The organism is Synechococcus sp. MIT S9504 (assembly GCF_047497135.1).
GTDB lineage: Bacteria > Cyanobacteriota > Cyanobacteriia > PCC-6307 > Cyanobiaceae > Synechococcus_C.
In genome coordinates, this window is sequence record NZ_CP138942.1 from 1,653,022 (window position 1) to 1,709,346 (window position 56,325).

60 protein-coding genes and 1 pseudogene (1 of these 61 only partly in view) are annotated in these 56,325 nt (G+C 56.7%); 39 read left to right on the plus strand and 22 right to left on the minus strand.

All coding sequences use genetic code 11. The annotated features are described in order from the left end of the window. Positions 1–172: the 3' portion of a hypothetical protein gene (locus SIB58_RS09420; protein ID WP_414494648.1), read on the plus strand. It extends 35 nt beyond the left edge of the window; 172 of the gene's 207 nt are visible here — the last part of the coding sequence; the start codon falls outside the window, past its left edge; its stop codon occupies positions 170–172. A gap of 159 nt (positions 173–331) precedes the next feature. Here the strand turns inward: SIB58_RS09420 and SIB58_RS09425 are convergent, their stop codons facing one another. Further along, positions 332–577 carry a Nif11-like leader peptide family natural product precursor gene (locus SIB58_RS09425; RefSeq protein ID WP_066909908.1) on the minus strand — a complete coding sequence of 82 codons (246 nt, stop codon included), beginning with the start codon at positions 575–577 and terminating at the stop codon, positions 332–334. Positions 578–651: 74 nt separating this feature from the next. Between SIB58_RS09425 and SIB58_RS09430 the strand changes: the two genes are divergently transcribed. Next, on the plus strand, positions 652–1,128 hold the full coding sequence (locus tag SIB58_RS09430) for a hypothetical protein (RefSeq protein ID WP_067326719.1): 477 nt from the start codon (positions 652–654) through the stop codon (positions 1,126–1,128). Positions 1,129–1,144: 16 nt separating this feature from the next. Then, complete coding sequence (locus tag SIB58_RS09435; RefSeq protein ID WP_066909914.1) at positions 1,145–1,612, plus strand: hypothetical protein; 468 nt, start codon at positions 1,145–1,147, stop codon at positions 1,610–1,612. On the opposite strand, the gene SIB58_RS09440 is transcribed toward SIB58_RS09435, so the two are convergent. Beyond that, positions 1,602–2,462: a carbohydrate ABC transporter permease gene (locus SIB58_RS09440; RefSeq protein ID WP_066910087.1), complete on the minus strand. Its 861-nt coding sequence runs from the start codon at positions 2,460–2,462 to the stop codon at positions 1,602–1,604. The two genes, SIB58_RS09435 and SIB58_RS09440, sit on opposite strands and share 11 nt — an antisense overlap. Before the next feature lie 5 nt (positions 2,463–2,467). Then, entirely contained in the window at positions 2,468–4,090 is a 1,623-nt protein-coding gene (locus tag SIB58_RS09445) for a 2-isopropylmalate synthase (protein WP_066909917.1), read from the minus strand. A 129-nt stretch (positions 4,091–4,219) separates the two neighbouring features. On the opposite strand from SIB58_RS09445, the gene SIB58_RS09450 reads away from it, so the two are divergent. Further along, positions 4,220–5,788 (plus strand): glycoside hydrolase family 57 protein, encoded by a 1,569-nt coding sequence (locus tag SIB58_RS09450; protein ID WP_067326716.1) that lies wholly within the window; start codon positions 4,220–4,222, stop codon positions 5,786–5,788. On the opposite strand, the gene crtL is transcribed toward SIB58_RS09450, so the two are convergent. Then, positions 5,778–7,022 (minus strand): lycopene beta cyclase, encoded by a 1,245-nt coding sequence (crtL, locus tag SIB58_RS09455; protein ID WP_066909922.1) that lies wholly within the window; start codon positions 7,020–7,022, stop codon positions 5,778–5,780. The two genes, SIB58_RS09450 and crtL, sit on opposite strands and share 11 nt — an antisense overlap. 2 nt (positions 7,023–7,024) lie before the next feature. Continuing rightward, the gene (gene gyrA / locus SIB58_RS09460; RefSeq protein ID WP_066909924.1) at positions 7,025–9,658 is read right to left on the minus strand and encodes a DNA gyrase subunit A; all 2,634 of its coding nucleotides are present in this window, start codon (positions 9,656–9,658) and stop codon (positions 7,025–7,027) included. A 139-nt stretch (positions 9,659–9,797) separates the two neighbouring features. On the opposite strand from gyrA, the gene SIB58_RS09465 reads away from it, so the two are divergent. The 5 genes and pseudogenes from SIB58_RS09465 to rsmD form a co-directional block, all read left to right on the plus strand. Further along, positions 9,798–10,397, plus strand: coding sequence for a CAAD domain-containing protein (locus tag SIB58_RS09465; RefSeq protein ID WP_067326715.1), 600 nt, complete (start codon positions 9,798–9,800; stop codon positions 10,395–10,397). A gap of 64 nt (positions 10,398–10,461) precedes the next feature. Continuing rightward, positions 10,462–11,625: a GuaB3 family IMP dehydrogenase-related protein gene (locus SIB58_RS09470; RefSeq protein WP_067326712.1), complete on the plus strand. Its 1,164-nt coding sequence runs from the start codon at positions 10,462–10,464 to the stop codon at positions 11,623–11,625. 215 nt (positions 11,626–11,840) lie between these two features. Next, positions 11,841–12,164, plus strand: coding sequence for a thioredoxin (trxA, locus tag SIB58_RS09475; protein ID WP_066909933.1), 324 nt, complete (start codon positions 11,841–11,843; stop codon positions 12,162–12,164). A 53-nt stretch (positions 12,165–12,217) separates the two neighbouring features. Next, a complete protein-coding gene (gene hisH, locus SIB58_RS09480; RefSeq protein WP_074162595.1) occupies positions 12,218–12,856 on the plus strand; it encodes an imidazole glycerol phosphate synthase subunit HisH in 639 nt (212 codons plus the stop codon). Then, positions 12,823–13,392 (plus strand): annotated as a pseudogene (gene rsmD, locus SIB58_RS09485) (16S rRNA (guanine(966)-N(2))-methyltransferase RsmD); the annotation flags it as partial. The gene hisH and the pseudogene rsmD, both read left to right, overlap by 34 nt. A gap of 13 nt (positions 13,393–13,405) precedes the next feature. On the opposite strand, the gene petG reads toward rsmD, so the two are convergent. After that, positions 13,406–13,519 carry a cytochrome b6-f complex subunit V gene (gene petG / locus SIB58_RS09490; protein WP_006041770.1) on the minus strand — a complete coding sequence of 38 codons (114 nt, stop codon included), beginning with the start codon at positions 13,517–13,519 and terminating at the stop codon, positions 13,406–13,408. Between the two features lie 56 nt (positions 13,520–13,575). Between petG and SIB58_RS09495 the strand changes: the two genes are divergently transcribed. The 6 genes from SIB58_RS09495 to ruvC are packed head-to-tail and all read left to right on the plus strand — an operon-like array spanning position 13,576 to position 18,869. Then, a complete protein-coding gene (locus SIB58_RS09495; protein WP_066909942.1) occupies positions 13,576–13,962 on the plus strand; it encodes a c-type cytochrome in 387 nt (128 codons plus the stop codon). 7 nt (positions 13,963–13,969) lie between these two features. Further along, positions 13,970–14,704, plus strand: a complete 735-nt coding sequence (locus tag SIB58_RS09500) for an RNA methyltransferase (protein ID WP_066909945.1) — start codon at positions 13,970–13,972, stop codon at positions 14,702–14,704. A 24-nt stretch (positions 14,705–14,728) separates the two neighbouring features. Further along, positions 14,729–15,883: a serine hydrolase gene (locus tag SIB58_RS09505; RefSeq protein ID WP_066909948.1), complete on the plus strand. Its 1,155-nt coding sequence runs from the start codon at positions 14,729–14,731 to the stop codon at positions 15,881–15,883. Then, the gene (locus SIB58_RS09510) at positions 15,880–17,295 is read left to right on the plus strand and encodes a DUF3370 domain-containing protein (RefSeq protein ID WP_067326706.1); all 1,416 of its coding nucleotides are present in this window, start codon (positions 15,880–15,882) and stop codon (positions 17,293–17,295) included. The genes SIB58_RS09505 and SIB58_RS09510 overlap by 4 nt, the downstream gene beginning before the upstream one ends. Then, positions 17,292–18,380: a magnesium chelatase ATPase subunit I gene (bchI, locus tag SIB58_RS09515; protein ID WP_066909954.1), complete on the plus strand. Its 1,089-nt coding sequence runs from the start codon at positions 17,292–17,294 to the stop codon at positions 18,378–18,380. Before SIB58_RS09510 ends, bchI begins: the two co-directional genes overlap by 4 nt. A gap of 24 nt (positions 18,381–18,404) precedes the next feature. Beyond that, positions 18,405–18,869, plus strand: coding sequence for a crossover junction endodeoxyribonuclease RuvC (ruvC, locus tag SIB58_RS09520; RefSeq protein ID WP_066909957.1), 465 nt, complete (start codon positions 18,405–18,407; stop codon positions 18,867–18,869). A 353-nt stretch (positions 18,870–19,222) separates the two neighbouring features. On the opposite strand, the gene SIB58_RS09525 is transcribed toward ruvC, so the two are convergent. The 4 genes from SIB58_RS09525 to SIB58_RS09540 all read right to left on the minus strand — a co-directional run bounded on the left by SIB58_RS09525 (position 19,223) and on the right by SIB58_RS09540 (position 21,345). After that, positions 19,223–19,612, minus strand: a complete 390-nt coding sequence (locus SIB58_RS09525) for a lipopolysaccharide assembly protein LapA domain-containing protein (protein WP_066909960.1) — start codon at positions 19,610–19,612, stop codon at positions 19,223–19,225. 261 nt (positions 19,613–19,873) lie between these two features. Then, a complete protein-coding gene (locus SIB58_RS09530; protein ID WP_156487717.1) occupies positions 19,874–20,032 on the minus strand; it encodes a hypothetical protein in 159 nt (52 codons plus the stop codon). A 749-nt stretch (positions 20,033–20,781) separates the two neighbouring features. Beyond that, positions 20,782–20,937 carry a hypothetical protein gene (locus tag SIB58_RS09535; RefSeq protein WP_197461555.1) on the minus strand — a complete coding sequence of 52 codons (156 nt, stop codon included), beginning with the start codon at positions 20,935–20,937 and terminating at the stop codon, positions 20,782–20,784. A 114-nt stretch (positions 20,938–21,051) separates the two neighbouring features. Continuing rightward, positions 21,052–21,345 (minus strand): DUF2973 domain-containing protein, encoded by a 294-nt coding sequence (locus tag SIB58_RS09540; RefSeq protein WP_369813442.1) that lies wholly within the window; start codon positions 21,343–21,345, stop codon positions 21,052–21,054. 676 nt (positions 21,346–22,021) lie between these two features. On the opposite strand from SIB58_RS09540, the gene SIB58_RS09545 reads away from it, so the two are divergent. From SIB58_RS09545 to SIB58_RS09585, 9 genes are all read left to right on the plus strand, one after another. After that, positions 22,022–22,225: a hypothetical protein gene (locus tag SIB58_RS09545; protein ID WP_066910093.1), complete on the plus strand. Its 204-nt coding sequence runs from the start codon at positions 22,022–22,024 to the stop codon at positions 22,223–22,225. Positions 22,226–22,350: 125 nt separating this feature from the next. Then, positions 22,351–23,124 (plus strand): class I SAM-dependent methyltransferase, encoded by a 774-nt coding sequence (locus tag SIB58_RS09550; protein WP_067326702.1) that lies wholly within the window; start codon positions 22,351–22,353, stop codon positions 23,122–23,124. Further along, positions 23,124–23,723, plus strand: coding sequence for a 5-formyltetrahydrofolate cyclo-ligase (locus tag SIB58_RS09555; protein ID WP_082823391.1), 600 nt, complete (start codon positions 23,124–23,126; stop codon positions 23,721–23,723). Before SIB58_RS09550 ends, SIB58_RS09555 begins: the two co-directional genes overlap by 1 nt. A gap of 146 nt (positions 23,724–23,869) precedes the next feature. After that, the gene (locus tag SIB58_RS09560) at positions 23,870–24,334 is read left to right on the plus strand and encodes a hypothetical protein (RefSeq protein ID WP_066909974.1); all 465 of its coding nucleotides are present in this window, start codon (positions 23,870–23,872) and stop codon (positions 24,332–24,334) included. A gap of 7 nt (positions 24,335–24,341) precedes the next feature. Beyond that, the gene (locus SIB58_RS09565) at positions 24,342–24,788 is read left to right on the plus strand and encodes a SufE family protein (RefSeq protein ID WP_066909977.1); all 447 of its coding nucleotides are present in this window, start codon (positions 24,342–24,344) and stop codon (positions 24,786–24,788) included. 64 nt (positions 24,789–24,852) lie between these two features. Next, on the plus strand, positions 24,853–26,169 hold the full coding sequence (locus tag SIB58_RS09570; protein ID WP_066909980.1) for a homoserine dehydrogenase: 1,317 nt from the start codon (positions 24,853–24,855) through the stop codon (positions 26,167–26,169). A 131-nt stretch (positions 26,170–26,300) separates the two neighbouring features. Further along, positions 26,301–26,543: a hypothetical protein gene (locus SIB58_RS09575; RefSeq protein WP_066909983.1), complete on the plus strand. Its 243-nt coding sequence runs from the start codon at positions 26,301–26,303 to the stop codon at positions 26,541–26,543. Positions 26,544–26,658: 115 nt separating this feature from the next. Continuing rightward, positions 26,659–28,212, plus strand: coding sequence for an ABC transporter substrate-binding protein (locus SIB58_RS09580; protein ID WP_066910096.1), 1,554 nt, complete (start codon positions 26,659–26,661; stop codon positions 28,210–28,212). Further along, positions 28,212–29,231 carry an ABC transporter permease gene (locus SIB58_RS09585; protein WP_066909986.1) on the plus strand — a complete coding sequence of 340 codons (1,020 nt, stop codon included), beginning with the start codon at positions 28,212–28,214 and terminating at the stop codon, positions 29,229–29,231. Before SIB58_RS09580 ends, SIB58_RS09585 begins: the two co-directional genes overlap by 1 nt. A gap of 30 nt (positions 29,232–29,261) precedes the next feature. On the opposite strand, the gene SIB58_RS09590 is transcribed toward SIB58_RS09585, so the two are convergent. Next, positions 29,262–30,812, minus strand: a complete 1,551-nt coding sequence (locus SIB58_RS09590) for an alpha/beta hydrolase (RefSeq protein WP_066909989.1) — start codon at positions 30,810–30,812, stop codon at positions 29,262–29,264. A gap of 155 nt (positions 30,813–30,967) precedes the next feature. Here SIB58_RS09590 and SIB58_RS09595 point away from each other — a divergent pair, with 155 nt between their 5' ends. After that, a complete protein-coding gene (locus tag SIB58_RS09595; RefSeq protein ID WP_067326742.1) occupies positions 30,968–32,170 on the plus strand; it encodes an MFS transporter in 1,203 nt (400 codons plus the stop codon). Beyond that, positions 32,136–32,813, plus strand: coding sequence for a Coq4 family protein (locus SIB58_RS09600; protein ID WP_197461164.1), 678 nt, complete (start codon positions 32,136–32,138; stop codon positions 32,811–32,813). The genes SIB58_RS09595 and SIB58_RS09600 overlap by 35 nt, the downstream gene beginning before the upstream one ends. On the opposite strand, the gene SIB58_RS09605 is transcribed toward SIB58_RS09600, so the two are convergent. Next, positions 32,810–33,079 (minus strand): SemiSWEET transporter, encoded by a 270-nt coding sequence (locus SIB58_RS09605; RefSeq protein WP_067326699.1) that lies wholly within the window; start codon positions 33,077–33,079, stop codon positions 32,810–32,812. The genes SIB58_RS09600 and SIB58_RS09605 overlap by 4 nt on opposite strands. Before the next feature lie 57 nt (positions 33,080–33,136). On the opposite strand from SIB58_RS09605, the gene SIB58_RS09610 reads away from it, so the two are divergent. From SIB58_RS09610 to SIB58_RS09630, 5 genes are all read left to right on the plus strand, one after another. Next, a complete protein-coding gene (locus SIB58_RS09610; RefSeq protein WP_156486713.1) occupies positions 33,137–33,535 on the plus strand; it encodes a hypothetical protein in 399 nt (132 codons plus the stop codon). Positions 33,536–33,656: 121 nt separating this feature from the next. Continuing rightward, entirely contained in the window at positions 33,657–34,277 is a 621-nt protein-coding gene (locus SIB58_RS09615; protein ID WP_082823389.1) for a cysteine hydrolase, read from the plus strand. A 9-nt stretch (positions 34,278–34,286) separates the two neighbouring features. Continuing rightward, positions 34,287–35,840 (plus strand): PAS domain-containing sensor histidine kinase, encoded by a 1,554-nt coding sequence (locus tag SIB58_RS09620; protein WP_066909995.1) that lies wholly within the window; start codon positions 34,287–34,289, stop codon positions 35,838–35,840. 252 nt (positions 35,841–36,092) lie between these two features. Further along, positions 36,093–36,662, plus strand: a complete 570-nt coding sequence (locus tag SIB58_RS09625; protein ID WP_066909998.1) for a peroxiredoxin — start codon at positions 36,093–36,095, stop codon at positions 36,660–36,662. Between the two features lie 297 nt (positions 36,663–36,959). Then, positions 36,960–37,292 (plus strand): hypothetical protein, encoded by a 333-nt coding sequence (locus tag SIB58_RS09630; protein WP_156487719.1) that lies wholly within the window; start codon positions 36,960–36,962, stop codon positions 37,290–37,292. A 73-nt stretch (positions 37,293–37,365) separates the two neighbouring features. Here SIB58_RS09630 and SIB58_RS09635 read toward each other — a convergent pair whose 3' ends face one another. The 3 genes from SIB58_RS09635 to ychF form a co-directional block, all read right to left on the minus strand. Continuing rightward, the gene (locus SIB58_RS09635; protein WP_066910002.1) at positions 37,366–37,686 is read right to left on the minus strand and encodes a hypothetical protein; all 321 of its coding nucleotides are present in this window, start codon (positions 37,684–37,686) and stop codon (positions 37,366–37,368) included. Between the two features lie 1,298 nt (positions 37,687–38,984). Then, positions 38,985–39,440, minus strand: a complete 456-nt coding sequence (locus tag SIB58_RS09640) for a hypothetical protein (protein ID WP_156486711.1) — start codon at positions 39,438–39,440, stop codon at positions 38,985–38,987. Positions 39,441–39,590: 150 nt separating this feature from the next. Next, entirely contained in the window at positions 39,591–40,682 is a 1,092-nt protein-coding gene (gene ychF, locus SIB58_RS09645; protein WP_066910008.1) for a redox-regulated ATPase YchF, read from the minus strand. A gap of 100 nt (positions 40,683–40,782) precedes the next feature. On the opposite strand from ychF, the gene SIB58_RS09650 reads away from it, so the two are divergent. From SIB58_RS09650 to cysS, 4 genes are all read left to right on the plus strand, one after another. Next, complete coding sequence (locus SIB58_RS09650) at positions 40,783–41,958, plus strand: efflux RND transporter periplasmic adaptor subunit (protein ID WP_067326739.1); 1,176 nt, start codon at positions 40,783–40,785, stop codon at positions 41,956–41,958. Positions 41,959–41,982: 24 nt separating this feature from the next. Then, positions 41,983–44,994, plus strand: coding sequence for a DNA polymerase I (gene polA, locus SIB58_RS09655; protein WP_066910011.1), 3,012 nt, complete (start codon positions 41,983–41,985; stop codon positions 44,992–44,994). Positions 44,995–45,430: 436 nt separating this feature from the next. Beyond that, a complete protein-coding gene (locus SIB58_RS09660; RefSeq protein ID WP_066910014.1) occupies positions 45,431–45,817 on the plus strand; it encodes a hypothetical protein in 387 nt (128 codons plus the stop codon). 215 nt (positions 45,818–46,032) lie between these two features. Beyond that, positions 46,033–47,529, plus strand: coding sequence for a cysteine--tRNA ligase (gene cysS, locus SIB58_RS09665; protein WP_066910020.1), 1,497 nt, complete (start codon positions 46,033–46,035; stop codon positions 47,527–47,529). Here cysS and SIB58_RS09670 read toward each other — a convergent pair whose 3' ends face one another. Further along, complete coding sequence (locus tag SIB58_RS09670) at positions 47,530–47,769, minus strand: hypothetical protein (protein ID WP_066910114.1); 240 nt, start codon at positions 47,767–47,769, stop codon at positions 47,530–47,532. A gap of 82 nt (positions 47,770–47,851) precedes the next feature. Here SIB58_RS09670 and SIB58_RS09675 point away from each other — a divergent pair, with 82 nt between their 5' ends. Further along, a complete protein-coding gene (locus SIB58_RS09675; RefSeq protein ID WP_066910023.1) occupies positions 47,852–48,271 on the plus strand; it encodes a DUF2721 domain-containing protein in 420 nt (139 codons plus the stop codon). 35 nt (positions 48,272–48,306) lie between these two features. Here the strand turns inward: SIB58_RS09675 and SIB58_RS09680 are convergent, their stop codons facing one another. Beyond that, positions 48,307–49,647, minus strand: a complete 1,341-nt coding sequence (locus SIB58_RS09680) for a sodium-dependent transporter (protein ID WP_066910117.1) — start codon at positions 49,645–49,647, stop codon at positions 48,307–48,309. A gap of 82 nt (positions 49,648–49,729) precedes the next feature. Between SIB58_RS09680 and SIB58_RS09685 the strand changes: the two genes are divergently transcribed. Next, positions 49,730–50,983 carry a 1-deoxy-D-xylulose-5-phosphate reductoisomerase gene (locus SIB58_RS09685; protein ID WP_066910120.1) on the plus strand — a complete coding sequence of 418 codons (1,254 nt, stop codon included), beginning with the start codon at positions 49,730–49,732 and terminating at the stop codon, positions 50,981–50,983. Then, positions 50,980–51,324: a (2Fe-2S) ferredoxin domain-containing protein gene (locus tag SIB58_RS09690; RefSeq protein WP_066910025.1), complete on the plus strand. Its 345-nt coding sequence runs from the start codon at positions 50,980–50,982 to the stop codon at positions 51,322–51,324. The genes SIB58_RS09685 and SIB58_RS09690 overlap by 4 nt, the downstream gene beginning before the upstream one ends. Here SIB58_RS09690 and SIB58_RS09695 read toward each other — a convergent pair. The 4 genes from SIB58_RS09695 to SIB58_RS09710 are packed head-to-tail and all read right to left on the minus strand — an operon-like array spanning position 51,302 to position 55,388. Further along, positions 51,302–52,459 carry a YheT family hydrolase gene (locus SIB58_RS09695; RefSeq protein WP_066910028.1) on the minus strand — a complete coding sequence of 386 codons (1,158 nt, stop codon included), beginning with the start codon at positions 52,457–52,459 and terminating at the stop codon, positions 51,302–51,304. The genes SIB58_RS09690 and SIB58_RS09695 overlap by 23 nt on opposite strands. Before the next feature lie 24 nt (positions 52,460–52,483). After that, positions 52,484–53,905 (minus strand): NAD(P)(+) transhydrogenase (Re/Si-specific) subunit beta, encoded by a 1,422-nt coding sequence (locus SIB58_RS09700; protein ID WP_066910031.1) that lies wholly within the window; start codon positions 53,903–53,905, stop codon positions 52,484–52,486. Then, complete coding sequence (locus tag SIB58_RS09705) at positions 53,905–54,249, minus strand: NAD(P) transhydrogenase subunit alpha (protein WP_369813443.1); 345 nt, start codon at positions 54,247–54,249, stop codon at positions 53,905–53,907. Before SIB58_RS09705 ends, SIB58_RS09700 begins: the two co-directional genes overlap by 1 nt. After that, complete coding sequence (locus SIB58_RS09710; RefSeq protein WP_197461162.1) at positions 54,249–55,388, minus strand: Re/Si-specific NAD(P)(+) transhydrogenase subunit alpha; 1,140 nt, start codon at positions 55,386–55,388, stop codon at positions 54,249–54,251. Before SIB58_RS09710 ends, SIB58_RS09705 begins: the two co-directional genes overlap by 1 nt. A 124-nt stretch (positions 55,389–55,512) precedes the next feature. Between SIB58_RS09710 and SIB58_RS09715 the strand changes: the two genes are divergently transcribed. Further along, the gene (locus SIB58_RS09715; RefSeq protein WP_066910037.1) at positions 55,513–56,091 is read left to right on the plus strand and encodes an EF-1 guanine nucleotide exchange domain-containing protein; all 579 of its coding nucleotides are present in this window, start codon (positions 55,513–55,515) and stop codon (positions 56,089–56,091) included. Between the two features lie 29 nt (positions 56,092–56,120). Here SIB58_RS09715 and SIB58_RS09720 read toward each other — a convergent pair whose 3' ends face one another. Beyond that, on the minus strand, positions 56,121–56,297 hold the full coding sequence (locus SIB58_RS09720; RefSeq protein WP_197461161.1) for a hypothetical protein: 177 nt from the start codon (positions 56,295–56,297) through the stop codon (positions 56,121–56,123). Positions 56,298–56,325 lie beyond the last annotated feature (28 nt).

The following is a 56,325-nucleotide window of genomic DNA, read 5'->3' on the forward strand; positions in this document are numbered from 1 at the left end:
CTATGCGAACTCCGGTCATTACCTGCGGGTCAACGACGAAAACCAGGAAATTGAGCGCAGCTCCAGCCCTGAATCAGCATGGGAGTTTCATACGCATGAAGGAGCAGTGACGCACGCACTCTGGATCGGTGAAGTCTTTGGCCAGACGCCGGACGTGGTGAAAATGGTTTGAACATGTTGGGGAAACAGTTTCCAGACAAAGCGCTTTGATCTCACTCAGCACCTCTTCTCGTTGTTTGAGCAGCCTGAAATCAAGTGTGTTCAATGCCTTGACTCCAAACAGATCTTGATCACCTTGTCGGCAGGGCTGAGGTTGAAATCTGATCTCCACTCAACCCTGAATGAAATGCCTGAGACGCCTGGACTCATCAGCCATACGCCTTTGCAGCTCTGCGGACGGAGCATCGGAATCTTCCCTTAACTGAGCGCTGATCACGTCGTCTTCCGTGATCGAAAGACCACGCTCACGTCCGAGCTGGATCAGGGTTTCGACAGACACAGGCTCTGAGAGCCGCTGAGCCAGGTCCTGCTCGTCTTGGCGTTGCTGGAGAAGGGTATCGAGATCCTGAAGGGACATAAACAGCAGCGTGCAGTGATCAGATCCCATTCCACCAGACCATTGCTAGACATCGCGAAGGACTTGTGAAGACCATGAGGACCACCGGTTTCACGACTGCTCTGTTCGGCCTGAGTGTTGGTCTGATCAGCCTTGAAGCTGGCTTATCAGGGGCACAGGCTGGTTGCAACTTCCTCCCCCCGGTCGGCGGAAACGGAAGCAGCAACATCGTCAAAAAACGGGTGAGCAGAGAGAAGCTGATCGGCCGTACCAACTGGAACACAGACTTTGCTGTCAATGCTCCGTACAGCAGTTTCAAGCTTTTCTTCACAGCGGACTCCACTGCCAGCGGCACCTATCCAGTTGAAGCATTCCTGAAATTCACCGACGGCAGCAATCTGCGCGTGGTGAAGGAGTCAATGACTCCTCCAATCGGCACAGGCAGGCAATTCGGACCGTTCACCGTTCCCCAGGGCAAACAGGTCAGTCAGGTGAACTTCAAGATCGGAGCAGGCAGCGATCCCAACTCAACAGGATTCAGCTACCGCATTTCCGTTCAGGGCTGCAACTGATCCATTCCAGAGAGCAATGCGTGATCGCCTCTGGATTGTCATCCCCGCAGCGGGATTTCCATTCCTGCTCGTGCTGTTCATTGTTCTCTGGCAGTCTCTGCAACAACAGAACCGCACAATTCAGAACCTGGTGAAGCAGCTCGACGGACTCGAAGGTGTCGAGCTGCGTAACAGGGAAGGGAACCAAGCCCTGATCGAACAGCAGCTTGAGGTTCTCCAGACAAGACAACAAAAGCTGCAGAGGCAGATCAGCAATCTGGAAAGCTGGCAGCGTGCTTCCGGTGATCGGGAACGGACCCTCTGGAACAGGCTCGAAACACCGTTCCCACCCACTCTGGGTTCCGACCTTACCGACGAGCGGGACATTGAGCGAACAACACCACCCGAACTGCCTTCATCTCCACAGCTTTCATCACCACGGCCTTCATCTCAGCAGCCTTCATCTCGACAGCCTTCATCTCAGCAGCCAGTGATCAGCCCTTGACCGCATCGCCACTGGAACTGGGAAGAATGAAGCGCTGCAGAAGAATGAACAGCAGCAGCACCGGAAGGATGGAAATCACGGATCCTGCGGCCACAATTCTCCAATCGAGAGAAAAACTGCTGGCCAGCTGCTGCAGACCCAGCGGCAACGTGAACAGCTGAGGATCATCCAGAATCACCAGCGGCCAGAGGAAATCGCTCCAAGTGCCGATGAAGACAAACATGGCCAGGGTGATGAGATCAGCTCGTGCGGCTGGAATCATCACATTCCACCACTCACCGAGCTTGCTGCAGCCATCCATTCGAGCGGCCTCTTCCAACTCAGCCGGAACACCGAGAAAGCTCTGACGTAGGAGATACAACCCGAAGGCGGTTGCCGCCTGGGGAATGACAAGAGCCATCAGGGTGTTGCGCAGACCCAGCTGCACCATCAGGAGATACAGGGGGATCATCACCACCTGAAACGGAATCAGGATGGTGGCGACCACCAAGCCCAGCACCAAGCCACGGCCGGTGAAGCGCATTCGTGCCAGGGGGTAGGCCGCCAGGGAGCAGAACAGCAGATTGGCCACCACAGCCAACAGGCTGACCACTGTGCTGTTGAACAGATAGCGACCCAGTGGGTTGTCTCGAAACAGCCGTCCGTAGGCATCAAGGCTGGGTTGCAAGGGCAGCAGCGCTGGAGGGCTCGTAAAAATGTCCTCTGCAGGGCCCTTCAGAGACGTGCTTACCAGCCAGAGAAGGGGCACAAGCACGACCAGTGCCAGCAACAGCAGTATCAGCAGCTGGAGCAACGCCCCGGCACGAAGCCCAGCTTTGCCCGCTGGGTCTCGAGTGACGGAGGACTGCATCAATTTCAGAGAGTGGGGCGGGCTTCAAGAGGTGCGGTGTCCCTCTGCGGATGCAAAGCCTGTTGTGCAGACCCAGCCACCAGACGGTTCAGAGCATTCACGAATGCCTGAGCCGCAGCCACCACCACATCCGTATCGGCGGAATGACCCGAATACAACTCACCGTCGCGTCGCAGCCTGATGGTCACCTCACCGATGGCATCAATGCCCTCGGTCACAGATTTCACGGAGAACTCCACCAGTTCATTGGGCTCCCCGGCCAGAGCATTGAGGGCTTGACACACGGCATCAACAGGACCGGTGCCGATCGACGCCATGGTCTGCTCATTGCCATCTTCATCCGCCAAGGTGACAGTGGCAGTTGGGCTGAGGCTGCTGCCGCAACTCACCTGCACCAGCTTCAGCTGATAGCGGGCCTCCGGCTGCTGAACCTGCTCACTGACAATGGCTTCAAGGTCACGATCAGTGATTTCGCGTTTGCGATCGGCGAGATCCTTGAAACGAGCGAAAGCATCATCAAGATCTTCACGGCTGAGGTCGTACCCCAGCTCTTCCAGACGCGCGCGCACGGCACTTCGACCACTTAACTTTCCCAGGGAAATGCGGTTATCACTGAGCCCCACAGTGCGTGCGTCGACGATTTCATAGGTCAGCCGGTTCTTGAGTACACCGTCCTGATGAATCCCCGATTCATGGGCGAACGCATTGGCACCCACGATCGCCTTGTTGGGCTGAACCACCATGCCGGTGAGGTTGGAGACCAGGCGTGAGGTTTTGGTGATCTCCTCAGTACGCACAGCAGTCAGTGGAGTCGGCGAATCCGCATCGCGTCCGAAGAAGGGATTGAAGTAGCGGCGGCGCACATGCAATGCCATCACCAGTTCCTCGAGGGCAGCGTTACCAGCTCGCTCACCGATGCCATTGATCGTGCATTCGAGCTGTCGCGCTCCGTTCTTGACAGCCTCCAGGAAGTTGGCAACAGCAAGGCCAAGATCGTTGTGTCCATGCACTGACAACACTGCATCGCCGATGTTGGGAACATGGCGATCAATACCCGCGATCAGCTCGCCGAACTCAGTCGGCGTGGTGTACCCGACCGTGTCAGGGATGTTGATGGTGGTGGCGCCTGCAGCGATCGCTGCCTCGATGACTTCGTAAAGAAATTCAGGATCACTGCGTCCTGCGTCTTCGCAGGAGAACTCAACGTCATCGACCAGGGTGTGGGCGTAAGCCACCATGTCGGGGACGATGGCCAGCACCTCCTTTCGACTTTTTCGCAGCTTGTGTTCAAGGTGGATATCGCTGGTTGCGATAAAAGTGTGAATCCGTCTCCGCGGTGCAGGAGCTACTGCTTCAGCGCAGGCTTTGATATCGCCCCTGGACGCTCGAGACAGCCCACAGATCACGGGGCCGTGTTCTCCTCCGACCTGCTGAGCGATGCGCTGGACAGCGGCAAAGTCCCCTGGACTGGCAAAAGGGAAGCCCGCCTCGATCACATCGACGCCCAGTCTCGCCAGCTGCTGCGCAATCGCCAGCTTCTCCTCAAGATTGAGACTGGCTCCCGGAGATTGCTCACCGTCCCGGAGGGTGGTGTCGAAGATCAGAACGCGGCCTGGGTCGTGGGCCATGGCAAAAGCCTCGACGCGATTTAGTCGGAATGACTATGGATAAGGCCACTCTAAGCGAGTGAGCCAGTGCCAATGCTGTAGATCCAGCCCGGAATCCCGGTACATTCACACGGTTGATGGGACGGAAAAGTGGCCAACGGGGCACTGGCTCTTGTTCTGCACGCCCATCTGCCGTACGTCCGCGGAGCAGAAGCCCACTCGCTTGAAGAGGACTGGTTCTTCCAGGCATTGATCGAGTGCTATCTCCCCCTGCTGGAGACCCTCGAGCGAGCTGCTGCCGATCCGGGACAGAGCCCACAGCTGACCATGGGGTTATCGCCCACTCTGCTGTCACTGCTGGCCGATTCCACGTTGAGACAGCGTTTTCCGGCCTGGGTCAAAGCAAGACTCAACCTGTTGCACCATGCCCCGGCTGACCAGCGAGCTGCAGCGGAGCATCTGGCCAGCTGCTTCGAGCGGCATCTCACTGCCTGGCAACACTGTGACGGCGACATCATTCCACGGTTCCGTGCACTCCAGCGCCAAGGTGTTCTCGATCTGCTCACCTGTGGGGCCACACACGGGTATCTACCCCTGCTGAGAGAGCACCCTGAGGTGGTGCGTGCTCAGTTGCGAACGGCCGTCAGAGAGCACCACAGATTGCTGGGAGAGAGGCCCCTGGGCGTCTGGCTTCCCGAATGTGCCTACTACGAAGGACTGGATCGCTGGATGCGCGATGCAGGACTGCGCTACGCCGTCCTCGATGGGCACGGACTTCTGCATGCCGAACCCCGCCCGCGCTACGGGGTTTATGCCCCGATCGTGAGCCGGCAGGGAGTGGCCTTCTTCGGTCGTGACAGTGATGCCACCCTCCCAGTCTGGTCAGCGAAGGATGGCTATCCAGGTGACCCCTGGTACAGGGAATTTCACCGAGATCTGGGCTGGGATCTGCCAGCTGAACAGATCGAAGCCATGGGGCTTCCGGCCCAGCGTCCACTGGGACTGAAGCTGCACCGGGTCAGCGATCCGGCCGGTGGTCTGGATGGCAAGCAGCCGTACCAGCCTCAACGGGCGATCGAACGCACCCGTGACCATGCCCAGCATTTCCTGACGGGCAGACGACAGCAACTTGATCGGTTGAGCGACGGCATGGCTATTGAACCTCTGCTCGTGGCGCCTTTTGATGCTGAGCTCTTTGGCCACTGGTGGTTTGAGGGTCCTGGTTTTCTGGCCGAACTGTTCCGCCAGGCGCCGGAACAGAACATCCGATTCACCAGCCTGCGTGGCGTGCTGAACGATCAACCGAATCTTCAGATCTGCAGTCCCTGCCCTTCCAGCTGGGGCAGGGGCGGTTTTCACGATTACTGGCTCAACGAAACCAATGCCTGGATCATTCCTGAATGGAGCCGAGCAGGTCGAGCCATGGTGGAACGCTGCAGTCGCGGGGTGGGCAGCGAACTGGACCTTCGTCTGTTGCATCAGGCCGGACGGGAACTACTGCTGGCCCAGTCCTCCGACTGGAGCTTCATTCTCAGAGCAGGCACCACAACGGAACTGGCCCGTGAGCGCATCGAGCGTCACCTCGAACGCTTCTGGCGCTTGATCGCCGCGATCGAGCGACGGGAGCAACCACCGGAAGGATGGCTCGAGGGACTGGAGCAGGAAGACGCCCTATTCCCCTTGATTCAGCCAGCTGACTGGAGCAGCATCAACACCTGAACCCTGGCTCCTGGCGTTTCGCTGCTCCGAGCACAAGCCCACGCCGCAGCTCCCATGGAGACAGGGCAAACAGTCGCAACATCACTGCCATCAGGCGGGGCAGCGGCAGGGTGTTGGTCAGGAAGCCAAACCACTCCTCCCGCGGCAGCGCAAAGAAGGTGGCGAAATGGGTTCGCAGCAGGCTTTCGTTGAATCCCATCAGACGGCCCAGACCGAACTGATACAGCTGATGCCGCAGGACGAGCTCCGCTGGCCAGAGGGCCTGCCAGCCATGGCTGACAAGCTCAGCGGGCCTCAACGATGGATCAGCCAGAGCTGCTGCCAGAGAATCCGCCAATCCAGGGCCCCGACGCAGAAGCGCCCCCACCATGTAGCCCGATGCCGGATGCACCATGCTCGCCGCGCCTCCAAAGGCCAGCACCGGCTGACTGCGATCAGGCAGCGGCAGATTCATGGGGAAGAGGCAAAACTCCTCATGGATCACCTCGGTGATCTCCACGCCGCGCCGATCCAAGCGCTGCTGCAGCCGTTGCTTCAGCACGTCGTAGGGAACCCCTGGTGCCAGAGCGAGCGATGTTTCCTCAACGAAGAAGATCCCATCCCCCAGATCCATCGCATACAGAAATGTGGGCGGTTCTAGGCGCTGCTCGTCGCTGAGGTGATCGCAGCGGTAATCCATCAGCACGAACCGACCGCTGTAGATTGGATCCTCTGAAAACCGTCCCACGACGCCATAGGCCGCCTGCCCCGCCACCGGCCCCTGGTCAGGACGGCGAATGTGTGGGCTGCTGGCACCGGATGCATCAATAACAAGCCTGGCTTTGTGCACTTCGCCGGAGGCGCAGCTCACCAGAGTGTGCTCTGCTCCTGCTTCTACCCGTTCGGCGGAGTCGTGATACCAGACCACACCATCGGCGCGCTTCAGCCAATAGCGCTGTAGGGCAGCCCTATCGAACAAGCCGTAGTCGATGCCGTGAACCAGCGGTTGATCTGCGGCCTCGGAACCACCGGCTCCGAAGTAACTGACCGTGTCGCTCCAGCGATGCTCAATCAGATGCTCAAGGTCGAGATCCTTCAACTCATCGACCCAGATGCCGTAGGTGTTGGGCCATGGTGCATCCACGGGCTCGGGGGCAATGCCCTCAACAGCGACTCCGCGCTGGTGCAGCTCAGAGGCAATACAGAGAGCGGCGGGCCCGCCCCCAAGCACCAGCACACCAGCGCAGCTAGCCAAAATCAGCTGTCCGCCGGCACACCCTGAGAGTTGGCCTCGACATCTTCACTGGAATCAGAGTCGGCTGAGGCATCGTCGAGCTCATTCGTCTCGGCTTCCGGGGGAACCAGAACGACCTTAAGGAGACGATCACCCTTGTCGAGCTTCTGTAGGCGAACACCCGTGGCTGCCCGTGACTGCTGAGGAATGGCATCGGCACTGGTCCGGACGATCACGCCTTTTTCACTCACCAGCAGTAACTCCTCCCCGGCTCCCAGAACGCTCAGACCCACCAGCTGATCAGCATCCGTGCGGAATTTCATGGCCCTCAGGCCCATGCCAGCCCGCTTCTGCAGACGGAATTGAGTCACAGGCACTCTTTTGCCGAGGCCAGCCGCCGAGGCCACCAGCACCCATGGCCCCTCACTGGCAGGGGTACCTTCGTCATCATCGTCGTCGGAACTTGCAGCGATCTGATCGGCCAGCTCCACCGGCAGCACATCCATGCTCACCAATTCATCTCCAGAGCGCAGATTCATCGAGCGCACACCACGGGCGGTGCGACCCAGTGGACGCAACTCGTCATCACTGAGGCGGAAGTGAATCGTCATTCCAGCCTTCGAGCCGATGAGAACACTGTCTCCAGGCACGGAAAGCCTCACCCATGTGAGCGCATCACCCTCTTCAAGACCGATGGCGATCAGTCCGTTGGAACGGATGTTGCTGAATGCCGACAGACGAGTGCGTTTGATGAATCCCCCCTGGGTCAGCATCAACAGATCGGTGTCGTCGTTGAACTCAGATACGGCGAGCAGCGATGTGATCGCTTCCTCCCTGGGAATGGGCAGCAACTGCACCACGGGTGTTCCCTTGGCCGTTCGGCTGCACTGAGGCACGCGATACGCGGGCAGGGCGTAGGACACACCACGGTCACTGAACAGCAACAAGGTGTCGTGGTCATTGCAGCCGATGAACAGCTTGACCGCATCTTCACCCTGACTTCTGGTGCCAGCCTTACCGCGCGTGCCCCGGCTGGTGGCTTCAAATTCGCTCACCGGCATCCGCTTGAGATAGCCCGTTTCGGTCACGAGCACGACCGACCGCTCGTTGGCGATCAGATCGATGTCTTCCAGGCCGCCACCAAGGTCGAGAATCTCAGTGCGACGTGGAACGGCATGACGATCCCTCAGCTGATTGAGTTCGTCCTTGATCAGACCGAAGACCCGCTCACGACGCCCCAGAATGTCCTTGTAGTCGGCGATCTTGGCGACCAGATCCTCATGCTCTAGACGAATCTTGTCGGCCTCGAGAGCAGTGAGTCGCCGCAACTGCATCTGCAGGATGGCGTCCGCCTGAACCTCGCTCAGGCCATGACGGTCCTGCAGCTGCTGACGAGCCGTGGCGGTGTCGGGGGCAGCCCTGATCAGGGCGATGATTGGATCGAGCTGGTCGAGAGCCAGCAGCAGACCAAGCAGAATGTGATCGCGTTCCTCAGCCTTGCGCAGCAGATAGCGGGTGCGGCGCTCGATCGTCTCGACCCTGAAGTCGAGGAAGACATCGAGCATCTTGCGCAACGTGAGCAGAATCGGCTCGCCATTGACGAGAGCCAGCATGTAGGCACTGAAATTGCTCTGCAGAGGGGTGAGCTTGTAGAGGTTGTTCAGCACCACCTGGGGATAGGCGTCGCGGCGAAGCTCAACGACGATGCGCATGCCGTCGCGATCACTTTCATCACGGATATCCGAGATCCCTTCCAGCTTTTTGTCGTTGACCATCTCGGCAATGCGCTCAATCAGCGCTGCTTTGTTGGTCTGATACGGGAGCTCGGTAATGATCACGGCATCGCGATCAGGACGACCGGGCACCTCGAGTGTTTCGATGCCGGCCACACCGCGCATCGTCACCGAACCGCGACCACTGAGGTAGGTCTCCTTGATTCCGGTGCGGCCCAGGATCTGGCCTCCGGTCGGAAAATCGGGGCCGGGGATCAGGGCCATCAGCTCCTGATCGCCAATGTCAGGGTTCTCGATCAGAGCCAGAAGACCAGCGATCAGCTCTCCCAGGTTGTGAGGGGGGATGTTGGTCGCCATGCCCACGGCGATTCCGGCCGAGCCGTTCAGCAAAAGCTGAGGGATCCGTGATGGCAGAACCGTGGGCTCTTGTTGCGAACCGTCGAAGTTGTCGATGAAATCGACGGTCTCCGCCTCGATGTCTTCGAGGAGCGAGTCGGTCGTGAGTGCCTGCAACCGCGATTCGGTGTATCGCATTGCGGCTGGCGGATCATTGTCCACCGAGCCGAAGTTGCCATGCCCGTCGATCAGCGGCATCGACATGGAGAAACTCTGGGCCATCCGCACTAGTGCGTCGTAGACCGCCGTATCTCCATGGGGGTGATATTTACCGAGCACTTCACCCACCACACGCGCGCACTTGCGGTAGGGGCGGTCACTGGTGAGGCCCAGCTCATACATCGCATAAAGAATCCTGCGATGAACAGGCTTGAGACCATCACGGGCGTCAGGCAGAGCTCTGCCGACGATCACGCTCATCGCGTACTCGAGATACGAGCGCGACATCTCGTTGCGCAGATCCGTCTGGATGATCCGATCGTCGGAATCGCCGGGACCGCCGCTGCCGGGCCCCACTGAATCCGTCATACAAGACCTTTAGATCGTCAGTCACTTTATCGCGGATGCGCGATCGGATGACACCCGGCTCGTCACCTTTTGCTGTCTGTGTGCAATCAACCAAGGATCAGGACCTTACGCTTTGGCGTCGCCACTTGGACTGAAGTTGATGTCGTCCGAAAAGCCCCCCGAAACTCAGGCTCCTGCCGAATCCATCAATCCGGATCTTCCCGCTCAGGGCGACATCACCGAGAGCGGAGCAGAGACGGACAAAACCGCAGAAGCCCCCAAGTCCGAAACGGCTCCCCCTCCAGCTGCCTTTGCTCCGCCTCAGACACCGGTGAAGGCTGAGCCAGCTGTGCAACCCGTCGCAGCATCTGACTCACCTTCGATTGCAGAGCGCATCAGTGTTCCAGCCCAGGCTTCTGCTGACGACAGCAGAGAAGAAGGCGGCGAATGGGACCTTCTCTCCAACCGCATCAAGCAGTTCTTCGAGGCGAACAATCTTCAGGATCAATGGCAGAGCCTTCGCCAGCCTCTGTTTCTGCTCGGTGGACTGATTGTTGTGATCCTGACGATGCGAATCTATGGAGGGATCCTCGATGCCATCGCCACGGTTCCATTGGCTCCACGACTGTTTCAACTGGTTGGCACCTTTTATGCCTTCTGGTTTGCAGCCACACGCCTGATCCGAGCCGAGGAGCGGAAGAAGATTTCGGCCAACGTGAATGATCTCTGGAGCAGCTTGCGGGGAGGCTCAAAAACCTGACCCGGATCGTCACGAAGCGCGAAGCACCGATTGGTAGCTTGATCAAACTCTGTTAGCTCCTGCGGTGGACATTCAGCTCGGACGCTCGAAGGTTGTACGCCGGGCCTATGGCATCGATGAAATCGCACTGGTGCCCGGCGGCAAAACCGTGGATCCAGAGGTGACCAACACCAGCTGGTCAATTGGAGGAATCGAGCGCGAGATTCCGATTATCGCCAGTGCCATGGATGGCGTCGTCGATGTGGGTATGGCCGTCAACCTGTCCAGGCTCGGCGCACTCGGTGTGATCAACCTGGAGGGAGTCCAGACGCGCTACGAAGACCCAAATAGTGTTCTCGATCGCATTGCATCGGTCGGCAAGGACCAGTTCGTTCCTCTGATGCAGGAGATCTACAGCCAGCCTGTGCAGGAGCCCCTGATCCGCAAGCGCATTCAGGACATCAAGGCCCAGGGTGGTATCGCCGCTGTCAGCGGAACCCCTGTTGCGGCGCTGCGCTACGGCAAGGCGATTGCCGAAGCTGGTGCCGATCTGTTTTTTGTCCAGGCCACGGTGGTGTCGACGAATCACGTCGGACCTGAGGGCCAGGAGACACTCGACCTTGCAGCCCTGTGTCGAGATCTGGGGGTGCCCGTTGTGATTGGCAATTGCGTGACCTACGAGGTGGCACTTCAGCTGATGCGAGCCGGGGCAGCTGCCGTGATGGTGGGAATAGGCCCTGGAGCTGCATGCACCTCAAGAGGAGTGCTTGGCGTGGGAATACCTCAGGCCACAGCGGTGGCCGACTGCGCCGCGGCCAGAGAGGATTACCAGAAGGAAAGCAACCGATACGTTCCCATCGTTGCCGACGGCGGCATTGTGACCGGCGGCGACATCTGCAAATGCATCGCCTGTGGAGCTGATGCCGTGATGATCGGATCACCGATTGCCCGGGCAGAGGAAGCACCTGGTCGTGGCTTTCACTGGGGCATGGCCACCCCAAGCCCTGTCCTGCCACGCGGCACCCGCATCAGCGTCGGCAGTACCGGAAGCCTGGAGAGCATTCTGCGTGGACCAGCCAAGCTTGATGACGGAACCCATAACCTTCTGGGCTGTCTAAAAACCTCCATGGGAACCCTGGGAGCACAGACCATCAAGGAGATGCAGCAGGTGGAGGTGGTTGTGGCTCCATCGCTGCTCACCGAGGGCAAGGTTTATCAGAAAGCCCAGCATCTCGGCATGGGCAAGTGAGCACAGTTCTTGCATTGAGACAAGAATGAATCGCCGAGACGCGGGTAAAATCAACACGTGCGGGCCTTGGCCCACACACTCCTCACACCCCCTGGCCCGACGCGTTCGGGCTTTCTGTCTTTAGGTCATCCATCACAGTTCAGGCGAAGAGCTGGGTGATTGAGCAGCAACCTCAGAAACGGTTGCTAAATTTCGCCCAATTCGACCGATCCTGAATGTCCAGCGCTGCCGCTGTCACCGACGCCTCCTTCGAACAGGACGTCCTTCAGAGCGACGTTCCCGTGCTGGTCGATTTCTGGGCCCCCTGGTGTGGCCCCTGTCGCATGGTTGCGCCCATCGTTGATGAAATTGCCAAGGAGTTCGAAGGAAAAATCAAGGTGTTCAAGCTCAACACCGATGAAAATCCCAACGTGGCCAGCCAATTCGGCATTCGCAGCATTCCAACTCTGATGGTGTTCAAAGGTGGACAGAAAGTCGACACTGTCGTTGGAGCCGTCCCCAAGGCAACTCTCTCTGGCACGATTGCCAAATACCTCTGAGGCCTCAACTGACTTCGTCAGCAGACCAAGCTCCTGAGGGCTCATCCAAGCCGATCCAGACGATCGGCCTGATCGATTACGGAATGGGCAATCTCCATTCCGTTCAGACCAGTTTCAAACGCTTGGGGCAGCCATTGGTCCAGGTTCGGCATCCTCGGGATCTTGAAGCCTGTGATGCGCTGATTCTCCCGGGAGTCGGAGCTTTTGATCCGGCAATGGAAAAGCTTCATTCGACTGGACTCGTGCAGCATCTGCGCAGCTGGCATGACAACAAACGCCCTCTGCTCGGGATTTGTCTGGGCCTTCAGTTGCTGTTCGAACGCAGCGATGAAGGCAGTATCGAAGGCCTGGGACTTTTCGAAGGCGAAGTTCAACGGCTACCCGATCAACAGGGTGAGCGGATTCCGCACATGGGCTGGGGGCAGCTGAGACCCCAACAGCCCTGCCCGCTTCTTGTGGAAGGCGAAACGCAACCCTGGGTGTATTTCGTGCATTCCTATGCAGCGGTCCCCAACAAGACCGCTGATCTGGCCGCGACCGTGAGCTTCGGGCAGGGGGAAGCTACGGCGATGGTTTGGAGCGATCGCACGGGTGCCTGTCAGTTTCACCCTGAAAAGTCAGCAAAAGCCGGCGCTCGGTTGCTGAAGCAATGGATCGGATGGCTGCAGTCCGGCGCGCAGCTGCCCCAGTGAAAGGTGGGCAGCTGCGCTTGATCGGTGGGCGTCGCCTGCGCAGCCCTCAAGGCCAGGGAACTCGGCCAACCACCGCGCGCGTGCGTGAAGCCCTGATGAACATGTTGAGTTCCGAGATCAGAGGCTGTTACTGGCTGGACCTCTGCAGCGGCAGCGGAGTCATGGGCTGTGAAGCGTTGATCCGAGGAGCCTCCCATGTGGTTGCGGTGGAGAAGGATGCGCGCACTGCGGCAATCTGTCGAGAGAATCTCGAACTGGTGGCCTCCAACGATGCCTGTGATGCAACGGTGAACGTGATCAGGAAAGATCTGCTCAGCTGGTTGAAACAGGGGTGCCTTGACGGCAATCAGCGGTTCTCAATCGTTTATTTCGACCCGCCTTATGGATCCGGGCTTTACCGCCCGGCACTCAACATGCTTCGAAGTGGCGGCTGGGTTCAGCCTCAGGGACTGGTGATCTGCGAGTTCGCCAGCAAAGAGAAATTTGAAGTGCCGTCAGGCTGGAAGGAAACAGACAGACGTCAATACGGGAAGAGCAGCCTGCTGATCCTCAACCCCCAAGGGCACTGCCGCGGCGATACTGATTCCAAGCTGCGACAAACAGACCGAGAAGGGTGACCGGAATCAGACCAAGAACGATGCCGCACAGCAGAGGTTCGATCATGTCGTCACGCCGAGTGGAAGGATTGACCACAATTGTTCCATGCATATGACGCAACTGTGACGACTCCGTCATCAACTGCTGCAACGTCGGAGCGACGCCGTGGTTTGGTGACGGCGCTGGTAGCCATGGCTGTGATCACAGCGCTGGCTCTCGGGGCCTGGTTCTATGTCAGGACCCGTCTGGATCCTTACAGCAAGGCGGCACTGGCATTGAACGGCGATGTGCAGCATGGTGCGCAGCTGTTCCGCATTAACTGCGCTGGCTGTCATGGCATCTCGGGTCAGGGACTGGTGGGCCCGAGCCTTCAGGCCGTAAGCGAACGACGACCGGACCGATCGCTGATCCACCAGATCGTGAGCGGAGAGACCCCGCCGATGCCACGCTTTGAAATCGAACCGGAAGGCATGGCGGACCTTTTGAGCTACCTACACACCTTGAACTGATGCCATCGTGAGCCTCTCAGTGGTGTTGGTGGAGCCCTCCGGTCCTCTCAACGTTGGAAGCGTGGCTCGGCTCTGCGCCAATTTCGGAATTGATGATCTGAGGCTGGTCGCTCCGCGATGTGAACCCAATGACCCCGACGCACAACGCATGGCCGTGCATGGAGGGCAGGTTCTAAGCCGAGCTCGTTGCTTCCCGACACTGTTCGAGGCACTGGCCGATTGCAAGCGCGTCGTGGCCAGCTGCGGACGCATTGACCATGGAGAGATTGCTGTTCAGCCTCCAGAACAGATCATGCCCTGGGTGCAACAGGGTCTTGAATCGGCTGCACAGGTTGCACTGGTCTTCGGCAGAGAGGATCGCGGACTGAGCAATGAGGAGCTGCTGCTCAGTCAACGCGTTGTACGGCTTCATTCCTCGGACGCCTATCCATCGCTGAATTTGTCCCATGCGGTTGCTGTGATGTTGCATGAACTGGAGAGGGTTCGCCGGCAATCCTCAGGTCAGCTGGAAGAAGCACTGCAGGATGCAGAAACAGCCGAACCAACCCAGCTGATCGACTGCCTCAATGACGCGGAAGATTTGCTTCTGGAGGCGGGTTTCCTGTTGGAGCACACCGCCAGGGCACGCATGGCCAAGGTCAAAGGTCTGCTGCAACGATCCCTGGTACGTCCTGAGGAATTGGCCATGCTGCGCGGCATGGTCCGACAACTTCGTTGGGCGATTCGTTGCCACCGCCCGTAATCTCTGGCTTTCTCGCGCAGTTCCTTGGCCTCCAGTCGATCGAGACGCCAAAACCCTGGCTGGGGACGTCCTCTGCGGCTTGTGCTGCGACTTGTTCTGATGGGCGTGGGACTTGGCGTCATTACGGGCTCCTTGCTGAAACTGGCTGGCCCTGCCGTTGAAAAAGGAGATCTCGCACTTCCTGGGTGGCTGCCGTTAATCGAGCAGAGCCCAGAGGGCAAAGCCCAGCCTGAAGCGACTGCCAACGACAACGGAACCACATCCCTCAATCGCACCGAATCCCTGGGTCGCTTCGAGACCCGCAATGAACTCAAGCCGCTGAGTGAGCGCTGGCAGACACTGGCAGCAGAACAGCCCGACCTGAAAGTGAGCGCCTTCATGCTCGTGCTGGACGACGGTCGCTATGCACAGCTGGAGCCTGACACCGCGCTGCCGGCGGCCAGCTCCATCAAAACCCCGATCCTGCTCGTCACCCTTGAGGAGCTTGACGCAGGTCGCTTGAGCTGGAACGAGCCTTTGCAACTCAACAAAACCGTGGTGGGTGGCGGTGCCGGTTGGATGGCGTCCAAACCGCTCGGCACCCGTTTCCCAACGCATGAAGTCGCCACTGAAATGATCCGGGTCAGCGACAACACCGCCACCAACCTTCTGATCGAACGGCTGGGAGGTCAGGAGAAACTGAATGCCCGTTTCAACGCTCTGGGCCTGAGCGCCACCAAGGTGAACGACTGGCTACCTGATCTCAAGGGCACCAACAGCACCAGCGCCAGAGATCTGGCTCGATCGATCGCGCTGGTTGACACCGGTGAAGCCCTCTCGATCCGCAGCCGGGATCTGTTCCGGGAGGTGATGGGCACATCGATCACCAATACCCTTCTGCCGCGGGGCCTGATGCGGGGTCTCGGCGGGCGTCAGGGAGAGCCGGACGACAGCCTGATGGTGAAGGGCTACAGAGTGCTCAATAAAACCGGCGATATCGGTATCGCCTACGCCGATGCAGGCTTGATTGAGTTGCCTGATGGCAGCAGAGCGGTTGCAGCCTTCCTGGTGAAGGGACCGTTCAACGATCCGCGCTCAACGGAACTGATCCGCAAGCTGGCAGCGGCGATGGCGCCGGTTCTCAAACCCAAACCCGCCGTTGCCCGTTCAAGCGCAAGTGCCGCCAGCATCGATCCATGACACGTCTCAACAGCCTGCAGGCACTGGCCGCTCTAACCGTGGCCACAGCATCCATCGCGACGGTGTTTGCACCGCCACAACTTGCAGCGGACCAGCAGAAACCGGCGGACCAAACACTGACTCGCCGCAGCGATGTACGAGCCCTTCCAGGCCAGCTGGATGACGTGCTGATGGTCAATGACAACAACCCGGAACTGATTACCGGGGAAGGCATCCTCGTTTCGACCTTTCCGCAGGCGCCGGGCCTGAATATCGCACTGAATGGTCGCTTCGACCTGTTCAGCCATCACGTTTACGCCGGTCAGCCCGATCAGCTTGACTCGACTCTCTGGCTCGCTGTTGTGGCTCAGCCAGCAGGAGATGCTCCAGTAACTCTGAGACTTCTGGGTGGCAGCACCTCCCTCTCACAGGCGACTGTGAAGGGCCAAACCGCTTCACCATTTCTGCCGTTGCCAACCCTGATGGCTGAATCAGGCACAGCGGTTGCCTCCGGTCCGGGCAGCAAGGTTGCCGGCGACCTGCTGCGCGGAGACATCGCGAACGAACTGCAACAGGAATGGCTGATTGCACCCGGAAACGTCAGCCCCCTGGTGGTGCTTCCAATCCCGGTCGCAGGACTCGATCCACTTCTCAACGGGCGCAACCTGCAGCTGCGGCTTCAGAGCTCAGGTCCGGTGCATATCGCCACCCTGGCCGCCTATGGAAATGGTGACAAGGTTCCGGACCCAGAGCGGTGGATCAGGCTGCTGAATCAGGGACGGCAGAGTCCCAAGGAGCACCAACCGACTCCGCGTGGCGCTCGCGGCAGGATGGTCTACTCACGCGTCAGCGGTGTTCAGATCGGCAGTACCTGGAGAGCAACCCTGACCGATCCCGGATCCAGCCACCTGAACATTGAAGATGCTCCCGTCTCCTGGCCGATCAGCAGCCTGGAACGCGGTGAGCTGCAGACAGGACAGATCCAGACAGCGGAGCTGAAGGCCTTTGATGCAGGCACCGCCTGGGCAGCACATGGGAACTACGGCGTTGAATACGACCTGACGCTGCCACTGCGCAATCAGGGATCGCAGCAGCGAACACTGGCGATCACCCTGGACTCTCCTGATAAGAACAGCAGCGGTAACGGCCAACTGGTGTTCAACGGCAGTGACAGCGGTCCGGTGATGTTCCGTGGACCGATCGAAGTGAGCGGACTGGATGCACAAGGGGGGAGACCCAGCGGTCGACGACGCTTTCACCTGGTGTTGCGACGGGGGCAGGAGGGCCCCCAACTTGGGCAAATCACACTCGCTCCTGGAGAAACTCGTTCGGTACGAGTACGCCTTGTTTACCCGGCGGATGCCACACCTCCCCAGGTCCTGTCTCTCCGACCTGTGAAACAATCCACAGAAGCACCAGTCGATCGTCCGTGAGTTCACCGCGCAAGCGCAGAGTTTTCCCCTTCACCGCCGTGATCGGTCAGGAGGAAATGAAACTTGCTCTGCTGCTCAACGTGATCGATCCCCGCATCGGCGGTGTGATGATCATGGGCGACAGGGGCACAGGCAAATCCACCACGATCAGGGCACTGGCGGATCTGCTCCCTGGTATTGAGGTGGTCGCAGGAGACCCCTACAACAGCTCACCAACCGATCCTGATCTGCAGAGCAGCGACGTGCGTCAGCGCCTCGAGCATGGGGAAACCCTCGCGACAGAGGAGCGACAGGTGCCCATGGTGGATCTTCCACTTGGCGCGACGGAAGACCGCCTGTGCGGCACCATCGACATTGAGAAGGCTCTCAGCGAGGGCGTGCGGGCTTTTGAACCAGGATTGCTGGCCAAGGCAAACCGGGGCCTGCTTTACGTCGATGAAGTGAATCTGCTGGACGATCATCTGGTCGACGTCCTGCTCGATTCTGCCGCTTCAGGCTGGAACACGGTTGAACGTGAAGGCGTGTCCGTGCGACATCCCGCCCGCTTTGTGCTGATCGGTTCCGGCAACCCTGAGGAAGGCGAGCTGCGCCCTCAGCTCCTCGACCGCTTCGGCATGAGTGTTGAGGTGCGAACAGTCAGAGACCCTGAGCTTCGCGTCCAGGTGGTGGACCAGCGCACAGCCTTTGACACCGACCCTGATGCCTTCACCTCCTCGGTTGAAGCTGGACAGAAAGCACTGCAGGAAAGGGTGGTCGAAGCCCAGCAGCGACTGGACCAGGTTGAAATCGACGATGATCTGAGATTGCGCATTTCCGCAGTGTGCGGCGAGCTGGATGTCGACGGTCTGAGGGGAGACATCGTCACCAACAGGGCTGCACGAGCACTGGCGGCCTTTGAAGGCCGCACTGAAGTCACGGAAGAGGATGTTGCCCGCGTGGCGTCATGCTGTCTTCGTCACCGCCTGCGCAAAGATCCACTCGAGCAGATCGATTCCGGTGATCGAGTCGTGAAGGTGTTCTGCAAAGTGTTCGAGCGCAGCGAGAGCAGCGATAGAGCCGAATTCGAACTGGCCCTGGCCGCCTGATGAGCGCACAGGAGTAGCCGAGCCGTGCGCATTCTCGGCATCGACCCCGGTCTCGCCCGGGTTGGTTACGGGGTGATTGACACCTCTGCTGGTCAGCAGACCATGCTCGATTGCGGCATCATCCGCACCGATCCTGGGGATTCAGAAGGCAAGCGGATGGTGGAGATCGCCAGAGACTTGCGGCAGCTGATCAGGGCCTGGCGCCCGGAATTGGCATCCGTCGAAAAGTTTTTCTTCTACAGATCCAGCAACACCATCGCCGTGGTTCAGGCTCGGGGCGTGGTGATCATGACCCTCAGCAGATTTGGATTGCCAATCGTCGAGTTTCCGCCGATGCAGATCAAGCAGGCTCTAACCGGCCATGGCCATGCTGACAAGGATGAGGTTCTTGAAGCCGTGATGCGCGAGCTGAACCTTGAGTCTCCGCCCAGACCGGACGACGCTGCAGATGCACTGGCAGTCGCATTGACCGGATGGTTTCAGCGATAGAGACCTCGATACACACTCAAACAGTCACGCTGAAGCGGTGGATTGCTGATCAACGTCTTTAACGGAATAGCAAATGATTACAACAGCCTAATGATTCATTAAAACTCTATGAAAGCTTGATGAGAGAAGACTGAACTACCAGCACTTTTCCACAGATTACTGTTGATAACTTTGCCAAATTGTGGGAAAAAGGCAATAATAAATCATGCCTGGCGATGAGTTTTAAATCATTCACCCAGGGTGGCCTCAAAGAGTCAAGACGTTGGCCGTCTGTCGAGATCAGAACAATGGCTTGCTAGCCATTAAAACTGGCTTGGGAACTGTCGCTAAATCTCTCGACGATTGAGCAACGCTCAGTCTGAGCTGGACACCTGAACCGCTTGAGCATCTTCCATTGCTTCTTCGTCTTCAGCGCTTGCAGAAGGAAGCAAGCCCAGTTGTGTTTCAACGGTTGCTCGGTACCGATTCAGATCGGTTTCCAATTCCTGGATGCGCACTTGCTGGGCATCGAGATTACTGGATTGATGGATGCGTTCCACGTTGTTCAGCATCCCGCTCCATGCAGCGAACAGCCAGGCTGAAGTTGCACCAATCCCGGCAGACAGGAGCAGCAATGCTGCAAGAGGCGTGGTGTACTTCAGGCCGGGTAGCACATGAACGGTGGTAGCAGCCGTATTTTCCAGGGTGAAGAACACCATGCTCAGGCCGAACACGAAGATCAGGGTGAAATTGATCTGACGCATGGTCCGAGTTGCTGGTGGACCAAAAACTACGTAATCACTTCCACACTGGGAGCCAAAGCCAGTTGAAAGGATGAAGTTCGTTAACCAGCGAAAAGGTCGTTAACGAAACAAGGTAGCTTCATGCCATCAGCCTGAAAGGTATGGCTTCACTGGATGGGGCCAGACCCTGATCATCAGCGGGATCTGAATCATCTGCACCGAGTAACGGCACAAGATCCGACCGACTCGAACAGCCGGCTGCAAAGTTCAAGAGGTCGCTGGTCATTGCTTGAGCCGATCCATCACGACCCGGGAAAAAGCTCGCTCCTTTGCAGCGGTGACAATCAGCGCTTTTGAGAGTTGCTTCAGAGTTTCCACGTCATCGCATTCATCGATTTTGCGGCAGGCACGTTCGACGCGGAACTGCTGTTCGATAGTCAAGGGAATCTCGGACGATGACACGGCAACCATGTCTTTCAGCTGAGGCGAATCTGGCGAGTGCAACCCCTCAGCTGTGGAAGCTGCGCCCGAAGAAAAACCAAAAATTGGAAGGGCTCTTGAAACGCGCACAACAGATCACAATCTCAGGGAAAGGTTACTGTCATCAAAATTGGTGGTTTTGTTCCACCAAGCAACAGGAGGCAGGGATGCGAAGGTTGAGAAACATCTGCCCATGTCATAAGAGCTTTCGCCATGGGCACAAAAGAAAGGAAGCGATCACCGAGAGTAGCGGCAGCATTCATTCTTGGGAACAGCTCTGATGTTGTTCAATGGAAATACCTGCTAGCTTTCAATTAACCGGAAGAGAAACGCATGAAGGCATTGATTCCTGTTTATGCCATTTCAATGCTTATGGTAACGAATGTCTTCGCTAATACTCAATCAGCCACTGCAGAGGGTGTTGACAAAGAGGTGACAATCAATCGACTGATGTCCAAGGTTCCCCAGGGTGCAACAGTGACAAACACATCCTGCGAGGACATTGGAACCGCTGTTTTCAATGTCCGCTATCGGTGCACTATCACCTTGCAGTGAATGGATGCCTTCAACGGGTCGATGCCTTCAAACCAAGCATGCTCTGACCAGGATCCCAGTCGGCGAATGACAATTGATGCCATTCATGTTTCCTGGAGCGGAAACCATTCCAAAAGTGCAGAGCAAGACATCATGCGATTTTGATGCCTGGCACTTCACTCTGCCTCCACATCCACAATGGCGTCACCGGCATCGAGATCTTCTTCACTTTGCATCTCTTTCATCGAGGACATGAGCTTTTTCACCAGTCGGCTCATGAAATAGACCGTCGCAAGCAGCCAGATAATCTTGATCATGGCTTCATTATGCACCAACTAAAGCAGTCTTATCAGGCCGTCACAACAGGGGCAGGGCGTTAACGGAAGGATTTGTCTAGAAAGCAGTGAAAATCGCAATGACTCTTGCGGCGCAGTTGGTCACCGCGGCTATGAAGGGAGGACTGGCTTTGGTCTGTCAAAACGAACCACAAGCAGTTTTTCCTTAGTCACGCTGCCATTTTGATCAAAAAGTTCCGGATGAGTGGTTTTGAGCCCAGTTCGATCTTTTGTTTTAAAAGATAGACGCATTAATCGAATCGCCTGAACAACCACAAAAGCAAGAAATGCTGTGTAGGCAAGCGCGTTAATAGCTGAGAACACTGGCTTACAGACGCGTGATGGCAACATTAGTGAAACCAGGCCGCCAGCCTTGGCAGCAATGTTTTCAAGACCGTCATGCAAATGACACGGGCGGCTGTCTTCTGACTCAGTGCAGGGGCACCACACCCTCCGATCATTGCCGATGATTTAGATGCGCTGTTGGATCGTCAGGCGGATTGTCTTCACCGCGGTCAATCCGATCTCGGCAAGTGGAGCAGAGAAGGTGCCCTTTTCGTTTCCAGTACGAGCGTTTGGAGCGTTCGATTGACTGCCCGCACATCAGGCATTGAAACAGAGGCGACATAAAAGCCGAAAGCTTTTGACGGTGAGACCCAGACTGCGAGAAGAACTGGCCTCAATCTGTTCACAGCAGACCTTCCTGGCGAAGTTGCCGTAACTTTCCGGCATCGATTCACTGACAAACGGAATCCGTCAACAGATGCAGTGCTTGAACAGCCATGAGAACACGATGACTCATCAACCCTGAATTTATTTGACAGACCAGAGCATTTTTTGACGGTTTCAATGTTGTTGAAAAGCAAAGAAACGAGCACCACCAATCTTTTCTGAACAGCAATGTGTCAATTTGCGCATCCTGCGCTTGTCATGGGTTTAGCTCCCTTCAACGGCTGAACCAAATCGTTGAGCAACGCTTGGGCACAATAAAAATGCAGCGATCACGGAGCCCCTCAGCGAGAGAGCTCTGCGATGAGCAGAGAAAGAATGGACGGGCAGGGTGCAGAATCACAATGGTGCAATGCCTGATGAGGCTGTGATGGACCGAACCGAAAGCACGATCGATCTCACTCTCAATGCCGCAGGGCTGCGACTGCTGCTAGGTGCCGTGAGTCATCAGCTCGATCGATGGTCGGGCGGGGATCCTGTCGAGCAGAACAATCTGCAGGACATGAAGACACTGCTAACGGCTGCACTGCTGGAATGCAACTTTCAGGACAACTGAAGATCGGGTTTTGAAGCAGCTCCACTGCGAAAGGATTCACAAAAGCCAGGCGTTCAAACGTTCCTGAAAATGAGCAGACAGTTTTGGTTTCCTCTGCAGGCTTCATCGATGTCGTTTGGTGACTGATGCCGGCAACTGATAAAGGCTGGTTTGATTCTGTGGCGATCGACTATGCGCGTTGCAGGCCCCATTACCCGGATGCCTTCTTCGCCTGGATGGCAGACCAGTCGCCAGCACTGACTTGTTGTTGGGATGCAGCCTGCGGCAATGGCCAGGCATCCATTGGACTGAGCCGCTGGTTCAACCGTGTTGAAGCAACAGACCTGAGTGCTCAGCAGATCGCGGCAGCAGAACAACACCCCCGCATTCACTACCGGCAAGGAGCCGCGGAACAATCCGATCTGAGCAGCGACAGCATGGATGCGGTGCTGATTGCTGCAGCAATTCACTGGCTGGATGTGGAGCGCTTCAACCAGGAAGTCCGACGGGTGTTGCGACCGGGGGGGCTGTTGGTCTGGCTGGGCTATGAACCCATCCAGGGTGCACCTCAGGATTTACTGACGTGGCTCAACAGGCTGTATCACGAGCGACTCAACCGGTTCTGGCCACCTGAACGCACCCACGTGGACACCTGCTACACCAATCTGCCCTTTCCGGTGTGCAATCAACCGCTACCAAAAGGATTGAGGATCACCGAGCACTGGACGCAGAACGACCTTCTGGGCTTTATCAGCACCTGGTCAGCACTCCGACAGGCCAGCCAGCAAGTTGATAGCAATGATCAGAGCCGCTCACTGATCACCAACCTCTCCGAAGAGCTGAAGGAGATCTGGCCTCAGGATTCAGCACAAGTGACACTGCAACTGCCGCTGATGGGGCGCTGGGGGGTATTCCCCTGATGCAGGCCTTTGAGGAAGCCAGAAAACCCACTCTGCGCAAGATCTTCAGAACACGAAGGCGCCTGGCCTTTGAGGCTGAACCCAGCTTGCAGGACAGGATCCGCAATCAGGTCAGGCAGGAAATCAGGCAACGCCACCGAGAGGGTGAATTGCCGCAGTCCGTAGGGCTCTACTGGCCATTGCCTGGAGAAGTGGACCTGAGCCCCCTGCGTCTTGAGCTTGTCCAAGAACTCGGGTTGAGCACAGCGCTTCCTGTCGCTGATGGACAAGGCAACATGACCTTTCGCCCCTGGACTGCGGCCCCCTTAGCCAGCGACGGCTGCGGGATTCCGGCTCCTTTGGATCAAAAAGACCTGAGTGCTGAGAAGCTGTCTCTCTTGCTCGTTCCTGCTCTGGCTGTGGATCGGATGGGCATCCGACTCGGCTACGGCGGTGGCTACTACGACCGTCTTCGCTGCCAGGAGGGCTGGAGCGAAGTACCAGCTCTGGTTGTACTCCCCGAAGACTGCGTGAGTGTTCAATCTCTGCCAACAGACCCCTGGGACAGACCTTTCCAGGGCTGGTTGAGCGAAAAGGGTTTCCAACAGACGTTGCCTTGAGTCCAAGGCAACCTGGCCAGAAGCGTTTCAATGGATTGCCGATCAAGCCCAAGCTGGTCTTCAGAACAGATTCAGATCCGCATGAATAAGGGCTGGTTGAGGAGGGCAATCTCCCGCAGGATGGGTGTACCGACAACTGGCACAACATGGCCATTCCATCCCGTTTTGCACTGATGGCCGCCACAGCACTGGGCTTGACTCTGGCGCAGCCAATGCAGGCTGAAGCCCATGGGGTGGAAAGCAGCCTTCGCTATCTCGACGGACAACTCGAACTCAGCAGCAGCTTTTCCACAGGAGAACCAGTGGAAGGAGCCGTGGTGAGGATCCTGAAGGCGGATGGAACACCCGGCCAGGAACTCGGGCGAATGGATGCGGAAGGCAGGCTGCAGATGACCCTTCCAGCACTTTCAGATGGTCTGGTGGACCTGCAGGTGGATGGCGGACCTGGCCACCGCGACTACCTCACCCTTCCTCTTCAGCAGGGGCGAGTCAACCTGGACGAAGTCGTGATGCGCCCGGGCAGCAGAAATGCTCTGGACTGGGCCATGGCACCAGCCCTGGTCGGCTTGGTGGGACTGATGGTTAAGGTGCGAAGCCACCGACAACGCTGACCCAGCCATGGCTGAACCAGGCAGCTCCACAACTCGCTACGGCAGCCAGGCTCTTGATCAGCTGGCCGAACGACTGAACAGCACATCAGATCCGCGCAAGCGCTACGAGTATGTGCTCTGGCTCGCCAAAAAGCTGCCTTCCATGCCCCGAGAGCTGCAAACCGAAGAGCGCAAGGTCAAAGGGTGTGTTTCACAGGTCTTTATTGCATCAGAATTGATCGACGGGCGTCTTCAGTGGCATGGAGATTCAGATGCCCTGATCACCAAGGGGTTGCTGGCCCTTCTGATCAAAGGACTGGGAGACCTCACCCCAGCACAGGTGATGTCTGTTGACCCTGGTTTCATCGCCGCCACAGGACTTCAAGCCAGCCTCACTCCCTCACGCGCCAATGGCTTCCTCAACATCCTGCGGATGATGCAGCAGCAGGCGACTGTTCTCAATGAATCGGGTTGAGCAGAACCAGCGGACCGATCGCTGCCTAAAGTCGTCCCTTCAGCGCAACTAACGGACCCGCTCCATGGCGACAAGGATCGGCATCGGCCTGCTTGGCCTAGGCACCGTCGGCGCAGGTGTGGCAAGCATCCTGAACAGTCCGGAAGGTCGCCATCCACTGATTGCCGACCTTGAGCTTGTTCGAGTGGCTGTGCGTGATCTGCAGCGCAGCCGCCCCGTCTCAATCCCCTCCGAGCGCCTGACCACGGATCCCAATGACGTGGTTGATGACCCCAATGTGCATGTGATTGTGGAGGTGATCGGCGGCATTGAACCGGCTCGCACGCTGATCATGCGAGCCATCACGGCCGGAAAATCAGTGGTCACCGCCAACAAGGCCGTGATCGCAAGACACGGTGAGGAAATCGCAGCGGCAGCGGCAGCAGCCGGTGTCTACGTGTTGATCGAAGCAGCCGTCGGCGGGGGCATTCCAATCATCGAACCGCTCAAACAGTCGCTCGGGAGCAATCGCATCGAGCGGGTGAGCGGCATCATCAACGGCACCACCAACTACATCCTCAGTCGGATGGCCGACGAGGGTGCCGATTATCACGCCGTTCTGAGGGAAGCCCAGGAACTGGGCTACGCGGAAGCTGATCCAGCAGCCGATGTTGATGGTCACGACGCTGCGGACAAGATCGCGATCCTTGCCGGACTGGCCTTTGGCGGCCCGATCGAACGCAGCGCCGTTCCGACAACGGGTATCAGCAATCTGCAGGGGCGTGATGTGGACTACGCCACTCAACTGGGATATGGCGTGAAACTGCTTGCTGTTGCTGAACGCCTGGAAAGCGATGGCGATCCGATGGGATCCCTGCCTCTGGGCGTTCGTGTCCAACCCACACTGGTGCCCAAGGACCACCCACTTGCCGGAGTCAATGGTGTCAACAACGCAATCCTTGTGGAAGGCGACCCGATTGGTCGGGTGATGTTTTACGGCCCTGGCGCTGGGTCAGGACCAACAGCCTCCGCAGTGGTTGCTGACATTCTCAATATTGCCGGCATCCGTCAGCTCAACAGCAGTGATGGCGGCCTTGATCCGCTGCTGGCAGCAAGCAGCTGGCGCTCCTGCCACCTCGTGGATGCCGGACGCATCCGACAGCGCAACTACGTGCGTTTCAACACGGAAGATGCTCCCGGCGTCATCGGCAGGATTGGCAGCTGCTTTGGAGAACAGGGTGTCTCCATCCAGTCCATCGTTCAATTTGACGCCTGCGACGAGGGAGCTGAGATCGTTGTGATCACTCACGAAGTCGGTAACGAAGCGATGCAGAACGCCCTTCAGGCCATTGCCTCTCTGCCTGGAGTCCGTTCTCTAGCTGCCCATTTCGGCTGTTTCTGAACCCACCCGGAGGCCGTTCGCAGATCAGGGTGTGTTCGCAGCCCCTGGCAAACACACCCCCGGATGAGGCAAAGTTGTAAGAACAATCACAGCTCTGGTTCGCATTCGCGGATTCATGCTGCATAACGTTCATGCCGAACGATCTCTCTGTTCTCCAGGGGCAACGCTGCAATCAGTCGGAATCCCGGTCCGTCATGAGGCTCCAACAGGGGGACTGCATCACATTGCGCAGTGATGCCGGCCTGTTTCAGGTCATCGGCATCGATGGCGACCACGATCGTTGCTGGGTGCGCCAGTGGCCACTGAAGCCCCAGGGCTCCCCGGTCTTCGAGGTCCCTCTCGACCAGATCACGCCGCCGTCGGGTCCTGATTAAGACGCGGGGCCTTTGAATGGCTGCGTCTGACTTCAGTGGCGTGATCGATCAATCCAGACAGTCACGCCTGGCCTCCCTGAAAAGGCATTGCAAACAAGTGCTGACATGGAGAGCCATGGCACTCAGCACAGCCTTGGCGCTCTGCGTCTGCCAGAGCGCCTGTCAGCCGGGCAGACGCAGTGATCGGATCACGGTGGCCAGCGCCGGTCGCATCACCTCTTTGGACCCGGCTCAGGCCAGCACCTTCGGAGCTCTGCAGCTGCTCAGTGCTCTAGGAGACACGCTCTACAAGAGAACTGCGGAAGGGAAACTGACGCCTGCCCTGGCTTCAGCACTGCCGGAAATCAGCGATGGCGGCCTCACGGTCACAATCCCCCTGCGTGAGGATGTGCTCTTCCATGACGGCACTCGCTTTGATGCGGAGGCGATGGCCTTCAGTCTGCGCCGTTTTCTGGCGATCGGGACTCTCAGTTATGTGATCGGTGATCGCATCACTGCGGTTGAAGCTCCGGAGACTTTTCAATTGCGACTGCGCTTGAGCCGTCCCTCCAGCTCGCTTGAGAATCTGCTCACCGCCACCAACCTGACTCCTGTATCACCGAGGGCTTACCAGGAGCATCAGGATCGATTTCTCAACGACCGATTTATCGGAACGGGTGCCTACAAGTTGACCAGCTTCCGAGCTGTTCAGCAGCGACTGGAGCCCTTCAAGCAGTACTGGGGCCCCTCGCCCAGCAACGCAGGGCTGGATCTGATTTATCTCAGCAATTCCACCGCCCTGTTCGGTGCGATGCGCAGCGGCGAAGTGGATGTTCTTCTCTCTGACTCCATCGATGAGGATCAGCGCCTGGCTCTGAATCGCATGGCCGCTGAGGGGCGTTTGCGAGAAGGGCAGGGTCCTGCCCTGGTGATCGGCTACATCACGCTGATGAGCAACACACCACCACTTCAGAATCCAGTTCTGCGTCAGGCCCTGGCACTGAGCCTCGATCGAGACCTGATTAACAAGAGAGTCAGCCACGGCTTGCGGCCTCCGCTTTTTTCGTTGGTTCCGCCGGGACTGCCTGGAGGAGATCTCAAGCCCTGGCCACGGCACGATGCCGCCCGGGCCAGAAACCTATTCATTGAGGCGGGGTACTGCAATGGGAAGGTCTTCAATCTGCCATTCACCTACCGGTCGAATGTGCCCGCAGACCGTCTGATGGCCCTCACATGGCAAGCCCAAATTCAACGCGACCTGGCCGATTGTCTTTCGCTCAAACTCGACGGCGTGGAATCAACGACTGTGTATCGACAGCTGGGCGAAGGGGCTTTCCAGGCCGTGATGCTCGACTGGCGAGGCGCCTATCCCGACCCAGAGGCCTATTTGGCACCTCTGCTCAGCTGCAAGGAATCGCAGGGATCCATTTGCAAGCGAGGGGAAGCCGCCATCAGCGGTAGTTTCTGGACAGCGCCAGGACTGGAGACCACATTGCTGAAGTCGGATCGCAGCCGCGGTGATGCACGACAGCGTGATCTGGAGAGGGTTGAGCAGATGGCTGCTCAAGGCGCCGCCTACATTCCGGTCTGGCTCGTGAAGCCGAGGGCCTGGAGCAGTACCGCTCTGGCCACTCCGGAGTTCGATGGCAATGGTCAGGTGGTTCTGGCCCGACTGCAGGATCAGCGCTGATGGGACGAAGTCGAGAGCTGCTCCGCTATGCGGGGACACGGCTTGCCCTAGCTCCAGTGATGCTGTGGCTGATCGCGACCCTGGTGTTTCTTTTGCTGCGGGTGGCTCCTGGCGACCCGGTGGATGCCGTGCTCGGGAGCCGCGCTCCGGAAGCAGCCAAAGCGGCACTCAGAGCGCGTTTGGGGTTGGATCAATCACTGGCGCAGCAGTACCTGGATTTCCTCGGCGGGCTGCTGCATGGCGACCTCGGCCAGGCGCTGATCAATCAGGAGCCGGTCAGTCAAATCATCCGAGAGGCGCTTCCAGCCAGCCTGGAATTGAGCGTGACCGCCCTGCTGGTGGCAGCGGTGACCGGACTGGCTGTTGGTTTCACAGCGATTGCCCGATCCGAAGGAAAGATTGATCTGGCAGGACGCTTTTACGGCATCGGCACCTACGCCTTACCGCCCTTCTGGGTGGCCATGCTGGCGCAGCTGCTGTTTGCCGTCACCCTGGGCTGGCTGCCTGTTGGAGGCCGTTTTCCCCCAGGCATGATTGCGCCTAATGGCAGCGGCTTTCTGATTGCCGACAGTGTGATCAGTGGTAACTGGGCGGCACTGCAGGGTGCTCTGCGCCATCTTGTGCTGCCGGCATGCACACTCGGACTGCTCCTAAGCGGTGTCTTCACCAATGCCCTGCGCCTGAATCTGAATCGCAGTCTTCGTTCGGATTATGTGGAGGCGGCCCGAAGCAGGGGACTAAGCGAAACCCAGGTGATTCTTCGGCATGCACTGCCCAATGCACTTCTGCCAGTGCTGACCATTGCCGGAATCACCGTCGCCTCGCTGATTGGCGGTGCACTGCTGATTGAAGTGACCTTTTCCTGGCCGGGCATTGCACTGCGACTGCAGGAAAGCATCAATCAGCGCGACTACCCAGTGGTGCAGGGAATTGTTGTGGTGATAGCCGCTTTGGTGGTGCTCGTCAGTGTGGCTGTGGATCTGCTCGTCGCCCTTCTCGATCCAAGGGTCCGGTACTGAACTGCAGCGTTAGGAGCATTTCAGTGGACTTCAATCCAGGAAACGCTCTGCACCGGTCTGATTCAGACGGTGCACATGAAGATCCCCCACCTGCAGGTGTTCAACACCGTCCTGCATCGACCCGGACACACGACCAAGCTCCAGATCAGAAAGAAAGCGCTCGATTTCTCTCTCCAACTGGGCCTGAACCCGCAGAGGCTGAACCCCAACAAGCTCCTCTCCGAGTTGGAACACATCCTCACCTTGACCGCCACCGCTCTGTCCCTCCACGCGCACAGGAGAGAAATGGCTGGCCCCTTCCACCAAAACTGCGCGGGTTGCAGGATTGGCGGGCAACGACCTGAGCAGGCCCAACTGCTCACTCAACGGAGGGGTGATCAGATCAAGAGTTCCGCCGCTCAGAAATACAGCAACATCACTCGGCAGGGGAATCCTGCGAGGCCAGAGCAGGCTGCCGAAACTGTTTAGACCCACCACAGCGGCCAGCTGCCTGGGTGGACGCACTGCGGGCAGAGGCACCTCTTCGATCTGACACTGGAGAAGTCGCGACAGGTTGCTGATCGGAAGGTCATCAAGATCCTGGCCGCAACGTCGTCCGAGACCTGTTTCTGGTCCGGCGCCTGCGGCAAGCAGAGCTGTGAGGGCTCCCAGGGAATGCCCACCGAGCACAAGACGTGTCCCAGGAAGCTCGAAAACCCCTCTATGACGTGCAGCCAGCACCGCATCCAGATCCCTGAGCCGATCGGGCAACACCTCAGCACCCGGCGGCGGACGGCGTCCTTCCAACAGAGCCTGCACGGCCAGCGCATCACTGCCTGGATGCTCAAGCACTAGAACCGGCCAGCCCTGACGACTGAGGGCTCTTCCAAGCCAGCGGAAATGATCCGGACTACCCCCAAGGCCAGGCATGAGCACCAGCCAATGACTGCGCTCGAGACCTTCTGCACTCAGCGGGCGCCAGAGCTGGATCTGCAGCGGCTGATCTCTGTGCTCCACCGGCAGATTCAATCTCTGAAGGGCGCGATCGGAGGCGTTCTCAGTCTTAGAAGACGGATCCGCCCTGCGAGTAAGGGATGAGACCGGGAGTTGATTGAGGGTTTTGACCAGAGCCTGCTGCCGTTGCAGCTGACGCCGCCAGCTGCTGGCAACGGGAAGCAGGGCATCAAGATCGAGGCGTACACGTTTCGCCGGAAGAGCCTCCAGCAAATCGAGGGTCGTGACCTGCGCGCGCTTGTCGAGTAGCGACTCCAGGGTCACCTGAACGGTTTGTCCTGTTGCATCGTCGTCAACCAGCACCAGATCACTGACCTGGTCAAGCAAACGCCGGCCTGCCCAGCTGTTGAGAATCTGGCGGGCCATGCTGCGGTCGTTGATCAGCGGAGCCTTGAGCAGATCGATCACTCCCTGACGGCTCTCCTCCTCAAGCAAATTCAGCCAAACGCTCAGCTCGGAAGAGCCGCGTTCTTCACCACGGAGCCATCCACCCAGATCGTTGATCGATAAGGGCAGATCCATGCCATCCAGACGGACAACCAACTCGGCGGCTGTACGAGCTGGTCGCGGTGATAGGGCAGCGAGCATCAGACTGCAAATCAGTCCTACGGCAAACCGTTGTCCTGTTGAGCGTCTTCTCAAGGCCTAGGCCAGTTCATTGGTGGAACCAGTTTCCCGCACCTCTGCAGGAAGTGGCTTCAATCAGGCTCTTGGCCTCGCTGGGAGCAGGCGGAGTCATTTACATGACGCCGATCGTGTTCCACCAAGCCAGCTTTACGGCAACTCAGGTGGGGCAGGGCCTGGCAGCCGCCGCCCTGATTGGAACGGCTGCCAGGCTGCTGAGCGGCGTCTTGCTCGATCGAGGCCTTTGCTGCTCCTGGCCGGTGCGTGCCGCGGCAGTGCTGGCCTTCATCGCCGATTTCGTCTTGCTGCAAGCGAAAGGTTTTACGGGCTACCTCACAGGACAACTACTGATTGGTCTGGCAGCAGGGCTTTACTTCCCCGCCATTGAGCTGGCTGTGCCACTCAGCTGTGCGGGCTTCAAATCCAGCCGCGGCTATGCGCTGGCTCGTAGCGCTGATGCGCTTGGTGTCGCCATGGGCGCACTGATCGGTGCGATCGTCACAGCTCTCGGCCTGATTCGCGCGGTTTATCTGGTGGAGGCGGCGGCCGTTGCTGTGATGTTGCTTGTGCTGAGCTGGCGCCCCCTTCCCGATGGGCGGGCAGCCCTGTTGCATGTCGACGACATCGGGGACAAGCAATCCAACGCCAGAGACCCCGCAGCGGATGGATGGCGCTGGCTGATGCCACTTCTACCAGTGCTGGCCATCAGCATCGTCGCCACGGGGATGATTGCGCTCAGGCAAAGCGCCCTGCCTTTGGAGCTGGTGCGTGGAGGCCTGTCGCGTCCAGCCGTAAGCGAAGCCGGAAGCGGAGCACTGATTGCGCTGCAGCTGGCTCTACTGCTGGTTCTGCAGTGGCCTGTCGGCAACTGGGTCGCCAAGCGCAGCCTGCGCTTCGGGTTGGGAATGGGACTGGCCGGCTTCGTGGCCGGCTGCCTGCTGCTGGCGAGCTCGGCGCTCTGGAGCGGTGGCATGGTGCTGATCTCACTGGCCATGGTGCCACTGGCGTTTGGAGAAGCTGCTTTCCTTCCCAGTGCAGCCGAAGCCATGGTGGAAGAGACCCCTCTGAAACATAGGGGTCTGTCCATGGCGCTGTTCTCCCAATGCTTCGCCATCAGCGCCACCGGCGCTCCTCTTCTGGCCGGAGCCTTGCTTGACCAGCAGGGTAATGGCGTACAGCTCTGGTTGCTGATGGCGGTGATCTGCCTGGCCGTGATGCCACTGCTCAAAACAGTTCGACCTCGCTATACAGCAGGTCTGCAAGCAACCCCCCTGGAGAACGACGAGGATGTCCCGAGCCCGCGAATTGCTTCGCTCCATTAAAAATCTTTCAGTCCTGCGGGAGCTGGCCAAAACCAATGGCGGCCTCGACAGTGTCGGGGATTTGGTTGATAACTTCATCGACAGTGAGGCCATGGTGGTTTGCCTCCAACGTTTCAAAGCTCTGCCCGGTGGCAAGGAGATGGTGGAACAGCGTTACCCACCCTTCCAGCCCGATATCCCAGTCTTAGAGAAGCTGCCTGAAGGAACACTGGGTCGAGCTTATGCGTGCATGATCCGCCGACTGAACTACGACGCTGATTTTTTCCGACCAAGAGATACCAGCAGCGAAGCGCTCTGGCTGACGCAGCGAATCGCTTCAACCCATGATCTGCATCACGTGATCGGCGGATTCAACACCGAAACCGCTGGTGAATCGGGAGTTCTGTCGATCACAGCAACCCAGATCGGTTTTCCTGCCTACGTTTTGCTGAACACACTGGCGGGCTTCCGCGCATTTCGCTTCCAACCGAATGAGTTTGAGAAAATCAGTCGTGCGATCGCTGTGGGCAGCCGCATCGGGCTGGAAGCGACTCCTCTTGTGCTGCAGCGCTGGGAGGAAGGCTGGGACAAGCCACTTGATCAGTGGCGCCAAGAGCTGGGGGTCAAGCCCGCGGCGGGAGAAGCGTTTGGAGCTGAGTACTAATGCTCACCACCCAGCAGGCGATGGCGAATCTTCTTCTGCAGAACGAACGATGCTGGAATCAGTGTGAAGCCATTGGCGAGGATCACCGGTCCATTCCCACTGAGCAGACCAAACACCGCCCAGATGGCGACCCCAATGGTGAACAGGAAGTACATCGACAGTGAAATAGAGCGCGTGTCATCGGTGCGCAACGTTTTGATGGCCTGTGGAAAGAAACTCATAGTGGTCAGCGCCGCGGCCACATAGCCAATTGAATCCACATCCATTGCGAAATTCACTGGAGCGTAATCACTCCATAAACTGCCGCCAGTCTTGCTGCAGTCATGGCAATCGGTCTCAGCGTCAGCCTTGAGGGCCTGCAGGGCCTTTCACACGGCTGGAAACGCTGCTGGTGCTCAGCCTGGACGGCCTGCGCGCTTCTGGGAGCGCTGCAGACACCGCTTCAGGCAAGCGAAACAGAAACACGTCATGCCATGGCAGCCATGGCTGCGTTTGCCGAATGCAAGGTCCTGAACGCCGGATACAGCCGCGACAGGGCCAGAACCATCCTGAACACCTGGATCGAAAATAAGGGGCTGGAGAAACAAGCTGAGTGGCTGCAATCACCCCAGGCCATTCGCGTTGTAGCTCTCACCAGTGAAGCGATGAACAAAAGCTGCAATGGCTTTGATCAGAACAGTTCTCAATTCATACCTGCAATGGAAGCGATTGATCAATTATGAAATGCAGGATTCACTCAAAAGACCAGTGAAACTTATTTCAGAATTCAGCAGATGCTGTCAGCCAACCATTCAGACACTGATTCAGGAATAAGCTGGATGAGGATTTTCTTGAGCCATCAGAGTGATTCGCTTCAGACCCAACCAAACGGCACTAGTACTGATCGGTTTTCAGAAAGACTACTTTGACCCGCAAGGAGCCCTCTATTCTGTTGTAGAAGAATCACATCGTGTTTCAGGCACCCTCGAACACACCATCGAGACAATCGACAACATTGTTCAATCTCCAATCACCATCGTGAACACACCTATCGTGTTCAGCGAGACCTACAAGGAGATTGAGAACCCAACCGGAATCCTCAAAGCAATCAAAGAAATTGAGGCATTTAAAGTGGGCACAGCAGGAGCAGAGGTGATAGCCGAAATCAAAAAGTATGGAGATCGCATTAAAACAGTGCCCGGCAAAAAAGGATTTAATGCTTTCTCCAACACCGACTTAGAGAAGCTTTTTTCCGATCATCAGATCGAACAGATTGTGATTGCTGGATGTGTTTCATCACTATGCATCAATGCCACGGCTCTTTACGCGAGAGATCAAGGCTATGAAGTAACCATTCTCTCGGACTGCACCTCGAGCCGAACGCCTATTGAACAAGAGATGTTTTGCGATGAAATTTTCCCACTATTTGCGGACGTGATAACTCACGATGATTTCATTAATGCAATAAGAAGCAATTCCTGTTGATCGCCAGCCATGGACCGTTATCAAGTACCTGACGCAGCAGCGATTGCACAATCAAGACTGATTGAACGATTAGCGGAATCGGAACGCACGATGCGGGACATCTTAGTCAACCTTCCCGTCATTGTCGCTCGCTTCAACAAGAACAACAAAGGAAAAATTCAATTTCTGAATATGGCCTGGAGCAGAATACTTGGATTCAAGATTGACTCCTGCATAGGAATGGAAATCAATTCCTTTATACTTGCAGAGGATCTACAAAGATGGAACGAATTACTCGAACAGAGCCACAATGATAAGGGAAAATCATCAGATCTGGATAGTCAAATCCGCTTCAAAGATTCCAAAGAGCAAATTCGCTGGCTTCGAATCAAACTCGATCAGCGCAAAAACGGTGAGGTCATTGCTTTGATGGAGGATTTCACAGAAAGACGTCGCCTTGATGCTGAGTTAATTCAAGCCCAACGACTGGAAAGCATTGGCCATCTTGCTGGAGGCTTGGCCCATGATTTCAATAATCTTCTGCAAGTAATCATGGGGTATATCAACTTAACCCAACGACTCATCAATAAAAAAGGAATTGATTCAAATTATCTGGAGACCGCAAAACAGGCTTGCCTACGTGCAGCTGGCCTATCAAAACAGATGCTGACATTCAGTAAGGGAGGGGAACCAGTTCAAAAGCCTGGATCCCTGGAAAAGGTTGTCAGAGAGGCTGTAGACATGAGCCTGCACGGGTCAAAACTCAAAGCATCCATCAAGCTTGAACAAGACATACCAGAAGTGAATATGGATTATGGACAAATTCATCAAGTCCTTCATAACGTCATCCTCAACGCAGAACAAGCAACGGCCGAAGGCGGACTACTCGATATTACAATAAGAAGAGCATTACCGATAGATAGCAATCCCAGCCCAAAAGAAATGGTTGTCGTGGAAATTAAAGATAAAGGGATTGGCATTGAAGTAACAAACTTAGGGAAAATATATGATCCATATTTTACAACTAAAAAAACAGGAAATGGCCTTGGCTTAACGAGTGCGTACTGGATTATCAAGAAACACAATGGCAATTTACAAATCAACAGTGAGTACGGAAAAGGCACGACAGTTCAGATTTCCTTGCCTGCCCTACACAGATCAGAAGCCTCAGATAAATCACAGAGCAGAAAAAGCAAACAAACAACATCCATGAGCATATTAATCATGGATGACGAAGAAATTGTTCGAAAGTCAATGCAGCTCATGCTCGAAGATTGTGGTCATCACGTGACTTCCGTGAAGCACGGCGAGGAGTGCCTGCAGGCCTATTCAAAAGGGTTAGAAGAGAAAAAATATTTTGACATCATCATTCTTGATCTGACGATATCAGGAGGCAAGGGGGGCATCTGGACGATCGAACAAATTCTCAAACTGAATCCGTCGGCAAGAGCTATTGCCGCGAGTGGATATAGCCATGACAACACGTTATCCAATTACAAACAAATAGGATTTTATGCCGTACTGCAAAAACCCTTTGGAATTGATACTCTCAATAAATGCCTTGAGGATGTCATCAATATGTAATCTGCCGCAAAAGACTCATGAATCCAAGCACAATACCAAAGCATAAGGCACAAAAAGTCTTCTTTTTTTCAGGGCTCCGTAACCAACATTGAAATCCTGTAAACCTAACCCACTTCGACAGACATACCAATCTCCTTGACGTACGCAGGACACCAAAAACAACCTTATAAGCAAAAATACTCATCCGTTGTTCTAAAGGAATGGTTAAAAAGATAATGTCAACATAGCCACAATCCTGCATTCATCCAGATCATGCCTCTTAACAATCAAGTTCCATTGGTTACGTTTCAGACTCGCGTCCGTGATGAAAGTGTACCTGGCGATAACCCATTCCGGTGGCAAGAGCTAAGCAGCAAGGACATTTTTAGTGGCAAAAAAACTGTACTTTTTGCACTTCCTGGTGCCTTCACACCAACATGCTCGTCCAATCACCTACCCCGGTATGACGAACTCTTTGAGGAATTTAAAAGTCAAGGCGTTGATCAGATCATCTGTCTGTCAGTGAACGACGCATTTGTCATGTTCCAGTGGAGTAAGCACCTGGGAACCAAGAACATTTTTATGCTGCCAGATGGCAATGGTGAATTCACCCGAAAGATGGGAATGCTTGTTGAGAAAGAAAATCTCGGGTTTGGAATGCGCTCATGGCGTTATTCGATGCTTGTCAATGACATGGTCATTGAAAAAATGTTTGTTGAGCCTGATTTTGCAGACAACTGCCCAACAGATCCTTTCCAATCCTCTGACGCTGACACGATGATGGCATTTCTGAAAGGAAGCACATCATCAGGGATCGCCAAACCACATGCTTTCATCGGCTGATTGAAAGGCCCAGCCCATCACCCTCCCTCATCCTGAGCTGCGTTCAAAACCAAGGCCTGTTGATCAAAGACAGGTCTTGGTCACCTCAGTCTGATTGATTGAACAAACCCGAGGGCATCAAGACAAGCCATGAAGAGAGGAGACATCGGCAGGAATCTTCTGATCACCTACTTTGTCTGGGCTGTTGCACCGGCAGCCGCCATTCCATTACCTCTGGTCTGCAAGCTAACCAGCGAAGAGTCTCCTTCAATCAAGATTCGACTCACTGAACGAACAACAGGATCGCTCAAAGGTGAATTGATTCAGAACGGTAGTACACTTGGTGATTTTCAATCGGGAAAACCAAAGCGAGGCAAAGATCCCTGGTGGTCTTTTCAAAAAGACAACAACAGTTCCAAAGGAGTCTCAGTTTTTTTCAAAGGCACAGAAATCTGGAACCCCTATCGACGGATACCACGACCGCAGGACAGCAACCGAGTGTTTTTTGCGGGGCTGGCAGCTGCGCTTTGGAACTGGGATTCAACTGAACAGCGAAGTATTTTTCGTGGGAATATTGATTTACTGAAGTCCGCTGGGGGGATCTGGTCAATTTCCAGCCAATGCGTTGGCGGAAGAATTGTTGATGGATGATCGAAACAATACAGATCATCACGCTGGACTCTGTTGATGAAGTAAAACAATGCGTACGCAGGACCGACGCAAGTTACGATGCAATCATACTGCGAGACTCGCGAAAATCTCGGATATGAGCTGCAATCCGCAACCAAACCCAAATCTCAAAAATAAGTGCTTCACCTAACACACAATTTTCAACAAGGTTAGCTGAAACTTCATCGTTATAACCAAGAGATATGCCAACAAAAATCGCAACCGTTGAACCAATAATGCACAAAGGAACAAAGACGAAAACAAATCCCCGGATCAACATCACCCAGGAGATAAAAACCAACTTGTCCGAAAATTTGACACCAGACTCACCACCATTGGCCATATAACAATTGCGCAATAGCACGACAGTCGCCACAAAAGTCAGAGCCCAAAACAGGTAATCTCAGACAGTCGGCTGCATAGACGTGGGCAACATAAATAGATGAAGCAGAATCGTTGACGCAAGCAAATACCCAAACACATCAGACTGCTTAAGCGATCCCTTAGATAATTCGGATTTCAAAGCCTGAATTCCTAAGAATCTCACGATTATTTTGCAGTAACCTCAATCCTAAAAAGGCGTAGGCAGATAGGCAATGTCTACGGCAACAACCCCTATTCTTCAGCTTGCAGCGTGTTAATGATTTGCAATTATTATCTTTATATCAGGCTTAATCTAGCAACAATTACTTCTTCTCTTTCCTCTTTTTACGCTCATTCCACAAGCAAATCACTAACCCAATAACGGCTGCAGTTAAAGCGTAGGGAAACAGCCAGGGGAAGATAATGAGTAGGATTATGTCAAAGTAGAAGAACCAAAACTTCTTGCACGACTCTAGGAATTTTGACATAAATCTCTGAACCCTATAATCGAATGTGGAAGCAGAATACCACTACAGTAATTGGATATGAGGATTATTAAGGAGTAACGCAGGTTGCGAAGCAATAACCCATTACGTGAGGGTTAGCTGCTTTGGGGGATGCGTTCTTATTCCAATGCGCTCATACAGTAATCAGCGAAAAGCCTTAGCAAGGACTGATTGGTATCTATGTTAATTAAATAGCGGGAAGCGATATGAATATGAATCCGAACGAAAGCTTCATGGGCTATTTGCGATTGCACCTGAAGTTGACGATCTAGGGAACATAAACAAAGGCGATAATACCCATGACTCAATTGAGCTATTTTTATAAATTCTTGATGCTCGCGATGGAGAGCCTGGAATTGTCCGTTTCACGCAAGAACAGCTTGACAAGGCTATTGAGCGGTATAAAGAATATTGCGAAAACGTAGATAGCGATGATTTGAGTGCGCATCACAAGAAAAAGAAAATTCAGTACTGGATTAATCAAAAAGAAGCTCGAAAAGAATATTCTGAGAATGCTTCAAGAGCAGCTGGGAAAAATACATTAAAAATTGCAGTGAATATGGCGACATGAAATTATCTAAGTTCTGATATATGTATTAGAGATGAAAGCCTTAGGGCAGCGTATGACTAAATCAAACTTGAACCTGCTTCCTATGTTGCCAGCGTGTCTGCTGTTTGTAGTTGGCGTCATGACACCACAACTAATAACAAAACCACGCATTAGTTATATATTTAATTAGATTGATATATTACCCACCGCAAGTATGTGTTTCTGGCACGTAAGCGCCAAATGATTTTTTTTGCCCTATATTTTTAGAGTGATACTATCGCTTGATGAATAGTGACTGTCATACTTAAAGGAATCAGGGTCTTTTAGTTTCCTTTTTGCTCTAGACATACACCCACCAAGATTATCTCCTTCACTTCCCCAGTCTGTCTTTAATTCAAATCCATCTAATGATCTTTTTCTGAGAACGCTTCGACTACTCTTGGCTACTTTCGGAGCTGTTTCATCAACTATCAAATCCCCAAAAGCGATGACTAAAGCAAATACTACTCCAACCGACTTGAGTACTAAATTGCCGCGGAATATTGCCTTGTTCTTACCAGCGTAAATCCACGCAAGCATTATTCCAATAATTCCGCATGTTGCACCAGCCATTGCCCACCAAAATTGAGAATTGCTATCGCATCCTTTTGCTTTCGAGATTCTCCAACAAAAACAATACCTGCTATAGGAAGAATAAATTTCATTTGTCATCAATTAAACGGCATGTCTTCATTTTGCAAAGGATTTTGTGTTTCTCTTTTCAACTTGCCTTTGTATTCTTTTAGAAATTTCTTAGACTCGTAAATAATATTGATTCCACCAAGTCAGTAGATCGTGAGATAAACCTTCCTGACTGGATAGTTACACATTAAACAAAAACTCCATCACGTCGCCTTCCTCTACTTCATACTCTTTGCCCTCACTGCGTAGCCAACCTTTATTACGAGCTTCTACCAGCGATCCTGCTTCAAGCAATTTCTCGCAACCGATGGTCTGAGCACGAATGAATCCTCGCTCGAAATCAGTATGGATCACTCCTGCCGCCTGAGGAGCAGTCATCCCAGCCCTGAATGTCCAGGCTCGTGTTTCCTTTTCACCAGTCGTGAAATAGGTGCGCAACCCCAGTAAACGGTAAGTGGCACGAATCAGACTTTTCAGGCCACCTTCGCTAACACCCAGTCCATCGAGATAGTCCTTGCACTCATCAGCCCCAAGCTCAACCAGTTCCGCTTCCACCTGAGCAGAGATGCGCACAGTTTCAGCGCCCTCCTTTGCCGCCAGAGCAACCACGTCCTCGCAGAATCGATTGCCTGCAGCGAGGTCGTCTTCACTCACATTGGTGGCGTAAATGATTGGCTTGGCCGTTAAGAGCCCAAGTGGTTTGACCATCAAAGCTTCTTCGTCGCTCAGCTCAACACTGCGCGCAGCGCCGCCTTGCTCGAGCACAGCCTGAACCCGTTCAAGCGCCGCATCCTCTGTCTGGGCCTCCTTGCTTGTTCGCATCTGCTTCTTCAGCCGTTCGCGACGCTTTTCAATCTGAGTGAGATCTGAAAGCCCGAGTTCAAGGTTGATCACCTCAGCATCGCGAACGGGGCCAACGGAGCCGGAGACGTGAATGACGTCGTCATCCTCGAAGCAACGAACCACATGAACAATGGCGTCCACTTCACGGATGTTGGCCAGAAACTTGTTGCCCAGACCTTCACCCTGACTGGCTCCCTTCACCAGACCGGCGATATCAACGAATTCCATCCTTGTGGGAATGGTTTCGGCGCTGCTGCTCAGATCAGTCAGCTGCTCCAGCCGCGCGTCCGGAACAGACACGGTCCCGACATTCGGTTCGATGGTGCAGAAGGGGAAATTGGCTGCCTGGGCCTGGGCATTGGCCACAAGGGCATTGAAGAGGGTGGATTTACCCACATTGGGTAAACCAACGATTCCGGCTTTGAGCATGGCGGGAAATCTATCGGCAGGCGCGTCTCGGCATCGGATGGTCGAAACACGATTTGAACGTTCACGGGCGAGAATAGTTATGAATAATGTTGAAGGGGCCATGGGCAGCCAAAAAAGCCAGTCCCCTGCAGGGACCACACCCGAAGCTCTGCGTGCGCTCACCCGCCTGAGTGGTCTGAAACGCAGGCGGCGGCGCTTGTTCGGTGTTGGTGTTGCCGCCGTCCTGGCGGCGGCAGTCGGAGTTATCTGGAGCAAAGGTCCAGGGTCTGATCGTTCGCGACAGTTGAGTGAATACACCGTGGCGGCGGAACGGGGGTCTCTGCCCGGCGTGATCACGGCCAGCGGCGCTCTGGAAGCCATCCGACGGGTGAACGTGAGCCCAACGAGTAGTGGTCTGGTGAAAGCGCTGTACGTCGACGAAGGCGATGTCGTGACCAAAGGTCAGGTCCTGGCTCGTATGAGGGCCGGTGACCTCAAGGACCGAATGGATGAACTTGCCGCACTCGAGCGACAGGCTAGGGCGGACTATGAAGCCAAGCGGGCCGAATATTTGCGCAACCGGCAGCTGGTGGATGTGGGAGCCATCAGCGAATCAGACCTGGATAGCTTCCGAGCTGCCTTCATCAGCAGCAAGGAAGCTCTGACCGCAGCTCGCGAGCGCATTGAACAACGCAACGTTGAAGGCAGTGACCTGCTGATCCGGGCTCCTTTCAGCGGGGTCATTACGGAACGCTTCGCCGAACCTGGATCCTTTGTCACTCCCACCACAGCGGCATCAACCAATGCCGGCGCCACAAGTTCATCACTTGTTGAGCTTTCCCAAGGCATGGAAGCGGCGGCCAAGGTGCCTGAGAGCGACATCGGCCGCATTCGTATTGGTCAGGATGCCACTGTTCGCGTGGATGCCTTCCCTGATCAGCTCTTCCCTGCGAAGGTGCGCGACATCGCTCCGCGTGCACTTAAAACCGACAACGTGACCTCATTCGAAGTGGAACTCACGCTGATTGATCCGCCACCGACCCTGCGTTTCGGCATGACCGCGGATGTGAATTTCCAGACCGGACGCACCACCGCAAACACACTGGTGCCAACAGTGGCAATCGTGACTGAACAAGGGCAGTCAGGCGTTCTGCTGGTTGGCAAAAACGATGAGCCCACCTTCCAGCCTGTGCAGCTCGGTGCCAGCAGCGGCGACAAGAGTGCCATTCTCTCCGGTGTGAAGCCCGGCACACGCGTGTTTATTGACATGCCGCCCTGGGCGAAACAGCGCGACTGACCGAGCCAGGACCTCCCTTCATCCATGCCCGAAACAAAGGAGAAACCCCTGCTGCTGCTGGTGGATGGCCATTCTTTGGCCTTCCGCAGTTTCTACGCCTTCAGCAAGGGCGGTGAGGGGGGACTGGCCACGAAGGATGGTCGTCCCACGAGCGTGACCTATGGATTTCTCAAGGCACTGCTGGACAACTGCAAGGGACTGAAACCCGAGGGTGTGGCGATCGCCTTTGACACCGCGGAACCCACTTTCCGCCATAAGGCCGATCCCAATTACAAGGCGCACCGGGATGTGGCACCGGACGTGTTTTTTCAGGACCTGGATCAGCTGCAGCTGATCCTGCGCAATCAACTGCAGCTGCCGCTGTGCCTGGCCCCGGGTTACGAAGCCGACGACGTGCTCGGCACCCTGGCCAACAGAGCCGCGTCGTCTGGATGGCGGGTGAGAATCCTGAGCGGGGACCGCGATCTGTTCCAGCTGGTGGACGACAAGCGGGACATTGCCGTGATGTACATGGGCGGCGGTCCCTACGCCAAGAGCAGCGGCCCCACGCTGATCGATGAGGCCGGTGTTGAGGGAAAGCTCGGGGTGATGCCCGACAAGGTGGTGGACCTGAAGGCCCTCACCGGAGACAGCTCAGACAACATTCCTGGAGTGAAAGGCGTCGGCCCGAAAACCGCCATCAATCTGCTGAAGGAAAACTTGGACCTTGATGGTGTCTACAAGGTTCTTGCCGAAGTCGAGGCGGAAGGCCCCAAGGCCAGCAGAGGTGCTGTCAAAGGGGCTCTGAAGGGCAAACTCCGTTCCGACCGTGACAACGCTTATCTATCAAGGCGATTGGCCGAAATCCTGGTCGACATCCCACTGCCTGAAGAGCCCGCACTCGAACTTGGCCCTGTGGACGGCGAAGGTCTGGAAGCACAGCTCAAGGATCTTGAGCTCAACAGTCTGGTGCGACAGGTTCCGGGTTTCATCGCCACCTTCTCCCCAGGCGGTCTAACGGCCAATGCCCACCTACTCGAAACCAAGGTTTCAGATGACTCAGGGCAACCCGAAACGTCGAAGATTTCAGCAGCAACGGAGCTTGATTCCACTGACGCTCCAGACCGGAATGCCGCCTCCACCCAAACTGACTTAAAGCCAAAGCTGATCAACAGCGACAAGAGTCTGCAAGAGCTGATGCAACGCTTGCAGTCCTGCACCGATCCCACTGCTCCGGTCGCGCTCGACACGGAAACCAGTGACCTCAATCCCTTCAAGGCGCAGCTGGTCGGCATCGGTGTGTGCTGGGGGCCCGGTGATGCAGATCTCGCATACATCCCTGTCGGGCATCGTGCCGCGGCGGAACCAACGCTGAAACCCGAGCAGCCACTGGTGCAGCTCCCACTCGAGACAGTGCTGGAACAGATGGCTCCCTGGCTGGCAAGCCCAGAGCACCCCAAGGCTTTGCAGAACGCGAAATATGACCGCCTGATTCTGTTGCGCCATGGCTTGCCGTTGTCAGGAGTTGCCATGGACACCCTGCTGGCCGATTACCTCAGAGATGCAGCCGGCAAGCACGGCCTGGACGCCATGGCAACACGCATGTATGGAATCACTCCCACCCTTTTCAGTGATCTGGTGGGCAAGCCCAAGGAAGGAAAAGCGAGCTGCTTCGCAGAAGTGGACCTTAACCAGGCCGCGTTGTATTGCGGCATGGACGTTCATCTCACGCGCCGTCTGGCCATCGATCTTCGTGAGCAACTGGAAGCAGCAGGAGAGAAGCTCCCCAGCCTTTTGGACAATGTGGAACTGCCGCTGGAACCGGTGCTGGCTCTGATGGAAGCCACTGGCATCCGCATTGACCTGCCCTACCTCAATGCACTGTCAACAGAGATGGGTGACATCCTGCAGCGCCTGGAAAAGCAAGCCAAAGAGGCTGCAGGAACCGACTTCAACCTCGCCTCACCCAAGCAACTCGGCGAACTGCTGTTCAACACCCTGGGGCTCGACCGCAAGAAATCCCGCAGGACAAAAACCGGCTACAGCACGGATGCCACTGTGCTGGAAAAACTCGAGGCTGATCACCCTGTGGTGCCGTTGGTTCTGGAGCACCGCGTGCTGAGCAAGCTCAAGAGCACCTATGTCGATGCTCTACCTCAGCTGGTAGAAGCGGAAACAGGCAGGGTGCATACCGATTTCAATCAAGCGGTGACGGCCACCGGTCGACTGAGCAGCAGTAATCCCAACCTGCAAAACATTCCCATCCGCACGGACTACAGCCGCCGCATCCGCAAGGCATTCCTGCCGCAGGAGAACTGGACGCTGCTCAGCGCGGATTATTCCCAGATTGAGTTGCGCATCCTCACCCACCTCTCCGGCGAGGACGTGCTGCAAAAGGCTTACCGGGAGGGAGATGACGTGCATGCCCTGACAGCACGACTTCTGCTCGACAAGGAGGAGGTGGACAGCGATGAACGGCGCCTGGGCAAGACGATCAATTTCGGTGTGATCTACGGAATGGGTGCCCAGCGCTTCGCTCGGGAAACCGGGGTCAACCAAGCGGAGGCCAAGGAGTTCCTGCTGCGTTACCGGGAGCGATATCCCAAGGTCTTTGCCTTTTTGGAATTGCAGGAGCGGCTGGCCCTCAGTCGCGGGTACGTGGAAACGATCATGGGTCGACGTCGTCCCTTCCACTTTGATCGCAACGGCCTTGGGCGCTTACTTGGCAAGGAGCCCATGGACATCGATCTGGATGTCGCTCGTCGGGGCGGAATGGAGGCTCAGCAGTTGCGCGCCGCCGCAAACGCACCGATTCAGGGATCCAGTGCCGACATCATCAAACTGGCCATGATCCAGCTTCAGGCAGCCATCGAGCAGCAGGCACTTCCGGCACGACTGCTTCTGCAGGTGCACGATGAACTGGTGCTTGAAGTGGATCCAGATGCTCTGGAACCGATTCAAAAACTTGTCGTGAACACCATGGAAAACGCTGTCAGCCTGAGCGTGCCACTAGTTGCTGAAACCGGCATCGGCACCAACTGGATGGACGCGAAATAACAGTGTGCGAATCACCCGCAAAGGGGAAGGGATGCTCAAGTGCGGCGCTTCAGTATCGAATGACCCTCGCGATATCCAATCACAGTGACAGAGATAATGATTGTTGATAGAGCAATTACGCCCATCCAGTCTGGATGCATCATCCACCTGAGCCAAGGGTCCAACAGAGTCACTCTAGAGACAATCGGGCGATTGACACAAGGCCTGTGGTGAAACCTTTTTTACATTCGACATCGCTCCAGAAAAACAAAAATGATCACCGCAGCAATAGTCCTTTTTGAGAGCGAGCGATGAACAAACAAATGAAACCATTCACCAACAGACTTCAAACCGACTGGAAGCCGAAATCCCTTTGTGCTGACGCCTATGCCGATCCGCACACCAAAACTCATCATCGAGCGAGCGATGAGCCGAACTCACGATCCAGCGGAGTGTCATGAGCCGTAGAGCTTTTTACGGGCTGCATCTTCAGCCAACCGGTGCACCTTCCTTTTTCTCATTCGTCACGTATACGCCTCAAAGCAAAGAACAGATGGTTGCCTGTGGAGATCTGGCTGAAGGAGAGGAATACATCAATCCGGTCATCTGCGACTTCCTGCTGTTTGTTGCCGAATGGATCCTCAACGTTCCACTTAATAATGAGTTCCCCATTGGGTACGACGACGTGACAGTGATCTGCTCCAGACAACGAGGGAATGGGAGCCAGCACGAATACCTGATGCAAATCAGTGGCCTTGCAGAGAATGAGCCAAAGCGTTCAGTTCTTGAAAGGCTCTTGAAAATAGTGCATCGAAAATCGTGGAACGGTTTCAAACCAACGTAGGGATCAGAAGCAACAACAACCTTCAGTGAGAAGTGATGCGGCCGTTCAAGCCGCAAGCCACACAGGAGGGCAACCAGCAGGCCATCAACTTCCACTGGAACCGATCGGAGGCAGCGAAGACAACAGATCGGTAACAACAGGTCAGAAACCAGGCAATTCACGGCTGATCCAGGAGTGGGCGGGCCGTAACCTCCTTGGAGAGCCTGATCAGACCTTTGCCACTGCGCCTCACTAACAGCCTGAGCAATCGCACCGAGAACTTCGAACCGCTGGAGGCCGGCAAAGCAACGATCTACTGCTGTGGAGTCACCGTTTACGACCTCTGCCATCTTGGGCATGCGCGCAGTTACATCAACTGGGATGTGTTACGCCGTTATCTCATCTGGCGTGATTACGCTGTCACCTTCGTGCAGAACTACACAGATATCGACGACAAAATATTAAACAAAGCCAACTCCGAAGGATCAACAATGGAGGAGGTTAGCGAAAAAAATATCAAAGCCTTTGAAATCGACATGGGTCGACTAAACATTCTGCCCGCAGACAAAATGCCACGGGCAACATGTTGCATCCCGGGCATTCAAACTCTGATTGGCGAACTTGAAACCAAAGGAGCGGCCTACAGTTCTGACGGTGACGTGTATTTCGATATTTCCAAAGCAAAGAATTATGGGCAACTCAGTGGAAGGGATCCCAACGAGCAGCAACAGGGTGCCAGTGGCCGCATTAAGGAAGGAGAAGAAGAACGCAAACGACATCCCTTTGATTTCGCTCTCTGGAAAAAAACCAAAGACGGAGAACCAGGCTGGGAATCACCCTGGGGACGAGGACGACCCGGCTGGCACATCGAATGCTCCGCCATGGTTCGCGAAGAATTCGGCACCACAATTGATATCCATCTCGGCGGAGGTGATCTTGTCTTTCCGCACCATGAAAATGAAATTGCACAGTCAGAAACAGCCAATGAAGCACAGCTAGCCCGGGTTTGGATGCACAACGGCATGGTGAATGTCGGCGGCACGAAAATGTCGAAGTCGCTCGGCAACTTCACAACCATCCGCGCGCTGCTCGACAGCGGCGTTTCAGCGATGACTCTGAGACTCTTTGTGCTCCAGGCGCACTATCGCAAGCCACTCGATTTCACTGCAGAAGCTCTGGAGGCGGCAAGCACGGGATGGAAAGGCCTTAATGCTGCTCTTGGCCTTGGCAGTCAATGTTCGAATCAGCTGGGCTGGCCCAGAGCAGAAGAGCTTCCATCCGGTGCCATGCATGCACAGAACTTGGCAGTGGATGAGGTCTTAAGTGCTGCGCGCGACCGCTTCACCGAGGCCATGGATCAGGATCTCAACAGCTCAGGAGGTCTCGCGGTGCTGTTTGAGCTGGCCAAACCGCTGAAGTCGCTGGCCAACCGTCTGGAACGTGGAGAACCGGTGAGCGAGCGCGATGAGCTTAAGACCATGCATCAGCGCTGGCTGTTGCTGCGTGAGCTCGCAGCAGTGCTGGGACTGCGCTTCGAGCCGCTGAAAGCCATGGAGGGATCCGATGCAGCATCAAACGACAGCGCCGCCATCGAAGCGGCGATCGCTGCCCGCAAAGCGGCTAAACAGGCCAAGGATTTTGCAGAAGCCGACCGAATCCGAGCAGAACTCTCTGGTCAGGGGATTGAACTGATCGACAAGCCTGGAGGCATCACCGAGTGGCGTCGCTGTTGATCAGCGCTTTTTTGAGGCCATCATCGCTTCGATCTTGCGGATTCGCGCCAGAGTGGTGGTCCAGACCTCCAGCCTGAAGCGCTGTTCGGCCAGGGTGGGGTCAGCAGGGTCAGCAGCATCGACCCAGCTCTTGAGTTGTTCAAGCTTCGCCTCAGGGTCCAGCTTGGCCTCAAAGGCATCCCAGAGCTCCCGTTCAAGCCTGGCCCTTTCGATGAAATTCCAGCGCTTGAGCCAGAGCATCGTGATGGAGTGCATTCAGGCACCTGTCTACCGGATTTCTGTGGCATGAGCCCTAGGGTTCGCCAGGACAGGTGTGATGCCCATGGAACTGGAACCCGAGAGCCTGTCCAAAGCGATTCAGCTTTCAGTCGCTCCGGTGTTTCTGCTGGCAGGCATCGGTGCATTGATGAATGTGATCTCCGGTCGCCTCGCGAGGATTGTTGACAATGCGCGCAAAACCAAAACAAGCCTCGATGCCGGCGAGACGATCGATGAACGAGAGCAGTGGACTTACCGCAGGCGCATGCAGCTCACGATCCGTGCAATCGAACTGCTCACTGCTGCAACCCTGCTGATCTCAGCTGTGGTTGTTGTGATGTTCTTCAGCGTGATCAGCCGCATCAACCTCACACTTGTGGTGGTTCCCCTGTTCATCTCGGCGATGCTGTTGGTGATGTCGGCTTCGATCTGTTTTCTGCGAGAGGTGCGCATGGCATCCGTCCACATCAATCGACTGTTCTGAAAAGGCTGGAACGAATCAAAGCCTGGTGCTCAGCCTTAACCAGTCCAGTTGCGGATCAGATCCACCACGCTGATCAAAAGACCAACAGCGATCACTACCGGTGAAACCCAGCGCAGAAAAAACAGGATCAGACCGCTGGTGGATGATTGAGTGACTGAGCTGTCTTTGAGGTCATCGAGGAAGGTCTGGGGCAGAACCCATCCCATCAACACAGCAATCAGCAATCCGCCGGCGATGAGCAGCACACCACCGAACAGAGCATCCATCGCCCCAAGCACCTCGAGATTCGTGGCGGCAGGAAGACCCAGCACAAAAATCACAGCAGAGCTGATCCAGGTCGCCTTGCTCCGGCTCCAGTTGCAGCGATCCATCAGCGACGCCACCGGGACCTCCAGCAGCGACACCGACGACGTGATCGCAGCGAGGTAAGCCAGGAAGAAAAAAGCCACAGCCACGATTCGGCCAGTCGCACCGATGGATGCCAGTCCTGTTGGCAGAGCGAGAAAAATCGTGCCGATTGTGGACTCACTGACGGCATCCCCCAGCCCGAAGCTGATCACCACTGGGAACGTGAGCATGCCCGCCAAGAGACCCACCGCGGTGTCCAGCCCCACCACTGAGACAGCTTCCTGAGGAACGGGAGCCTTGCGGTTGAGATAAGCCGAATACGCCATGATCGAACCGATGCCGGTGCCAATCGAGAAGAAGGCCTGACTGAAGGCATTGCGGATGGTGGTGATGTTCATCAGTTCCCTGCCATCCCAGCGCAGCAGGAAGGTCCTGTAACCATCCATGGCTCCAGGCAGCGTGCTGGCCCAGATCGCAAGGGCCACCAACAGCAGAAAGAGAAGCGGTAATGCCCAGCGCGACAGTCGTTCGATGCCGGCCTGCACCCCTGCCGAAACCACGAGAGCAGTCAGCAGCAGGCTGATGGCCTGCCCAGCCAATGCACTGTTGCCGCCACTGATGCCGTTGAAAAACAGCTGGGCACCCTCCATGCTCTGGGGAAGCCCCACATTGAGGGCATGGATCAGGGTTTGAGCGGTCCAGCCCATCAGCACGGCATAGAAGGCCAGGATTCCGCAGGAGGCGACCACGAACAGCCAACCCATCGGTTGCCAGTCGCGGCCAGCCGCCTGGGCCGGAGCCAGCAAGGGGCTGCGACCGGTGTTGCGACCCAGCACCATCTCAGCCACAAGCACCGGTAAACAGATGACCGCAACGATCAACACGTAGAGAACAACAAAACTGCCTCCTCCTCCCTGGGAGGCCCTGTAGGCGAATCCCCAGAGATTGCCCAGGCCCACTGCACTGCCCGCTGCCGCGAGGACAAATCCCAGCCCCGATCCCCAGTGCTCCTTCTGCGCTGCCGCCATGACCGTGAACACAGTGCGTTGGCCGAAGTTTGCCAGGGCCTGGAATTGAAGTGGGAGGATGGTTGCAACTGCCAGGATCCGCGTGAAAGCCATCAGCGTGCTGGGCTCCACCGGCTCAATTGGTACTCAAACTCTCGAAATCGTTCAGGACTTCCCGGACCAGTTCCGGGTGGTAGCGCTGACAGCCGGTCGCAACCTGCCCCTGCTCGTGGAGCAGATCCAGCGACACAGCCCCGAGGTGGTGGCCCTTGCTGATGACTCTCTACTCAAGGAACTGGAGGAGCGGCTGAACTCGCTCCCCGCAGATCAACAGCCTCAGCGGCAACCGGAACTGGTGGGAGGTCCCGGAGGTCTGAACGTTGCGGCCTCCTGGGACACGGCAGACCTGGTGGTGACCGGGATTGTTGGCTGTGCAGGCCTGCTTCCAACCCTGGCGGCCATCCGGGCCGGCAAGGACCTGGCACTGGCCAACAAGGAAACCCTGATCGCGGCAGGGCCTGTTGTGCTGCCGGAACTCAAGAAAAGCGGCAGCCGGCTCCTGCCAGCTGATTCGGAACACTCCGCCATCTTCCAGTGCCTGCAGGGCACACCCTGGGCCGACAATGCCCGTCTTTCCACGGGTGTTCCGACTCCGGGCCTACGCAGGATCCAGCTCACGGCCTCAGGTGGTGCCTTTCGGGACTGGGCCGCCGCCGATCTGGAGAAAGCCTCAGTGGCCGATGCCACCTCCCATCCCAACTGGAGCATGGGCAGAAAGATCACCGTTGACTCAGCGTCGCTGATGAACAAAGGGCTTGAGGTGATCGAAGCCCACTATCTGTTCGGGCTCGACTATGACCACATCGAAATCGTCATTCACCCGCAGAGCATCATTCACTCGATGATCGAGCTGGCTGACTCCTCTGTCCTGGCGCAGCTGGGATGGCCCGACATGAAGCTGCCGATCCTCTACTGCATGAGTTGGCCGTCACGGCTGGAGACCCCCTGGCGTCGCCTCAATCTCACCGAGGTCGGGCAACTCACCTTCAACGAACCTGATCCCGCCAAATACCCCTGCATGCAACTGGCCTACGCCGCCGGCCGGGCCGGCGGAACCATGCCGGCTGTACTCAATGCCGCGAATGAAGAAGCGGTGGCCCAGTTCCTTGAAGAGCGGATTCATTTCCTCGACATTCCCGACCTGATCGAAACAGTCTGCGAGCGCCACCAATCCGACCGGATCGACCAGCCGCAACTGGATGATGTGCTGGCTGTGGATCAGTGGGCCCGTATCGCCGTGCGCGAACAGGTTGATCGGGGCACACGCCGTCTACCGCTCACTGCCATGGCGGCGTGATCAGTCACCACCTGCTGCTCTGTGCAACGGCCACCAAGGCCAAATGCTGTGATCCGACGCTGGGCGCAGCCAGCTGGGAGGCCTTGAAACTTGGCGTGCGAGAACTGGCACTGGAGAAACCGGACAGGCCTGAGGGGGTTGTTCTGCGCAGCAAGGCTGACTGCCTGAGATCCTGTGATCAGCAGGGTCCTGTGCTGCTGATCTGGCCTGACGGAATCTGGTATGGCGGTGTCACACCCGAACGGATCAGACGCATCCTCGAAGAGCATGTGATCGGTGGTCGTCCCTGTGAAGACTGGGTGATCCGCCGCAGCCCATTCAGCGATCGACATCAGCGCTGAGTTGGCTCAGCCAGGCTGAAGCCACACGATCGGACCAGCATCCGCTCTCCAGGCTGTCGCCGGGAGCGTGGAAGCCGTTATGTCCGCCTCTCTCAGTGAGAAGGACCGATACAGGCTCACGCTGAGCAACCGGCTGCGAGGTGAGGGCTGAAAGCAAACGCCCGGCTGCATCAGCTGGCACCCAGGGATCATCGAGAGCCTGAAGCAGCAGGGTGGGCGGCAACGAACGGCGATCATCGAGCAGAAACGGCAGAGGAGATGCCCGTGAGTAGTAGGCATCCACAGAATCGAACCCCCAGCGGGGAGCCGTGACCGCTGCATCAAAGGCGCGGATCGAACGCGGAGGGGTTTGGGTCAGCGATTCATCCTCCTGCGGGCTCACGCCGAAGGGGTCTGCCAGTGTTTGTCTCACCAGGCGTTGCAGCAGCCATCGCTGGTACACACGGTTGCGCGGTCGTTCGATCGAGGCACTGCAGGCAGCCAGATCCAGGGGGCTGCTGGCACAGAACAATCCATCGAGCACCAACTGGTCAGAGGGAAGGCCGGCTTTAGCCCTCTGCTCAGGGCTGGCCAGGCAACCATTGAGCAGCATCGTGCCGCCTAGAGAAACCCCAGCACCGAACAGGGGCAAGACAGAACTGGATGGGGCCAGCTGCCGGCAAAGCTCACGGGCACGCGCGACTGCTGGCAGCAGATCGCTGTTGCAGGCGGCGGCGTAGGTGCCACCGGCCAGATCTCTACCGGGGTCCGCTCCCCGCAGATTGAGCCTCAGCACCGCAAACCCCTGCCTCTGCAGGGTGAGGCCCAGACGGCGTAGGCCCTCCCGACGGCTGGAACCCCCTAGACCATGAAGGGCCAGAACAAGCGCTCTTGGGGTTACGGGATCACCCGCAGATGTGGGCAGGGGACGATCCAGAAAGGCCAGCAACTCCCCGGCTGCTGCTGCGCCACTGGTCAGGGCAGGCACAGCAATCCGAATCGGCTCTCCCTGGTCCTCGGGCAAAGGTACCGGCCTAATCGTGTCGCGCAGGGTTTGCAGGTCGCCGCCGACCCATGGCCAGCGCTCTTGATACGTGGCAACCCCCAGGTGCCCGAGCAACTGGGGGTTGTGCTGAAGGCGGGAATGGAAACCCATCAAAGGCCGTTCAGACCGATCTGATCACTTCTTACCAACACCGAGCTCCTTCAGCTCACCGAGCAGATCACCAAGAACTTTCTTGGCATCACCAAACACCATCGACGTGTTGGCCAGCTCAAAGAGATCGTTCTTAATCCCGGAATAACCAGCGCTCATGCCGCGTTTCACGACAAAGACCGTGCGGGCCTGCTGCACATCAAGCACCGGCATGCCGTAGAGAGGTGAGTCTGGGTCGTTCTTGGCCTGGGGATTGACGACATCATTCGCCCCCAGCACTAGAACCACATCCGTGGCGGGGAAATCAGGATTGATGATGTCCATTTCCTTGAGCTGCTCGTAGGGCACATCGGCTTCCGCGAGCAACACATTCATATGACCCGGCATCCGCCCAGCCACGGGATGAATGGCGTAATCAACCTGAATCCCAGCGCTTTCCAAGGAACGGGTGACCTCCCTGAGCGTGTGCTGAGCCTGGGCAACAGCCAGCCCGTAGCCTGGCACAATCACCACGCGCTCAGCTGCTTCAAGGGTGAGAGCACACTCCTCAACGCTGCAGCTGGTGATGTTGGTGTATTCACCACCGCCACCGCCCGAGGAGGACCCGGCTCCCAGAGCTCCACCAAACAGAACCGAGACCAGTGAGCGATTCATGCCGTTGCACATCACCTGGGTGAGGATCAGACCAGCGGCGCCGACCATGGCACCCGCCACGATCAGAAGCTGGCTGCCCACCACAAAACCGGCTGCGGCTGCGGCCACACCTGAATAGCTGTTCAGCAGCGAGATCACAACAGGCATGTCTGCGCCGCCGATCGGCAGGGTGACGCCGATACCGAGCAAGCCTGAGGCGATCACCAGCAACCACAACCCGGCCTGACTGCTGCCATCGGAAGCGATCAGCTTGATCGCAGCCACAAGACAAACAACGGCCAGAGCGATGTTCACCAGATGGCGGATCTTGCTTTGCATCCAGGGAGGCGTTGAGAGCCAGCCCTGCAGCTTGGCCATCGCCACGATCGAGCCTGTGAAGGTGATGGAGCCAACAAAGACGGAGATCACAATCGACACAACCGCCACGAGCGTGCCGTCATCGAGTGTTCCGGGGAACAGTGCCGCGGCCAGGGCCACCAACAGCGATGACATGCCGCCACAGCCGTTGAACAGCGCCACGGTTTCGGGCATGGAGGTCATGGGCACCCGCTGGGCTGTGATCGCACCCAGCACTCCACCGACAAGTGAGCCGACGATGATCCAGGACCAGGCCTGTCCATCGAAGCTTGGGGTGCCCAGATAACTGAGCAGCAGACCAATCACAGCAAGTGCCATGGCCACAGCCGCAAGCTGATTGGCACTCCGCGCAGAGCGAACCTTGGAAAGACCTTTAATGCCGAGTGCCAGCAGCAGAACGGCAACGAGGTCGATGGCGTAGTTCAGGATCTCCATCAGCTGTTCTCCTTGCGAGCGGGCTTGCGGCTGAACATGGCGAGCATGCGGTCAGTGACCAGGAAGCCACCGATCACGTTGAAGAGGGCGAAGCCAAGCGAGACCGAGCCGAGCACCAGGAGAGGAGTGCTTCCATCGGCTTTGATGATCGCGGTGAGTGCGGCCAGCATCGTGATGCCGGAGATGGCGTTGGCTCCACTCATCAAAGGGGTGTGAAGCGTCGGGGGAACCTTGCCGATCAGCTCAAAGCCGAGCAGGCTTCCGAGCAGCAAAACCCAGAGGGCATTCACCAGAGGTGGGGTTTGGGAGGCCGTGGCCGCACCCATGAGAAAAAGGGAATCCATCAGTTGGCTCCTGGGGTGAGAACGTCTCCTCGGCGGATCGTGCCGTCCTGACTGATCAGGCATCCAGCGATCAGCTCGTCTTCACTGTCGAGACTGAGCTGACCTTCCTTCAGGGTCGGTTGAAGCAAGGCCAGCAGATTGCGGGCATACATCGCACTGGCGTGATTGGGAACCGTGCAGGGCAGATCGTTGGCACCGATCAGCTTCACGCCGTTGCGATCCACGGTTTCAGAGGGAACGGTGTCGGCGCAGTTGCCGCCCTGGGCAACCGCCAGATCCACTACCACGGCTCCGGGGCGCATACGGTCCAGCATGTCCTCACTGATCAGCCGTGGAGCACGACGGCCCGGAACCTGGGCGGTGCAGATCGCCACATCCGCTTCAGCCAGCTGGTCGGAGAGCTGTTGGCGTTGTGCGGCAAGAAAGGCATCGGAGGCCTGCTTGGCATAGCCACCGGATTCCGCAGGCTTGTCCTCCATCTCAGGTGGATCGATGAAGCGGGCTCCAAGCGATTCCACCTGTTCCTTCACAGCCGGGCGGATGTCGCTGACATAAACGACAGCACCAAGCCTCCTTGCCGTGGCAACCGCCTGCAGGCCGGCTACTCCTGCCCCAAGAATCACAACACGAGCCGGCTGCACGGTGCCGGCCGCTGTCATCAGCATGGGGAAATAACGGTCCAGTGCGGCCGAGGCCAACAGCACAGATTTGTAGCCGGCGATATTGGCCTGAGACGAAAGTGCATCAGCGGACTGAGCGCGGCTGATGCGAGGCAGCAGTTCCAGGGCCATGGCCGAGAGGCCCGACTTCTGCAGAGACGCCGCCAGATCAGCGTTCGCATAGGGAGCAAGTAGACCCACCACCAGGCCCCCGCGACGGAGCTGACTCAGGGCACTGGCAGAGGGTGACTGGACGCAGAGCAGAACATCAGCCTGGGACCAGGCTGTGGAGTCACCGGAGGAAACAAGCTCCGCTCCGGCCTCGGCATAGGCCTGATCGAGATAGCCGGAAGTTTGTCCAGCACCTTTCTCGATGATCACCCTGCAGCCGAGTGCAGTGAATTTCTTGACGGTTTCCGGAGAAGCCGCAACGCGGGTTTCGCCCGCTGCGGTCTCCACCGGAATCAACAGTATGGGCAAGATCGTGATGCCGCCGACCCAGTCGAGATTACGAGGTCGCGGGTGAGGAGGCCTGCATCTTTCCTGAAGAAGGGGGTTTGCCCCTGAAGCCTGTAGCTAGGGAGAGGGTCCTGTCTGCAAGAGCATGGGACTCACCGCAATCGAATGCCCTGATGGCGTCTGCCACAGCCACCACGGCGGTCATGCCGTGGACCGCATCACCATGGAACACCTCCTGGCTGAACACGGTCGTGAATGGTGCGAGCGCCTGGCGGAACGCATCTATGAAATGTCGGTGGACACGTTCTCCCAGACCGTGATGCCAAGCCTGCATGCAGCGGGCTGGCAGCGACGTCATCTCGACTGGGAGTTCAAGCTCAGGGAACTTGATTCGGAACCCGATCGCACCCTGGTTGACGGAATCATCAACGCCACCGAGAGCTTTCTGCGTAGCAGTGAGGTGCATCGCCTGTTCATCCAGGAGCTCGTCCAGGGGACGTTCGATGAAGCCTCAGACGACCATCTGCGTGCGGAAGCCGTGCGGCACTTGATCGAGAAGGAGATCCTGACACTTCTGGAGGACAACAGAGCTGAACTGATGGATCGCCTGACAGCAAGAATCATCGAACCAGCAGGCGGTCAGGTTGATCGGGCTCAGAAGGCCGCTTCAGAGGGCTTGATGGAAGTGGAGCGGTTGCTCTGCAATCACACCGAATCACTCTGAGGCCTTCGTTCAGATCTGGGCAAGGAGCTTCAGAAAATCGGCAGAAGCTCCTCCTCGACAGCCAGTGCCTGCGGACGAAGGCCCTGACCATGGAGCAGGCGCGCCTGAAGAATCAGCGGGTCAAGGTCGCACTCCAGGGACCAGCAACGCTCAAGACAGCGGCGGGAATCAGGACTGGACGAGTAGCGGAGAAGGCTTCTGGCCATGGCGGCAGGGGGCCGAACCCCAGGGGCT

Excerpts from the sequence above, each read along its gene's own strand:
- SIB58_RS09425 (WP_066909908.1), bottom strand. The coding sequence starts at position 577 with ATGTCCCTTCAGGATCTCGATACCCTTCTCCAGCAACGCCAAGACGAG.
- SIB58_RS09510 (WP_067326706.1), top strand. The coding sequence starts at position 15,880 with ATGACACGTCTCAACAGCCTGCAGGCACTGGCCGCTCTAACCGTGGCC.
- SIB58_RS09620 (WP_066909995.1), top strand. The coding sequence starts at position 34,287 with ATGGACCGTTATCAAGTACCTGACGCAGCAGCGATTGCACAATCAAGA.
- SIB58_RS09440 (WP_066910087.1), bottom strand. The coding sequence starts at position 2,462 with ATGCAGTCCTCCGTCACTCGAGACCCAGCGGGCAAAGCTGGGCTTCGT.
- SIB58_RS09560 (WP_066909974.1), top strand. The coding sequence starts at position 23,870 with ATGGCCATTCCATCCCGTTTTGCACTGATGGCCGCCACAGCACTGGGC.
- ychF (WP_066910008.1), bottom strand. The coding sequence starts at position 40,682 with ATGCTCAAAGCCGGAATCGTTGGTTTACCCAATGTGGGTAAATCCACC.
- SIB58_RS09605 (WP_067326699.1), bottom strand. The coding sequence starts at position 33,079 with ATGGATGTGGATTCAATTGGCTATGTGGCCGCGGCGCTGACCACTATG.
- SIB58_RS09445 (WP_066909917.1), bottom strand. The coding sequence starts at position 4,090 with ATGGCCCACGACCCAGGCCGCGTTCTGATCTTCGACACCACCCTCCGG.
- SIB58_RS09720 (WP_197461161.1), bottom strand. The coding sequence starts at position 56,297 with ATGGCCAGAAGCCTTCTCCGCTACTCGTCCAGTCCTGATTCCCGCCGC.
- SIB58_RS09695 (WP_066910028.1), bottom strand. The coding sequence starts at position 52,459 with ATGGGTTTCCATTCCCGCCTTCAGCACAACCCCCAGTTGCTCGGGCAC.
- SIB58_RS09660 (WP_066910014.1), top strand. The coding sequence starts at position 45,431 with ATGAGCCGTAGAGCTTTTTACGGGCTGCATCTTCAGCCAACCGGTGCA.
- gyrA (WP_066909924.1), bottom strand. The coding sequence starts at position 9,658 with ATGACGGATTCAGTGGGGCCCGGCAGCGGCGGTCCCGGCGATTCCGAC.
- SIB58_RS09565 (WP_066909977.1), top strand. The coding sequence starts at position 24,342 with ATGGCTGAACCAGGCAGCTCCACAACTCGCTACGGCAGCCAGGCTCTT.
- SIB58_RS09580 (WP_066910096.1), top strand. The coding sequence starts at position 26,659 with ATGGCACTCAGCACAGCCTTGGCGCTCTGCGTCTGCCAGAGCGCCTGT.
- SIB58_RS09675 (WP_066910023.1), top strand. The coding sequence starts at position 47,852 with ATGGAACTGGAACCCGAGAGCCTGTCCAAAGCGATTCAGCTTTCAGTC.
- SIB58_RS09650 (WP_067326739.1), top strand. The coding sequence starts at position 40,783 with ATGGGCAGCCAAAAAAGCCAGTCCCCTGCAGGGACCACACCCGAAGCT.
- SIB58_RS09570 (WP_066909980.1), top strand. The coding sequence starts at position 24,853 with ATGGCGACAAGGATCGGCATCGGCCTGCTTGGCCTAGGCACCGTCGGC.
- SIB58_RS09595 (WP_067326742.1), top strand. The coding sequence starts at position 30,968 with ATGACGCCGATCGTGTTCCACCAAGCCAGCTTTACGGCAACTCAGGTG.
- SIB58_RS09465 (WP_067326715.1), top strand. The coding sequence starts at position 9,798 with ATGTCGTCCGAAAAGCCCCCCGAAACTCAGGCTCCTGCCGAATCCATC.
- SIB58_RS09700 (WP_066910031.1), bottom strand. The coding sequence starts at position 53,905 with ATGGAGATCCTGAACTACGCCATCGACCTCGTTGCCGTTCTGCTGCTG.
- SIB58_RS09545 (WP_066910093.1), top strand. The coding sequence starts at position 22,022 with ATGCCTGATGAGGCTGTGATGGACCGAACCGAAAGCACGATCGATCTC.
- SIB58_RS09555 (WP_082823391.1), top strand. The coding sequence starts at position 23,124 with ATGCAGGCCTTTGAGGAAGCCAGAAAACCCACTCTGCGCAAGATCTTC.
- SIB58_RS09715 (WP_066910037.1), top strand. The coding sequence starts at position 55,513 with ATGGGACTCACCGCAATCGAATGCCCTGATGGCGTCTGCCACAGCCAC.
- SIB58_RS09525 (WP_066909960.1), bottom strand. The coding sequence starts at position 19,612 with ATGCGTCAGATCAATTTCACCCTGATCTTCGTGTTCGGCCTGAGCATG.
- SIB58_RS09640 (WP_156486711.1), bottom strand. The coding sequence starts at position 39,440 with ATGACAAATGAAATTTATTCTTCCTATAGCAGGTATTGTTTTTGTTGG.
- SIB58_RS09680 (WP_066910117.1), bottom strand. The coding sequence starts at position 49,647 with ATGGCGGCAGCGCAGAAGGAGCACTGGGGATCGGGGCTGGGATTTGTC.
- SIB58_RS09435 (WP_066909914.1), top strand. The coding sequence starts at position 1,145 with ATGCGTGATCGCCTCTGGATTGTCATCCCCGCAGCGGGATTTCCATTC.
- SIB58_RS09670 (WP_066910114.1), bottom strand. The coding sequence starts at position 47,769 with ATGCTCTGGCTCAAGCGCTGGAATTTCATCGAAAGGGCCAGGCTTGAA.
- SIB58_RS09610 (WP_156486713.1), top strand. The coding sequence starts at position 33,137 with ATGGCAATCGGTCTCAGCGTCAGCCTTGAGGGCCTGCAGGGCCTTTCA.
- trxA (WP_066909933.1), top strand. The coding sequence starts at position 11,841 with ATGTCCAGCGCTGCCGCTGTCACCGACGCCTCCTTCGAACAGGACGTC.
- SIB58_RS09625 (WP_066909998.1), top strand. The coding sequence starts at position 36,093 with ATGCCTCTTAACAATCAAGTTCCATTGGTTACGTTTCAGACTCGCGTC.
- SIB58_RS09705 (WP_369813443.1), bottom strand. The coding sequence starts at position 54,249 with ATGGATTCCCTTTTTCTCATGGGTGCGGCCACGGCCTCCCAAACCCCA.
- polA (WP_066910011.1), top strand. The coding sequence starts at position 41,983 with ATGCCCGAAACAAAGGAGAAACCCCTGCTGCTGCTGGTGGATGGCCAT.
- SIB58_RS09590 (WP_066909989.1), bottom strand. The coding sequence starts at position 30,812 with ATGCTCGCTGCCCTATCACCGCGACCAGCTCGTACAGCCGCCGAGTTG.
- petG (WP_006041770.1), bottom strand. The coding sequence starts at position 13,519 with ATGATCGAACCTCTGCTGTGCGGCATCGTTCTTGGTCTGATTCCGGTC.
- SIB58_RS09585 (WP_066909986.1), top strand. The coding sequence starts at position 28,212 with ATGGGACGAAGTCGAGAGCTGCTCCGCTATGCGGGGACACGGCTTGCC.
- SIB58_RS09430 (WP_067326719.1), top strand. The coding sequence starts at position 652 with ATGAGGACCACCGGTTTCACGACTGCTCTGTTCGGCCTGAGTGTTGGT.
- SIB58_RS09575 (WP_066909983.1), top strand. The coding sequence starts at position 26,301 with ATGCCGAACGATCTCTCTGTTCTCCAGGGGCAACGCTGCAATCAGTCG.
- SIB58_RS09550 (WP_067326702.1), top strand. The coding sequence starts at position 22,351 with ATGCCGGCAACTGATAAAGGCTGGTTTGATTCTGTGGCGATCGACTAT.
- SIB58_RS09600 (WP_197461164.1), top strand. The coding sequence starts at position 32,136 with ATGTCCCGAGCCCGCGAATTGCTTCGCTCCATTAAAAATCTTTCAGTC.